The sequence below is a fragment of the Paenibacillus xylaniclasticus genome, from assembly GCF_004001065.1.
Taxonomy (GTDB): domain Bacteria; phylum Bacillota; class Bacilli; order Paenibacillales; family Paenibacillaceae; genus Paenibacillus_T; species Paenibacillus_T xylaniclasticus.
Genome location: NZ_BIML01000003.1, coordinates 57,672 through 115,342 on the forward strand (window position 1 = coordinate 57,672; position 57,671 = coordinate 115,342).

Annotated in this window: 59 protein-coding genes and 1 other RNA gene (2 of these 60 cut by a window edge); 5 read left to right on the forward strand and 55 right to left on the reverse strand. The window is 51.4% G+C overall.

The features are described from left to right. The 7 genes from rsmH to PXY01_RS03850 all read right to left on the reverse strand — a co-directional run. Nucleotides 1-821, reverse strand: partial view of a 16S rRNA (cytosine(1402)-N(4))-methyltransferase RsmH gene (gene rsmH, locus PXY01_RS03820; protein ID WP_127567492.1) — the 5' portion only. 130 nt of this gene lie to the left of the window's left edge; the window shows 821 of its 951 coding nt (coding positions 1-821); it begins with the start codon at nt 819-821; its stop codon lies beyond the left edge, outside the window. Between the two features lie 47 nt (nt 822-868). Next, nucleotides 869-1,306 (reverse strand): division/cell wall cluster transcriptional repressor MraZ, encoded by a 438-nt coding sequence (mraZ, locus tag PXY01_RS03825; protein ID WP_127567494.1) that lies wholly within the window; start codon nt 1,304-1,306, stop codon nt 869-871. Nucleotides 1,307-1,618: 312 nt separating this feature from the next. Further along, on the reverse strand, nt 1,619-2,887 hold the full coding sequence (locus PXY01_RS03830; RefSeq protein WP_127567496.1) for an adenosylhomocysteinase: 1,269 nt from the start codon (nt 2,885-2,887) through the stop codon (nt 1,619-1,621). A 48-nt stretch (nt 2,888-2,935) separates the two neighbouring features. Then, nucleotides 2,936-4,594, reverse strand: a complete 1,659-nt coding sequence (gene bshC, locus PXY01_RS03835; protein ID WP_127567498.1) for a bacillithiol biosynthesis cysteine-adding enzyme BshC — start codon at nt 4,592-4,594, stop codon at nt 2,936-2,938. A gap of 230 nt (nt 4,595-4,824) precedes the next feature. After that, nucleotides 4,825-5,223 (reverse strand): DUF3397 domain-containing protein, encoded by a 399-nt coding sequence (locus PXY01_RS03840; protein WP_127567500.1) that lies wholly within the window; start codon nt 5,221-5,223, stop codon nt 4,825-4,827. 30 nt (nt 5,224-5,253) lie between these two features. After that, a complete protein-coding gene (locus tag PXY01_RS03845) occupies nt 5,254-6,237 on the reverse strand; it encodes a ketopantoate reductase family protein (RefSeq protein ID WP_127567502.1) in 984 nt (327 codons plus the stop codon). 151 nt (nt 6,238-6,388) lie between these two features. Next, complete coding sequence (locus PXY01_RS03850) at nt 6,389-7,036, reverse strand: RsfA family transcriptional regulator (protein ID WP_127567504.1); 648 nt, start codon at nt 7,034-7,036, stop codon at nt 6,389-6,391. 272 nt (nt 7,037-7,308) lie between these two features. On the opposite strand from PXY01_RS03850, the gene PXY01_RS03855 reads away from it, so the two are divergent. Continuing rightward, on the forward strand, nt 7,309-7,545 hold the full coding sequence (locus PXY01_RS03855) for a DUF2626 domain-containing protein (RefSeq protein ID WP_127567506.1): 237 nt from the start codon (nt 7,309-7,311) through the stop codon (nt 7,543-7,545). 72 nt (nt 7,546-7,617) lie between these two features. Here PXY01_RS03855 and PXY01_RS03860 read toward each other — a convergent pair whose 3' ends face one another. Further along, complete coding sequence (locus PXY01_RS03860; protein ID WP_127567508.1) at nt 7,618-8,826, reverse strand: class I SAM-dependent methyltransferase; 1,209 nt, start codon at nt 8,824-8,826, stop codon at nt 7,618-7,620. Between the two features lie 96 nt (nt 8,827-8,922). Between PXY01_RS03860 and PXY01_RS03865 the strand changes: the two genes are divergently transcribed. Next, on the forward strand, nt 8,923-10,005 hold the full coding sequence (locus PXY01_RS03865; RefSeq protein ID WP_127567510.1) for a coiled-coil domain-containing protein: 1,083 nt from the start codon (nt 8,923-8,925) through the stop codon (nt 10,003-10,005). A 51-nt stretch (nt 10,006-10,056) separates the two neighbouring features. On the opposite strand, the gene PXY01_RS03870 is transcribed toward PXY01_RS03865, so the two are convergent. Both PXY01_RS03870 and PXY01_RS03875 read right to left on the reverse strand, forming a co-directional pair. Then, nucleotides 10,057-11,433 carry an ABC transporter substrate-binding protein gene (locus tag PXY01_RS03870; protein WP_164744299.1) on the reverse strand — a complete coding sequence of 459 codons (1,377 nt, stop codon included), beginning with the start codon at nt 11,431-11,433 and terminating at the stop codon, nt 10,057-10,059. Between the two features lie 128 nt (nt 11,434-11,561). Beyond that, nucleotides 11,562-12,893: a PhoH family protein gene (locus tag PXY01_RS03875; protein ID WP_127567514.1), complete on the reverse strand. Its 1,332-nt coding sequence runs from the start codon at nt 12,891-12,893 to the stop codon at nt 11,562-11,564. 119 nt (nt 12,894-13,012) lie between these two features. Between PXY01_RS03875 and PXY01_RS03880 the strand changes: the two genes are divergently transcribed. Continuing rightward, nucleotides 13,013-13,561, forward strand: a complete 549-nt coding sequence (locus PXY01_RS03880; protein WP_127568053.1) for a YhcN/YlaJ family sporulation lipoprotein — start codon at nt 13,013-13,015, stop codon at nt 13,559-13,561. Nucleotides 13,562-13,641: 80 nt separating this feature from the next. Here PXY01_RS03880 and PXY01_RS03885 read toward each other — a convergent pair whose 3' ends face one another. The 7 genes from PXY01_RS03885 to PXY01_RS03915 form a co-directional block, all read right to left on the reverse strand. Continuing rightward, nucleotides 13,642-13,824 (reverse strand): hypothetical protein, encoded by a 183-nt coding sequence (locus PXY01_RS03885; RefSeq protein WP_127567516.1) that lies wholly within the window; start codon nt 13,822-13,824, stop codon nt 13,642-13,644. 74 nt (nt 13,825-13,898) lie between these two features. Next, entirely contained in the window at nt 13,899-14,957 is a 1,059-nt protein-coding gene (locus tag PXY01_RS03890) for an LCP family protein (protein ID WP_127567518.1), read from the reverse strand. Between the two features lie 30 nt (nt 14,958-14,987). Continuing rightward, nucleotides 14,988-15,263 (reverse strand): hypothetical protein, encoded by a 276-nt coding sequence (locus tag PXY01_RS03895; protein ID WP_127567520.1) that lies wholly within the window; start codon nt 15,261-15,263, stop codon nt 14,988-14,990. Nucleotides 15,264-15,298: 35 nt separating this feature from the next. Continuing rightward, the gene (locus PXY01_RS03900) at nt 15,299-15,598 is read right to left on the reverse strand and encodes a YlaH-like family protein (protein WP_127567522.1); all 300 of its coding nucleotides are present in this window, start codon (nt 15,596-15,598) and stop codon (nt 15,299-15,301) included. A 38-nt stretch (nt 15,599-15,636) separates the two neighbouring features. Further along, the gene (gene typA, locus PXY01_RS03905) at nt 15,637-17,478 is read right to left on the reverse strand and encodes a translational GTPase TypA (protein ID WP_127567524.1); all 1,842 of its coding nucleotides are present in this window, start codon (nt 17,476-17,478) and stop codon (nt 15,637-15,639) included. A gap of 69 nt (nt 17,479-17,547) precedes the next feature. Next, nucleotides 17,548-18,033 carry a hypothetical protein gene (locus tag PXY01_RS03910; protein ID WP_127567526.1) on the reverse strand — a complete coding sequence of 162 codons (486 nt, stop codon included), beginning with the start codon at nt 18,031-18,033 and terminating at the stop codon, nt 17,548-17,550. A gap of 209 nt (nt 18,034-18,242) precedes the next feature. Continuing rightward, nucleotides 18,243-18,932: a TerC family protein gene (locus tag PXY01_RS03915; protein WP_127567528.1), complete on the reverse strand. Its 690-nt coding sequence runs from the start codon at nt 18,930-18,932 to the stop codon at nt 18,243-18,245. A gap of 123 nt (nt 18,933-19,055) precedes the next feature. Between PXY01_RS03915 and PXY01_RS03920 the strand changes: the two genes are divergently transcribed. Next, nucleotides 19,056-19,781 carry a TerC family protein gene (locus PXY01_RS03920; RefSeq protein ID WP_127567530.1) on the forward strand — a complete coding sequence of 242 codons (726 nt, stop codon included), beginning with the start codon at nt 19,056-19,058 and terminating at the stop codon, nt 19,779-19,781. 35 nt (nt 19,782-19,816) lie between these two features. Here the strand turns inward: PXY01_RS03920 and thiI are convergent, their stop codons facing one another. The 6 genes from thiI to PXY01_RS03950 form a co-directional block, all read right to left on the reverse strand. Continuing rightward, nucleotides 19,817-21,052: a tRNA uracil 4-sulfurtransferase ThiI gene (thiI, locus tag PXY01_RS03925; protein ID WP_127567531.1), complete on the reverse strand. Its 1,236-nt coding sequence runs from the start codon at nt 21,050-21,052 to the stop codon at nt 19,817-19,819. After that, on the reverse strand, nt 21,053-22,204 hold the full coding sequence (locus tag PXY01_RS03930) for a cysteine desulfurase family protein (RefSeq protein WP_127567533.1): 1,152 nt from the start codon (nt 22,202-22,204) through the stop codon (nt 21,053-21,055). It abuts the gene before it with no gap. Between the two features lie 74 nt (nt 22,205-22,278). Further along, nucleotides 22,279-23,013 carry a lytic transglycosylase domain-containing protein gene (locus tag PXY01_RS03935; protein WP_127567535.1) on the reverse strand — a complete coding sequence of 245 codons (735 nt, stop codon included), beginning with the start codon at nt 23,011-23,013 and terminating at the stop codon, nt 22,279-22,281. Between the two features lie 171 nt (nt 23,014-23,184). Continuing rightward, entirely contained in the window at nt 23,185-23,613 is a 429-nt protein-coding gene (locus PXY01_RS03940; RefSeq protein WP_127567537.1) for a hypothetical protein, read from the reverse strand. 5 nt (nt 23,614-23,618) lie between these two features. Then, nucleotides 23,619-23,819, reverse strand: a complete 201-nt coding sequence (locus PXY01_RS03945; protein ID WP_127567539.1) for a DUF1540 domain-containing protein — start codon at nt 23,817-23,819, stop codon at nt 23,619-23,621. 53 nt (nt 23,820-23,872) lie between these two features. Next, complete coding sequence (locus PXY01_RS03950; RefSeq protein WP_127567541.1) at nt 23,873-24,373, reverse strand: DUF3907 family protein; 501 nt, start codon at nt 24,371-24,373, stop codon at nt 23,873-23,875. A 168-nt stretch (nt 24,374-24,541) separates the two neighbouring features. On the opposite strand from PXY01_RS03950, the gene PXY01_RS03955 reads away from it, so the two are divergent. Next, entirely contained in the window at nt 24,542-26,449 is a 1,908-nt protein-coding gene (locus tag PXY01_RS03955) for a S8 family peptidase (RefSeq protein WP_127567543.1), read from the forward strand. A 76-nt stretch (nt 26,450-26,525) separates the two neighbouring features. On the opposite strand, the gene rnpB is transcribed toward PXY01_RS03955, so the two are convergent. From rnpB to addB, 32 genes are all read right to left on the reverse strand, one after another. Continuing rightward, nucleotides 26,526-26,927, reverse strand: an RNA gene (gene rnpB / locus PXY01_RS03960) — RNase P RNA component class A. 91 nt (nt 26,928-27,018) lie between these two features. Continuing rightward, nucleotides 27,019-28,140 (reverse strand): Nif3-like dinuclear metal center hexameric protein, encoded by a 1,122-nt coding sequence (locus PXY01_RS03965; RefSeq protein ID WP_127567545.1) that lies wholly within the window; start codon nt 28,138-28,140, stop codon nt 27,019-27,021. After that, nucleotides 28,116-28,898 (reverse strand): tRNA (adenine(22)-N(1))-methyltransferase, encoded by a 783-nt coding sequence (locus PXY01_RS03970; RefSeq protein WP_246027787.1) that lies wholly within the window; start codon nt 28,896-28,898, stop codon nt 28,116-28,118. The genes PXY01_RS03965 and PXY01_RS03970 overlap by 25 nt, the downstream gene beginning before the upstream one ends. Beyond that, nucleotides 28,895-29,731 (reverse strand): hypothetical protein, encoded by an 837-nt coding sequence (locus PXY01_RS03975; RefSeq protein ID WP_127567547.1) that lies wholly within the window; start codon nt 29,729-29,731, stop codon nt 28,895-28,897. Before PXY01_RS03975 ends, PXY01_RS03970 begins: the two co-directional genes overlap by 4 nt. Nucleotides 29,732-29,797: 66 nt before the next feature. Beyond that, nucleotides 29,798-30,934: an RNA polymerase sigma factor RpoD gene (rpoD, locus tag PXY01_RS03980; RefSeq protein ID WP_127567549.1), complete on the reverse strand. Its 1,137-nt coding sequence runs from the start codon at nt 30,932-30,934 to the stop codon at nt 29,798-29,800. A gap of 18 nt (nt 30,935-30,952) precedes the next feature. Beyond that, a complete protein-coding gene (dnaG, locus tag PXY01_RS03985; protein ID WP_127568057.1) occupies nt 30,953-32,803 on the reverse strand; it encodes a DNA primase in 1,851 nt (616 codons plus the stop codon). Nucleotides 32,804-32,841: 38 nt separating this feature from the next. Next, nucleotides 32,842-33,333 (reverse strand): YaiI/YqxD family protein, encoded by a 492-nt coding sequence (locus tag PXY01_RS03990; protein WP_127567551.1) that lies wholly within the window; start codon nt 33,331-33,333, stop codon nt 32,842-32,844. Nucleotides 33,334-33,413: 80 nt separating this feature from the next. Then, entirely contained in the window at nt 33,414-34,223 is an 810-nt protein-coding gene (locus tag PXY01_RS03995) for a pyruvate, water dikinase regulatory protein (protein ID WP_127567552.1), read from the reverse strand. A gap of 424 nt (nt 34,224-34,647) precedes the next feature. After that, a complete protein-coding gene (gene glyS, locus PXY01_RS04000) occupies nt 34,648-36,729 on the reverse strand; it encodes a glycine--tRNA ligase subunit beta (RefSeq protein WP_127567554.1) in 2,082 nt (693 codons plus the stop codon). Then, nucleotides 36,729-37,610 carry a glycine--tRNA ligase subunit alpha gene (gene glyQ, locus PXY01_RS04005; RefSeq protein ID WP_127568059.1) on the reverse strand — a complete coding sequence of 294 codons (882 nt, stop codon included), beginning with the start codon at nt 37,608-37,610 and terminating at the stop codon, nt 36,729-36,731. Before glyQ ends, glyS begins: the two co-directional genes overlap by 1 nt. A gap of 146 nt (nt 37,611-37,756) precedes the next feature. Continuing rightward, a complete protein-coding gene (locus PXY01_RS22265) occupies nt 37,757-37,921 on the reverse strand; it encodes a hypothetical protein (protein WP_164744301.1) in 165 nt (54 codons plus the stop codon). 56 nt (nt 37,922-37,977) lie between these two features. Then, nucleotides 37,978-39,381 carry an MATE family efflux transporter gene (locus PXY01_RS04010; RefSeq protein ID WP_246027788.1) on the reverse strand — a complete coding sequence of 468 codons (1,404 nt, stop codon included), beginning with the start codon at nt 39,379-39,381 and terminating at the stop codon, nt 37,978-37,980. 195 nt (nt 39,382-39,576) lie between these two features. Then, entirely contained in the window at nt 39,577-40,329 is a 753-nt protein-coding gene (recO, locus tag PXY01_RS04015; RefSeq protein WP_127567558.1) for a DNA repair protein RecO, read from the reverse strand. 71 nt (nt 40,330-40,400) lie between these two features. Continuing rightward, entirely contained in the window at nt 40,401-40,562 is a 162-nt protein-coding gene (locus PXY01_RS04020) for a YqzL family protein (RefSeq protein WP_127567560.1), read from the reverse strand. A 140-nt stretch (nt 40,563-40,702) separates the two neighbouring features. Next, a complete protein-coding gene (gene era, locus PXY01_RS04025) occupies nt 40,703-41,623 on the reverse strand; it encodes a GTPase Era (protein WP_127568061.1) in 921 nt (306 codons plus the stop codon). Nucleotides 41,624-41,648: 25 nt separating this feature from the next. Beyond that, nucleotides 41,649-42,104 (reverse strand): cytidine deaminase, encoded by a 456-nt coding sequence (locus PXY01_RS04030; protein WP_127567562.1) that lies wholly within the window; start codon nt 42,102-42,104, stop codon nt 41,649-41,651. A gap of 57 nt (nt 42,105-42,161) precedes the next feature. After that, nucleotides 42,162-42,524 carry a diacylglycerol kinase family protein gene (locus PXY01_RS04035; protein WP_127567564.1) on the reverse strand — a complete coding sequence of 121 codons (363 nt, stop codon included), beginning with the start codon at nt 42,522-42,524 and terminating at the stop codon, nt 42,162-42,164. After that, nucleotides 42,524-43,021, reverse strand: a complete 498-nt coding sequence (gene ybeY, locus PXY01_RS04040; protein WP_127567567.1) for an rRNA maturation RNase YbeY — start codon at nt 43,019-43,021, stop codon at nt 42,524-42,526. The genes PXY01_RS04035 and ybeY overlap by 1 nt, the downstream gene beginning before the upstream one ends. Beyond that, on the reverse strand, nt 43,018-45,261 hold the full coding sequence (locus PXY01_RS04045) for an HD family phosphohydrolase (RefSeq protein WP_127567569.1): 2,244 nt from the start codon (nt 45,259-45,261) through the stop codon (nt 43,018-43,020). Before PXY01_RS04045 ends, ybeY begins: the two co-directional genes overlap by 4 nt. A 17-nt stretch (nt 45,262-45,278) precedes the next feature. Continuing rightward, nucleotides 45,279-46,250, reverse strand: coding sequence for a PhoH family protein (locus PXY01_RS04050; RefSeq protein WP_127567571.1), 972 nt, complete (start codon nt 46,248-46,250; stop codon nt 45,279-45,281). A 6-nt stretch (nt 46,251-46,256) separates the two neighbouring features. Continuing rightward, entirely contained in the window at nt 46,257-47,450 is a 1,194-nt protein-coding gene (gene yqfD, locus PXY01_RS04055) for a sporulation protein YqfD (RefSeq protein WP_127567573.1), read from the reverse strand. A gap of 56 nt (nt 47,451-47,506) precedes the next feature. Next, on the reverse strand, nt 47,507-47,788 hold the full coding sequence (yqfC, locus tag PXY01_RS04060; RefSeq protein ID WP_127568063.1) for a sporulation protein YqfC: 282 nt from the start codon (nt 47,786-47,788) through the stop codon (nt 47,507-47,509). 169 nt (nt 47,789-47,957) lie between these two features. Next, nucleotides 47,958-48,386, reverse strand: a complete 429-nt coding sequence (locus PXY01_RS04065; RefSeq protein ID WP_127567575.1) for a YqfB family membrane protein — start codon at nt 48,384-48,386, stop codon at nt 47,958-47,960. Between the two features lie 8 nt (nt 48,387-48,394). Beyond that, nucleotides 48,395-49,387 carry a flotillin-like protein FloA gene (floA, locus tag PXY01_RS04070; protein ID WP_127567577.1) on the reverse strand — a complete coding sequence of 331 codons (993 nt, stop codon included), beginning with the start codon at nt 49,385-49,387 and terminating at the stop codon, nt 48,395-48,397. 23 nt (nt 49,388-49,410) lie between these two features. Beyond that, complete coding sequence (locus tag PXY01_RS04075; RefSeq protein ID WP_246027789.1) at nt 49,411-50,790, reverse strand: NfeD family protein; 1,380 nt, start codon at nt 50,788-50,790, stop codon at nt 49,411-49,413. 149 nt (nt 50,791-50,939) lie between these two features. Beyond that, complete coding sequence (locus tag PXY01_RS04080) at nt 50,940-51,383, reverse strand: GatB/YqeY domain-containing protein (protein ID WP_127567579.1); 444 nt, start codon at nt 51,381-51,383, stop codon at nt 50,940-50,942. A gap of 15 nt (nt 51,384-51,398) precedes the next feature. Then, a complete protein-coding gene (gene rpsU, locus PXY01_RS04085) occupies nt 51,399-51,572 on the reverse strand; it encodes a 30S ribosomal protein S21 (protein ID WP_005547957.1) in 174 nt (57 codons plus the stop codon). An 83-nt stretch (nt 51,573-51,655) separates the two neighbouring features. After that, nucleotides 51,656-52,012 carry a histidine triad nucleotide-binding protein gene (locus PXY01_RS04090; RefSeq protein ID WP_127567581.1) on the reverse strand — a complete coding sequence of 119 codons (357 nt, stop codon included), beginning with the start codon at nt 52,010-52,012 and terminating at the stop codon, nt 51,656-51,658. A gap of 157 nt (nt 52,013-52,169) precedes the next feature. Next, nucleotides 52,170-52,667, reverse strand: coding sequence for a hypothetical protein (locus tag PXY01_RS04095; protein ID WP_127567583.1), 498 nt, complete (start codon nt 52,665-52,667; stop codon nt 52,170-52,172). A 92-nt stretch (nt 52,668-52,759) separates the two neighbouring features. Beyond that, nucleotides 52,760-53,377 (reverse strand): hypothetical protein, encoded by a 618-nt coding sequence (locus tag PXY01_RS04100; RefSeq protein WP_127567585.1) that lies wholly within the window; start codon nt 53,375-53,377, stop codon nt 52,760-52,762. A 52-nt stretch (nt 53,378-53,429) separates the two neighbouring features. Then, on the reverse strand, nt 53,430-57,362 hold the full coding sequence (gene addA, locus PXY01_RS04105; RefSeq protein ID WP_127567587.1) for a helicase-exonuclease AddAB subunit AddA: 3,933 nt from the start codon (nt 57,360-57,362) through the stop codon (nt 53,430-53,432). Beyond that, on the reverse strand, nt 57,343-57,671 hold the final stretch of the coding sequence (gene addB / locus PXY01_RS04110; RefSeq protein WP_127567589.1) for a helicase-exonuclease AddAB subunit AddB. 3,286 nt of this gene lie beyond the right edge of the window; 329 of the gene's 3,615 nt are visible here — the last part of the coding sequence; its start codon lies off the right edge, out of view — the gene reads right to left on this strand; the stop codon is at nt 57,343-57,345. The genes addA and addB overlap by 20 nt, the downstream gene beginning before the upstream one ends.

The following is a 57,671-nucleotide window of genomic DNA, read 5'->3' on the forward strand; positions in this document are numbered from 1 at the left end:
GGAAAGTCCGGCGGGCATGTACATTTCTCAACGTACTTGGCAAAGGTCTGTTTGCAAATTCGATCCTCAAGCGAGTGGAACGTAATGACCGACACCCTTCCGCCCGGCTTAAGACAACGGATCGCCTGCTCCAAAGCGTCTTCCTCAGCCCCTAACTCGTCGTTAACCGCAATGCGCAGCGCTTGAAAGGTCCGCTTAGCAGGATGGCCGCCAGTCCGTCTTGCTGCCGCAGGGATCCCCGCCTTCACCAGCTCAACGAGCTCACCTGTCGTCTCGATTGGCGCCTCCTCTCTTGCTGCAACAATCAATTTGGCAATTTTACGAGCGAACTTCTCTTCGCCATACTCACTCAGAACGTGTGCAATTTCACGTTCGTCCCACGTGTTGACAATATCTCCCGCCGTCAGCGCAATACTTCGATCCATCCTCATATCAAGCGGCGCATCATGATTATAACTGAAGCCTCTCTCTGCTTCGTCCAACTGCGGGCTCGAAACGCCAAGATCGAACAAAATGCCGTCAACCTGCGGAATGCCATCCTTTATGGGGACGTTACATTCCAGCAGCTTCTGTTCGAGATGTCTGAAGTTACTTTTAATCAGCGTCACTTTATCCAAATACGGGCCAAGTCTGACCTGCGCGTTGTCATGCGCCCATTCATCCTGGTCAAATGCGATCAATCGACCGCCCTTGCCAAGCCTCGCTGCGATCCCCGAGCTATGTCCTGCCCCTCCGAGCGTACAATCGACATAAATGCCGTCCGGCTTAATATTCAGCCCATCTATCGCTTCTTCCATGAGCACTGTTACATGTTGAAACACGCGGCAAACCTCCCGTTACTTCTTGATGCTAATCTAAGATGAGATATTTAGAAGTTAATATCGAAATCAACGAGCTTTTCAGCAATTTCATTAAATGCTTGTTCAGACTGCTCGTAATAGCCCATCCAAGTCTCCTTGCTCCAAATTTCCACGCGGCTTGACACACCCAGCACCATGCATTCCTTATCCAGCTTGGCGTATTCGCACAAATGCTTCGGCAAATTTACCCTTCCCTGTTTATCGAGCTCGCATTCCGTAGCTCCCGAGAAGAAAAAGCGGGTAAAGGCACGGGCATCCGACTTCATCAGCGGCAGCGCCTTGAGCTTCTGCTCCAGCACGCTCCACTCACTCATCGGGTATACGAACAAGCAGTTGTCCAAGCCTCTCGTCACGATGAAAGTAGTACCTAATGCTTCCCTGAACTTAGCTGGAATGATGAGACGGCCTTTGTCATCAATACTATGTTGATGCTCACCCATGAACACGACCGTTCCACTCCTTCCCCCAAACTCACCACATCGCCCCACTTTTCACCACTAAGTCACACTTATTCGCCACCTAAAATAAAATTCCTTCTCTAATTTTGCTAATACGCATTAAATTTTAGGTGATAAACTAAATATCCCACCATAGTATCAGACCGACTTAGGGCTTACGCCCTATGTTTTGTTTTCTGTCCCGGAGTTAGTCTCTCTGATTGCTCTTCCCCTCCCGTACGAACATATAAAAGTCAATGAAAAAAGGCCGGGGCAGCATGGCCCCGGCCTTCATGTACATATTCGCATATTTCAATTGTTTTAGTGCGCATTCCAGCTGTCAAGATATGCTCGCTGCTCATCGGACAGCTTATCGATGCCCATACCGAGAGCTTCCAGCTTCAAGCGGGCAACTTGCTCGTCAAGATGGTACGGAACGTTCGTCACTTTGTTGCCAAGCGTTTGGTACTGCTCGTTCACATGACGAAGCGCAAGCGCCTGCAGTGCGAACGTCATATCCATAATTTCTGCCGGATGACCGTCGCCGGCTGCCAAGTTAACGAGGCGACCTTCAGCCAGCAGGTAGATGCTGCGTCCATCCTTCAGTTGGTATTCTTCGATGTTGCGGCGTACCGTACGAACGCTGCTCGACAGCGCTTCAAGCTCCGGCTTGTTCACTTCTACGTCGAAATGTCCAGCATTGGACAAAATTGCGCCGTTCTTCATTACTTCGTAATGCTCACCGCGGATTACGTCACGGTTACCCGTTACCGTGACGAAAATATCGCCAAGCTTCGCAGCTTCAATCATCGGCATAACCGCAAATCCGTCCATATACGCTTCGACTGCTTTGATCGCGTCAATCTCCGTTACGATTACGTTAGCACCGAGACCTTTGGCGCGCATAGCAACGCCTTTGCCGCACCAGCCATAGCCGACGACGACAACCGTCTTGCCAGCTACGACAAGGTTCGTCGTCCGGTTAATACCGTCGAATACCGATTGGCCGGTACCGTAACGGTTATCGAATAAATATTTGCAGAAAGCATCGTTAACCGCAACCATCGGGAATTTCAGCGCGCCTTCCTTCTCAAGCGACTTCAAACGGATCACGCCAGTTGTCGTCTCTTCCGCACCGCCGCGAACCGTCGCCAGCAAATCTTGGCGCTCAGAGTGAAGAATCGTCACGAGATCACCGCCGTCATCGATAAGCAGATCCGGCTTCGTCTCCAGCGCCTTAATCATCAGCTCTTTGTACTCCTGTGGATCAGGATTGTACTTCGCGAATACTGTAATTCCATCCTCGACAAGTGCTGCGCATACGTCATCCTGCGTCGACAATGGGTTACTGCCCGTAATTGTTACTTCTGCACCGCCAGCTTTGACGACCTTCGCCAAGTACGCTGTTTTGGCCTCCAAGTGAAGTGCGATCGTAACCTTCAGCCCCTTGAACGGCTGATCCTTCTCAAATTGCTCCCGAATTCGGTTCAACACCGGCATATGGGCACTAACCCAATCAATTTTCAAATGTCCTTCCGGTGCCAGCGACATATCCGCTACAATACTTTTTTGTTTTGCATCCGTACTCATCGTTTAACCACTGCCTCTCATCTCATAATTTATAAAAGCTAAATTGGCCTACAAGTAAACGACCTGATGCTCTCCGCTTGGAACATACGGAAGCGCAAGCAGCTTCGTAATCCAATCGGTTCCATAACGATTATAATATGCTGTCATGTTCAATACACGTTCCTGAGGCTTGCCGCCCGGCCAAATGGCCAGGCCAATCCGCTCCCAACGACGCAGCGAAGCATCGTGGCTTTTGCGCAGTGCATCTTGGGTCCGGTACTGCAGAAAATCGATTTGCTCTAATATTTTGTTCATATTCGTCGCACCAAGCGCTGCAAGTCCGGCCTGCACTTCCCCCGCCAACTCAACAAGAGGCGAATACAATGACTCGAATTCCCGCTTCGCCGCTCCGAACCGGCCTGCAATATCGAACCGGTCCTGCGCCGTCAACCATTGCTGTCTTCGTTCCTCGAATCGTTCGATGACATCGTCGAACGACAAATCATACTTCATCATATGTTTCGCTATCGTGCCTTCGACTAGAGTGAATGACATACGAGGAGCAAGAATAGGCATCTCCATCCCGAAATGATGGAACGCCTCGCCGATTTGCGCCCAGTAGGCGAGCTCACCAGCTCCGAGTACCGCTGCAAGAACGGGGAACAAATAATCCTGCATAACGGGTCTTGTCAGTACATTGTTGCTAAGTAGATGCGGACGTAATTCTGCAATCGACAGCAGCTCGTCAGTACTCCAGAACGAATCGCCCCTCTTGTCCGTGAATCCGCCCTCTCGCTTATACAACAGAACGCGGTCACCCGCCATACCGGCTGAGCTATCCTCCGGCCGGAACAAAAACAAATTGGCACAATGAGGCGTGAAAGCCGCTTGCGTTCGATAACCCAACGCGGCAATCTTGTCCCCGGCAGCCGCATAAGCGGCTTCAAGCGCGTCGTTCTCTGCAATCATCCGCCGGAACATTGGACCTTCAACCGCTCGTATCGCAGCATCATCCGCATCTATGAGCACGAGTCCGTATTCACCGAACAGCCACGTCATGAGATGCGCGAAAGAGTCGCTCAGCGATCGGGCCGAACCGGAAATCTCTCTAAGCTTGCTAAGCAGCGGCTCCTTAAATTCAGAGCCGGTGAGCATAGCGTCCAAATCAGCGATTGAAGCTTCCCACACTTCTGGCGCAACACCTGTACGGCTAACCGACGTACGCGGCCCTTCCGGCCTTGCGACCGCCAGCTTACGTAACCCTTGCTCTGATATGACTGTAATATGATTCGCCTCATCCCAGTCATGATCCTCTCCTGCAATCCAAAAAACAGGAATTATTTCTCGACCCAATACGTTCGAGGCGTGCTTGGCCGCCGAAATAATAGTAACAGCTTTATGTATAACGAGTAAGGGTCCGGTCCATAGACCGGCTTGCTGCCCGCCGATGATGACCTGCGCACCTTGTCCGATGGCATCGATATTCGCCGCTGTCTCCGACGACATGCCGATTCGCTCATTATAACGCCGAAGAGCTTCCGCTACATCAGCCGAAGCTGCTCGTTGCTGCTTCATGCTGTCAAGCCGGGCCGAACGGCTTCGCCAGCTCTCGTCACTGGCCGGATGACCGCTGTGAAACAATGCATCTAAACGACGATCCGTTTGTTTCACATAGGCTTCGCTTAACGGCTGAGATGATGGCAGTTCATAAAAATTCGTAGAAGTCATTGCTTCATTCCGACCTCGATCCGCAATAGATTGTATAGCTGCCTGCCGCTAGAGCGAGCAGCCCGTAATAATTAGGACAAATGCTACGGACTCATTGTACACAATTGAGCGGTGAAGCGTCAAAGAGCGAGGACATAGGAAGACATGAAGAAAGAATTAAAAAGAGCCTTCCAAGCCGGAAGGACTCATTCGGCTCCCCGTGATGCTCATATGTGTACGGTATATAGCCGTTACACCGGATAGAGCAGCAGTTGGCCGATACTGATGAACATGAATAGAACATATAGAACACTCATGAATAGAAAGCCGATTCGCCATACGGCTCGGACAATTTTTTTCGTATCGACCTCGCCGCGTTTGCGGAACTGCAAGTTGCCGATCAAACCGCCGAGCAGCAGCAGAATTAGAATAATTAAATAAAAACCGAATTTGCTGCCGAAGATAAAATCGAATAGAACCGCCACACAGCCAATGAGCAGTACCGTCGTCACATCCATCGCCAAGCCGAATGCTTTCTTACGGTTGTTGCTTATGGAGCCGTATATCCAATAAATTAGAAAAAAAGGGACGACTGGTATGACTGCCAAATAAGCATAGATGTGACGAACGCTTTCCCATAACCACGACATGCCAGTCCCCCCTTCCATTGCTGAATTGATTTACTGTATCGCTTGAATCATGAGCATTACCGAACGGTTGAGCGGAGCCTCCATTCCGACATCCGCCGCGAGACGGCATACGCCGCCGTTAATCCAGTCAATCTCGGTTGGCCGGCCTGCTCTTACATCAGATAACATCGACGAGATGTTACTGCTCGTGCTCTTGCACACTTGCAGCAGCCTGTCCCAGCTATTGCCGTCGTCAACCATTCCTGCAGCAATTAGCACGGATAACGTTTCTTCGTGCAAAGCTTTCATCAGCGACAATCTAGTGGAATGCCCGGTAAGTTCTCCGTTGCGTACATCGAACAATGCCGTTAAAGGATTAATTACAGCATTCACCAGCAATTTTTGGTAAACCCGATTAATCATTTCATTCGACAGTTCGGCCGTAATTCCTGCTCCAGAGAACACATTCACCAACATTTTCTGCCTTGTTTCACGTAAATTCCAATCCGCCTGTGACAAAATATCACGATGATCCGCCGCTGAATTCGCAGTCGCAGCTACCTCATACTTGCCTATTACAAAAGTTCCTTTACCCGTATGCTCCACCGTACGAGGGCCATGCCGTAGCGCACCTTCCGTCGTTATACCCGCAAGCACATCACAATCCGGCAGGAAGCGCTGTATAGCTTCGATATGTCCTACACCGTTCTGAAGCCCGATCACGATGCTTCCTTGCTCAGCCACCACACGGATACGCCCCAGCAGCTCCGTTGTCAGCTGCGGCTGCTTAACGGTGATAAGCAGCACCGTATCCTCATTGTCTCTTGCAGCTAACCGACTATCCTCCGTTATCGAATAAGCTTCAACGTCCACGATATCGATAGAGCCGTCCCGGACAAGCTCGATCCCTTCGTCTGTCAGCAATTCCGCTTGCTTCGAGGTTCTCGTCCAGATCGTAACCGGATATCCAGCAATCGCAAGTCTAGCTCCATACAACAGACCGATGGCCCCGCCGCCTACAATAACAAATCTCATGAATTAGTCCGCCCCCTATCCCGCATCTGTCTTTGTTGATATGCTATTCTCTATCCTATTGTCCATAAGACCGAATAGATATATCGTAACGCAAAAACGCCCGTCGCATCTATACATGCGAGGGCGTTCGCCAAGACATCGCTGCAACCGGTTATTCGATTCGTTCCAAATTTCCATTCGCGTCCATCTTGAATCGAGGCTTCAAATCGTCCTCTTCATTTAATACAGCAAGACGACGCGCGCGATCCATAATCTGAATAAGCGTCTTGTAGTCGTCGTTAACGGTCCGATAATCCGTCTGGACATTCGACACTTCACTGTTCAATCGGCTGTTCTCGTTTCGAAGCGCAACTAGCTCTTCCTCGCGCTCGTGCAGCTCTTTCTCCAGCACCTTTACCTGCCGCTGAAGCTCTTGATAGGCTCCCCGCCATTGCCGGAGAAAACGAATAATTCCGTCTATCGTCATACTTTCTTCCGATATCGGATCATGCTTAAATGACTTCGTGTCCTCATCTACGATCTGAAGCGACGATACATGAGGAGATGCTACTAGCGATTGCTTCTTTAAATAACTGCGTTTCTGGCGCTGCTGCTTTGCAAGTTGAATAGCATCCTCATAACGTTTGCGAACACAGCTGTTCCACCGGAAGCCGCAGGCTGCCGAGGTTCTGCCAATCCGCTCGCCGACTTCCTCGAAAGCGGCCAACTGTGTGCTGCCTTCGCGAATATGCCGCAGCGTTACCTCCGCTAATATAATATCATCATCGGGACTCCATGCATCTTGTCTAACTGCTGTCATGCTACCCAAACCTCCTAACGTGTAAGGCGCTTATTTATCTCTATGCCCTTGGTAGAGTTCATAGAATCTATCGGATACTAATTTATATATCCATTTTTTAATGTACTCATACATGAATGCTGATGTTAATGTACAAACTTATAGCGGATGAGAATCCAAGTGCCGGTCAAAAAGTTTGCAGATTGATGCGCTTACAGGTTTACACAATTTGTACGTACAGTTATAATGAGCAATAGAAAAAAAAGGTCGAATCGAAGAGAGGGGGATGGAGAATGGCACGCATGTTTCGAGTTCTCGGCTTTTGGACGCTCATGATTGCACTGATGTCGTTTGCAGGAGACATGATCGAAATGTCGCTCTTGTTCTTCATGCAAGCCGCCGCGTTCATCTTGCTCGGCTATCTGAACTTCTCGGAACGTACATATATATTGATGTTCTGGGGTTACATGATCATCTCGTTTGTTGGCTTTAGTTACTGGACGGTATTCAAGATGGGGCTTCCGTTGTAAATTAGTCTGCGGGATTTTGATCCCCCCACATAAAAAGAGTCGGAATCGTAAGCGATTCCGACTCTTTTTAGGTTACCCATTTATACACGGGGGAGGGAGCTGAAAGCCTCCTCTTGTCAATACGATTATTTTGAACGTTTCACTCATACCGTCAGACAGAAGCAGCTGCCGAACCGCCCGATTACGCTTCGCAAGATCGCTGAAGGGATTTATGCCATCATGATCGGCCAGCAGCTCCATGACACCTTGGTCAAGCAGAAACTGAAGCTGAGTCGCTTCATACGCAGTGGACCAGCCGGACCGCTCAGCCGCACGTTTCAAGGCGGTAAAATTGACATGCGCCGTTATGTCCTGCTTACCCGGCACAAGAAAAGGATTGTCATGAGCAATATGATTCCGGTAACAGAGAAGTGTACCCTGCATCCGGTGAGCAGCTCGGTATTCCTCCGCATCGTGCCCGTAATCGGCAAGCAGCAGCATGCCGGAACGAACAACAGACCCTAGTTCAGCAAGCCAGCGCTCGGCAGACAAATTCACCTCGCTAAGCTGCCCTTCCGCTAACGAGACACCATCTTCCGCGACCGAAATCGCCAGCTCCGGCGTGGACAGCGGCATGTACGCATATCCAAACGAAGAAGCCACTCCCCCCTTAGACTGAATGCATACGCCCATTTCCGCTAATTGTCCATTCCGCATAACGACCCGATGCACCGGCATCGCATCGATCAGTTCATTCGCTGCAATAAACACCGTTTTCTCGTTAGAGAGTACAGCTAGTCTGTCTATCGCTTCAGCCGAGCAAGTAATATGAACAGGACATACTTCAGGATTAGAGGATAGGATTGATTGAATTTTCTCACGAGTGGACTCCAAATGCTGCGGGTGGTCGTCCACCGCCCAATAATCAATACTGCGCAGCCATTCCGGCGCATAATCCGACCACGCGGTCAATAGTGCGGCCGTCATTGCCCCAGCACCTGCTGCCCATTCTATCATGACAGGCGGTTTATCAGCTTGTGCCGAAACGTTATGAAGAAAGCGCGCCCACATCTTCCCCATCACTCCGCCAATTGCCCCGCTCGTATAGAAGTCTCCATTGCGACCGGTACGTACACCGCCGCTTCGATAGTAGCCGAATCGCTCGTCATAAAGACAGAGCTCCATGTACCGGCTGAATGTGATCGCCAGGCAGGGTGTTCCGTCCTCCGTGTACGCAGGTGTACCCTCCTTGTGAATGGCATCTACAATACGCGCGGTTAGAGAATCTGTATATCCGTCCATTTTGCTGCTCCCTTCAAGGGTGGATTGAGATATAATGGATGAGATGTCCGCATAAACATAGGCTAGGCTTGACTACATACTAAGGGAGGTACCGACATGCCAGCACTGCTGCGCCGTGCCGGAGCGTTCGCCTTCGCGTTGCTGCTGTTGCTGTTTCAGACGATTGGAATGGCTTTAGCCCTTACGCCCGAGGAACAAGCCATTCAGCAGCTTCTAGAGAAAAGCTTGTCCGTTGTCGAGATCGACAAAGAAATTACCCGCGTGCAAGAACAGATGAACGCGCTTGAAGCATCATTATTAGCAGTATCCGCCCAGATTGAAGACAAAGAGCTTCAGATTAAGCAGCAGCGCGAGGAAGCCGGCAAAGTACTGCGATCCTATTATATGGGAGAACGCGATTGGCTGCTCGAGGCGTTGTTTTCCTTTCATTCGATGCGAGAATGGCTGCAAATGCTCGACTATATTGACGTTATTTTCGAGCGGGATCGAACGATGCTTCTTCGATACGCCGAGGAGGCACACCTTCTGCGCGAGGCGTATAATCAACAAACCGAAGAACGCCAGAAGCTCGAAGCGGTCAAGACTGATCTGCTTTTGCAGCGCGAACGGGTCGCTAAGCTTGAGGAAGAGCTCGATACGGCGCTCGCGGGGCGATCGGATGCTGATCGGCTTCGGTTAATGATGAATGAACTGACGAATTATTGGAATAGCGCTGGTATGAATGAGGTTCGTACTTATTTCGAAGCTTTGTCGGAAGCGATGAAGCATTTGCCGGAATGGGTACAAGAGAATAAAGATTTTCTGGAAATTAACGGGTTCCAATATACACTGAGGGTACCTGAAGATGCGCTTAACCAATTTCTGCGAGATCAGAACGAGATGTTCAACGTATTCGAATTCCGTTTCGAGAACGACCAAGTCATTGCCAGTGGAAGCCGGAGCGGCATGTCCATTGAAGTGGCCGGCCATTACACGATTGAGTCCGAACCAAGCAGCATCCAATTCCATGTCGACGAGCTAAAATTTAACGAGCTTGCTTTGCCGGATACGACGCGGCGCGAGCTTGAGCAATCATTCGATCTTGGCTTTTATCCGCAGCAAATTGTCAGCTTCCTAAGAGCAAAGGAAGTTGACGTACAAGACGGTGAGCTTGTTGTTACACTTTCTGTTCAATTCTAGGCCTATTAGACCGAACACCGCCTTCCGATTTCGGAAGGCGGTGTTCGGCTATTACGGCAGCTCGATAACGGCAGCATCAACAGCAGCGTCTGTCGTCGACTGTTTAGCAGAAGCACCATCATCCGCTTTCGAGCCGTTCCCTACCGCTTCCTGACGCGAGGAGCCTTCGTCGCTCCAACGTTCGGCCAACTCCGCAATCCATCGCTCGCTGCCGCTCGTCTCCTGCCAAATCCTCTCCCATCGAATGAGCCGAACGGGCCACTCGGGGTCCGGCATCTCAGTCGGCACTACATTCAGCCGCTTCAGCCACTCGTAATCCGCCATTCGGCTGCCGCTTATTGTATACGCCGGAGTTGCGGCACTTGCATATAAAGGCTTTAGCGAAGGCAGCAGCCGATGCCGGTCATAGCTCGTTTGCTGCTCTGTTTCACCTGCCACGAACTGAAGCCATTGTTCGATCGCCTCTTCCTTACTTTTGCTGTGTGCGAATACGACAAAGCTCCTGCCGCCATACCATCCGCTCACATAATCGACAGCAAGCAAGGAGCGTGTCTCTGCAGGCAGAGACTCCACCACAGACCAATTCATGACAGCCGATAAAACATTCCCTTTAGCGAGAGCATCAGCCGGGTTGCCATCACCCGATCGATTAATATGAAAGGCATGCCCGTTCCCCGTTGCAAGGAACGCTAATCGTTCAAGCGTCTCATTCTCGAACGGTCTTAGCATCTCCGCACGCTCTTCAGAAGGGAAGGAATCGAGCCAAACCAGCAGCTGTCGTGCATCCGAGGAATCAAGCTTCACTAGCGGCACCTTCGGCATCGAGGCGCCTGCCGATACAGCCAGCTCGACGAATCGATTCCAGCTGTCCGGCACGCCCTTACTAGTCAACGTATCAAGCAGCGGCCTGCTCCAGACGACGACTAGCGGATCAGCATCCTTCGGCAGCCCCCACCAGTACCCATTCCAGTTGACAGGCTCCAATAGACCGTTCAGCCAATCTGCAGACATCTCCGTTATCAGCTTGTCCAGTGGTTTCAAATACCCGAGAACCGCGAACTCTCTTACCCATTCATTGTTCATTAACGCCACATCCGCGCCTACTCCGAGCTGAGCGCTATTCTTCCACGTTTCGTATGCTTGTTCACGCTCAATATTGTGAAGCTCTACGCTAATGTTGTCATACTGCTCCATGAAGCGTACAGATGCGTCCATTAAATCATTAAATTGCCCATTCGTCATGGAAACGCTTACGACGATATGTTGACGTTCAGAGCCTTCCTGGCCAGCAGGGAGAGGGGATTCGGTAACGCCACCTTTAGATGCCGGAGAAGTCGGTCCGTTAGGAATGCGGATCAGCGACATGAACACAATAAGTACTGCTGCTAACGAGACAATCAACAGCAGCAGCGATGATTTCCGGTACACAGCTTCCTTCCTTTCCAGATGAAGGTATACCTTTATCATAACAAACGAACCGACAAATTGTCTTTACTCTTTTGAAAAATGAAAAAGCTGAACGGTCCTGCCCATCCAGCTTCTTCATCTATGCGATACTACAGCAAATCGGCGGCGAGCTGCGCAAGCTTCGAACGCTCACCTTTCTCCAGCGTAATATGGCCGCTTAAAGACTCCGACTTAAAACGCTCTACAATATGGGTTAATCCGTTGCTGATGGCATCGAGATACGGATGATCGATTTGCTCCGGATCACCCATCAGGACGATTTTGCTTCCTTCGCCAACACGAGACACGATCGTCTTCACTTCGTGACGGGTTAAATTTTGTGCTTCGTCGACAATAATGAATTGCCCTGGTATGGAACGTCCACGAATATACGTGAGCGCTTCAACCTGAATGCTGCCGAGTCCCATCAAAATTTTATCAATGTCACCGCTCTTCTTCGTGTCGAACAGATATTCAAGATTATCATAGATCGGCTGCATCCATGGTCGTAGCTTCTCTTCCTTCTCTCCCGGCAAATACCCGATATCCTTACCCATCGGAACGACGGGACGGGCAATGAGCAGTTTTTTGTACTTATGCTCATCCTCCACCTTCAGAAGTCCCGCGGCGAGCGCAAGCAGCGTCTTGCCGGTGCCAGCTTTGCCGGTCAGCGTCACCAGCGGTATATCGTCATTCAACAGCAGCTCCAGCGCCATTCGCTGCTGAGCGTTCCGAGCTGTAATGCCCCACACCGCATCGTTGCTTAAATACAAAGGCTCCAATCTTACGCCGTCCTGACTAACCTTCAGCAAAGCCGACTTCGAAGTTCCCATCTCGTCACGCAAAATAACGAATTCGTTCGGGTATAATCTAACCGGCAGATTTAATGACTTAATCAATAAAAATCGATACGTATAAAATTCGTCAATAACAGATGGATGCACATGAAGGGTTGAATAACCACCGTACAGATCAGTAGCAGAGACGGTACGGTCGGACAAATAATCTTGAGCCTCAAGCCCAAGAACGTCCGCTTTAATTCGGACAAGTACGTCTTTGCTGACGAGCACAATCCGTGCATTCGTCCCTTTCTCCTGCTCCTCCATATGGTAATTAAGCGCCACGGCTAGAATCCGGTTGTCGTTGGACATTTCGCCGAACATTTCTTGTACACGAACAAAGCTCCGATGATTCAGTTCAACCTTCAGCAGTCCGCCGCTAGGCAATACGATACCTTCGTGCAAATGACCTTCCTCACGCATCCGGTCGAGCAGCCTTGATACGGTTCGCGCATTGCGGCCAAGCTCGTCAGCGAGCCGTTTCTTGGAGTCAATCTCTTCGAGTACAATCGCCGGAATGATGACCTCATTATCGTCGAAGGCGAAGATGGCTTGCGGATCGTGGAGCAGCACATTCGTATCGAGCACGAAAATTTTTTTCATCGCGGACCCTCCTGGCGCCGAGTATCGATTAGTTGACGAAAGGCATACATAACCATATTCAGCTTCGGGCAAACTATGCAGCGACGACAAAAAGTGATTGTGAAAGGTCTGGTGGCGATATGCGCTCGTTCTTCAATTGCCTAGCGTCTATTACGATTCTAAGTCTGCTTATCGCAGGCTGTGGAACCGTAGCGCGCAACGAAACATCACCCTCTCCACAAAATAATGCTCGGATCAAAGCTCAGCAGACCGCACCGCGAGCCAAAGCCATTACCGACCCTCGACAAGTCGAGCTGCATCTAGAGTCGCTAGCGAAAGGAATTCCTGGCGTGAAGAATGCTCATTGTGTCATTGCAGGCAACATAGCCGTCGTCGGAATCGATGTAGACAGTAAGCTGGACCGCTCCCGCATCGGTACAATCAAATATTCGGTAGCAGAAGCATTCCGCAAAGATCCTTATGGCGTAGATGCCATCGTAACGGCGGATATCGACTTGGCACAGCGTCTACGAGAAATCGGCGCCGACATTAGGCGCGGTCGTCCGGTACAAGGCTTTGCAGAAGAAATGTCTGACATCATCGGCCGTATCGTGCCGCAAATGCCACGCGATACGATTCCACAGCCGAATGACCCGTCTGCTTCCAAGAGTCCTCGAATGAATAAGTAAACGATACAGATCCACGTATGACTAGAAAATTTGTGTAGGCAGCATGCATGAAAAGTACACAAAAAGCCTAGCGATATTCGCTAGGCTTCTTCGATGTCGGCCAACACTTGTCCTTCTGGTACAGATGTTGTCCATTCCTTATTCATCTTAACATTGCAAAGTCGCAGCGTGTCGTCCAAGGCCGTAACAATCCGCGAACGGTCATTACGCTTATCAGCATTGCGGTAGAACTTCAGGGGAACTCCATTCTTCAGTTCGGTCATCCGCATGACCTCCTACACTTAGAAGTACGCTACGTAACCGTATTATACCATAACCCTGCTCCGTCGTACTACCCTTATTGCTGTAATTGGGCTTTAAGCGCCTGTCTCGTATCCGCCAGGCTCTTCTCGTTAGCATATACATATGGGCTCTTCCAATTGCCTGTGAGCGGCATAAATTCGACGTCCGACCGTCCGATGCCAAAGTACGTCAGCATCAACTGACGCAGCTCCGATTGTGGAACGTCTGTCTTCATGTTGTTGCCTACCGCCTCAATAACAGAGCCATACTTGCTTACGCTGCCGAACGACTTCATACGATCGACAATTTCTCCGATAACTTCGCCTTGACGGCGGTTACGGTCGAAATCGCTGGACATGTTCTTGCCGTCATTCGATTTGCGATAGCGAACAAAATCAAGCGCTTCGTCGCCGTTGAGCTTCTGACGACCCTTCTTCAGGTTAATATTCGTACCGTCTGCATTATCTACATAATGCATATCCATGTCGACATCTACCTCTATGCCGCCGAGCGCGTCGACGACATCCGAGAACCCTTTGAAGTTAACGATCGTTGCATACCCAATATCAATTCCGAAATATCTGCCGAACATTGTCTTCATCTCATCGAGAGCAGCAAGCTTCGCCTTGTCTTTGTCGTTCGTATCCTTAAGCGCCTGCCGATAAAAGATCGAATAATAGCTGTTCGCTTTATGCGGTGTATAACGAGCAAGCTCAATCTTCGTATCGCGCGGAACCGTCACCACGGTTGCTTTCTTCGTCGTCGGATTCATCGCCATAACCATAATAACGTCCGTATTCATTGTACCCGTCGCTTCCCTCGAATCAAGACCGAGCAGAAGCATCGCGGTCGGTTTCACCTTAACCGATTCGTCAGGTGCTACTTTCGTCTCGACACCCGGAAGCGAAATATTTTCTAATGCTTCGTTCGCTTTGAAGAATAAATTAGTAACATATCCTCCAACGAGCAGAACGATAGCGATGATCAACAGGCCGAATATACGCTTCCAACGAACTTTTCTCTTCTTTGGCGGCTTGGCTTTGGGGTGAGGTTGAGCGTTTCTGGATGAGCGCCTACTCGAAGATCGGGGCGGCAGCGGTGATTGCGAATCCATCTTATCACACCTTTAAGTCCTTGTTGTTCGTCACTGATAGCGAGGATTGGATGCAATGTCAGCAAGCAGCTGTTCCGAAGCTTGCCGGTCGAACATGAACAGCTTCCTGCTGCCTTTCTCGAATTCGACGCGCACATGAACCATCGTCGCGTCTTCAGCCGATACGCTTACGCAGCTCACTCCGTGATCTTCCTGTAATACAGTCAGAAAAAAATCACGTGTTTGAAGCGCGGCCCGGTCATCCGGGCGCGCGCTCGCAACACGGTCAATTTGCAGCCAATTGAACAGAGCATCCTCGAGCTTCATTCACTATCAGCTCCTTGCCTAGTCTAGGCATAAGGTTACTGTCCTGAACCGGTGTTCACTGTCTTGCCGTTCTTCTTACGCAGCTTATCATACAGCTGGCGCCCGCGAAGCATCATCATCATAATGATCGCTACAGCCATACACTGAATGATCGGCAGCTTGTCGATCTGAAGAATGAACAACACGAATGCACCGATCGCCATAATGAGATGCACGAGCACTTCCTTCAGAATCGGCAGCCGCTGAACACGGAACACCGCATTGAAGATATAGATCGTGCATGCCAATATTAAGACGTACGTAATGACCGGATGGTTGCTGAACCATTCCTGCATCCCAGTAAACCTCCTTCAACCAAGCACAAGCTCCTAAATTATACGCCGGCTTGCGCTGTTTTGCGGTGTTTCTCCGCACGTTCACGTTCGCTCTTATTCAGAATCTTCTTCCGAAGGCGAATCGACTTCGGCGTAATTTCGCAGTACTCATCGTCGTTCAAATATTCAAGCGCCGCCTCAAGCGAGAAGATGACAGGCGTCTTCAGCTTAACCGTATCGTCCTTGCCGGCGGAACGAACGTTCGTTAATGCCTTCTCCTTACAGATGTTGACGATAATATCGTTATCGCGGTTGTGCTCCCCGACAATCATTCCTTCATATACATCCGTGCCCGGCTCAAGGAACAGCACGCCACGATCCTCTACGCCCATCATACCGTAGAACGTCGATACGCCGGTCTCACTCGATACGAGGACGCCTTGATGGCGGCCGCCAACCTGGGTGCCTGCCAGCGGACCGTAGCTGTCGAACGCATGGTTCATGATGCCGTATCCGCGCGTAAGCGTCAAGAAGTTCGTACGGTAGCCGATCAGACCTCGTGCAGGAATAATAAACTCGATTCGGACTTGACCCGAGCCGGTATTGATCATGTTCACCATCTCGGCTTTACGGGAACCGAGGCTTTCCATGACCGCGCCCATATGCTCTTCCGGCACGTCAATAAGCAGTCGCTCGTACGGCTCCGACTTCACGCCATCGATTTCTTTTATAATGACTTCTGGCTTCGATACTTGCAGCTCGTAGCCTTCGCGGCGCATGTTCTCAATCAGAATGCCGAGATGAAGCTCGCCTCGTCCCGAAACGATGAATGCGTCCGGGCTATCTGTCTCTTCAACGCGGAGCGCCACGTCAGTTTCCAATTCTTTAAACAAGCGATCGCGAAGCTTGCGGGACGTTACCCATTTGCCTTCGCGGCCTGCGAATGGACTGTTATTGACAAGGAACGTCATCTGAAGCGTCGGCTCATCAATCGTCAGAACCGGCAATGCCTCCGGATTCGCCGGATCGGCAAGCGTTTCGCCAATGTTGATGTCCTTAATGCCCGCAATCGCAATGATATCGCCTGCGCCTGCTTCTAGGACTTCAATCCGTTTCAGCCCTTGGAAGCCGAACAACTTCTCGATACGCGCTTGTTTGATTCCGCCTTCGCGCGTCATTACGGCTACCGATTGTCCTTGCTTCACGACGCCGCGGTTGACGCGGCCGACAGCGATACGGCCCAAATATTCGTTGAAGTCAAGCAGCGTCACGAGAAATTGCAATGGCTGCTCTACACTTTCCGTAGGAGCTGGAATGTGCTCTACAATCGTATCGTACAATGCCTGCATGTTCTCGTCCTGCTTGTCCGGATCAAGGCTGGACGTGCCCATTAGCGCAGATGCGTACACAACCGGGAATTCAAGCTGGTCATCGTTCGCTCCGAGCTCGATGAACAGATCGAGCACTTCATCGATAACTTCCGTTGGACGCGCATTCGGACGGTCGATTTTGTTCACGACGACGATCGGCGTTAAATTCGATTCAAGCGCCTTGCGCAGCACGAACTTCGTCTGCGGCATGCAGCCCTCGAATGCGTCAACGACGAGCAACACGCCGTCAACCATCTTCATAATCCGTTCTACTTCGCCGCCGAAGTCAGCATGCCCCGGCGTATCGACGATATTAATCAAATAATCCTTATAGTTAATTGCCGTGTTCTTCGCCAGAATCGTAATGCCGCGCTCGCGCTCGATATCATTGGAATCCATGGCGCGCTCTTGAACCGCTTCATTCTCGCGGAATGTGCCGGATTGCTGAAGCAGCTTATCGACAAGAGTTGTCTTGCCGTGGTCTACGTGCGCGATAATTGCAATATTACGAATCTGCTGTCTTTCCTTCATTGTCATAATCCACTCCAATTAATCATTTCTTATCTTTCTATATACTACCGGTCAAACAACGCAGGGGGATTACCATCGCGTCCTGCGGCCGCGGCCGAGCGTCAGCCACAAACCCGCAACAACCAACACGAGTCCGATGACATAAATGCTCCAGCTTGCAATGAGAATAAATCCGAACAAAACGACCGCAACAGCGCCTAATGCGACGGACAGCTGCAGCGCTAGACGGGGCTTGAATGAGTCGAACGTATAATATTCGTACAGCCCCGCTGCCGGACCGAACAGCAGCAGCGGCCAAAGCTGATTGAAGAACGACCATCCAAATAAAGTACAGAACAAAAACAAAAGCCCGTATACAGACAGTATGCCCGCAGGCACTAATGCAACGGATGGAAGCAGCCGGCCAAAATACAGTACGTGCAGCAAAATTCCCGCGCCGAGCAGCACTAAAGGCCATAAGATCGAGCCGATAAAACTAAAGAAACCCCATTTGCCAAGCAGAATTACAAGCCCCGCGCCGAGCAGAGCAACTCCAGCATAGTGTTGTTTAGACAAAAGCCTCCCCCCGATCGTTCCGGTTACAATCGGTATCGCCGCCATTCCTGTTCGACGAAAGACGACACGATCCCGTAACTTCTCGCAACCTCTAGTGTAATAGAACTGAGAATAAAAAACCAGTGCTAACCATCAGTTCCCTAGGAAAAAGAATAAGCCGCCTCTTCCGCTCCCGCGGAATAAGCCGGCGCCTTTGGTAATATTCAGCGTTATATGCTTCTTACTTTCGGCCTACTGAGCAAGCCCGCGATAATAACAACCGGTATACAAAATAACGGCACCGCTTCATGCACGGCAGAAGAACTCCTAAACAGCCATTCGTTCAAGCCAGGATCGCTAACGAGCATTTCCCCAGCCGCATAGCCAAGCAGCGCAGCCCCTACATAGACAAGCGGTGGAAACCTTCGAAGTAGAGCCCCGACCAAATGGCTGCCCCATATAATTATCGGAATGCTCGCCAGGATGCCCAATACGAGCAGCACCGGTTCACTATCCGCAATCGCTGCAATGGCCAGCACATTATCGAGGCTCATAATAAAATCAGCCGCAACGATCGTCTGTATGGCAGCAAGCAATGTCGCGCTGCGTGGACTGGCAGCCAACGCTCCCCCTCCCTCTTCCCCATTATACGCATCCCGGAACAGTTTGACGGCAATGACGCCCAAGAGCAGAGCCCCGACAGCTTGCAGAAACGGAATTTGCAGTAGCGCTACGGCAACAGCCGTCAAGACACATCGCAGTACAACAGCTACCGCGCTTCCCCACCATATTGCCCTCTTGCGCTGTACCAGCGGCAGCCCGTTGCTCGCCATTGCAATAACGACTGCATTATCACCACTAAGCAGCATATTAATGAGGACAATCTGCATAAATACGAGTAAGCTATCCAACTTGTACACGCTCCCTTCTTAAACAGCTGTATGTCTGTCCAGCTGCTAATATGAGAGAAATTATTGTGGAACGGGTACATCGTTCGTCCGTAATGAGACTTACAATTGAAAAGTTCTGGGAGGGCCTGAAGGATGGAGCTTGACTTTTTATCGTGGGCATTCGCCGTCGCACTTCTGCAAATCGTATTCATCGATCTTGTACTAGCCGGCGACAACGCTATCGTCATCGGTATGGCTTCACGCAATTTGCCGAAAGCGCAGCAGAAGCAAGCGATCATTTGGGGTACGATCGGAGCCGTCGTCATTCGTGCGATTGCAACGCTTCTCGTCGTCCATCTGCTCAAAATTCCGTGGCTGCTGCTTATTGGTGGGTTCCTGCTCCTCTTTATCGCTTATAAGCTGCTCGTCCAAGAAGAAAGCCACGATACAATTAAAGCGGGCAACAGCTTATGGCAGTCGATTCGTACAATTATAATCGCCGATGCTGCGATGGGGCTTGACAATGTCATCGCTGTTGCAGGCGCCGCTCACGGCAACGACTTGCTCGTAATAATTGGCCTATTAATCAGCATCCCAATCGTTGTATGGGGAAGTACACTATTTATTAAGCTTATTCAAAAATTTCCTTGGATCATATACATTGGCACCGGAGTACTCGCCTATACCGCAGCCAAGATGATTACACACGAGCCAGAAATTAAACATTATTTCGAGAATAGCACCCTCTTTTCTTGGAGCTTCATATCCATCCTTATCTTACTTGTCATCCTTGCCGGCATTGTCACGAATATGATTAAGCGCAGCCGTAGCTCAGAACGGAATAAGAAGGCGATTATAAGCAGCAGGGACTCCATATAGGAGTCCCTGCTGCTTGTCGATATACCCGGATTATATTAGAACCACCGGTCCTCATCGCTATTTATGGCCGGCTTTGCCTCATCCTCTGATCTTAGGACGACCGTAACCGTATTTTTAACCGCTTGCTCTATCATCGCATCCAGATTGTCGATGGAGGCTTCCGTCGCCTCTACGATCTCCAAGTTCGGATTCGTTGTAGGCGACTTCGGAACGAACAGCGTACAACAATCCTCGTATGGCAGAATGCTCGTTTCATAAGTGCCAATTCGTTCGGATAGCTGGATAATATCGATTTTGTCCATCATGACAAGGGGACGCAGAATCGGCAGGCTTGTCACTCTTCCGATGACGTTCATGCTACCAAGCGTCTGGCTGGCCACTTGACCGAGGCTGTCGCCGGTTACGATCGCATGTGCGTGCTCTCGCTTAGCAATCTTCTCTGTAATCCGCAGCATAGCTCGGCGCATCAGCGTTATAATAAGCCGCTCTTGACCGGATTGCGCGAAGCTCGTCTGAATATCGGTGAACGGAACAAGATGCAGCTTGAGCTTGCCATCCGTGTAATAAAGCAGCCGCTTCGCAAGCGTAACGACCTTCTCCTTCGCCTGTTCACTCGTGAACGGATAAGAATGGAAGTGGACCGCTTCCAGCTGCAATCCCTTGCGCATGCCGAGCCACCCCGCGACAGGGCTGTCGATACCGCCCGATAACAACAGCAGACCTTTGCCATTCGCTCCGTACGGGAAACCGCCTGCTCCTTTGTCGACATCGCAATAAATGTAAGCTCCGCCTTGCTGGATATCAACCTGAAGCTCGACCTGCGGATGATGAACATCCACCTTAAGCTCCGGTGTAGCACGAAGCACATAAGACGCAACGAGATGGTTCATTTCGATGGAATTGTACGGGAACTGCTTCCAGCCTCTTTTGACCGTCACTTTGAACGTATCTTTGCGCTGCTTGTTCGCTTGGAATACTTCGAGCGCTGTCCGCTGAATCGATTCCAGATCGACCTCTGCCCTTTTCACCGGGCTGAACGAGACCAGTCCGAATACGTCGCGCAGAGCTGCTGCTATGTCCTCGTATGGATGACCGTTCAGCTCGACATACAACCGCCCATACGTCTGTTTGACCACCGCATTCGAATACGGACGTAACGCCCGGCGCACATGCTCAGCGAGCAGTCTCTCAAACTTGGCGCGGTTTTTTCCTTTGACCGTAATTTCGCTTCCTAGGCGAAGCAGTACCATATCATAAATGTTCGACGACATTTAACTTCTCCTCTCCATCGGCTTTAGCTCCGTGACGGTATCCCGAATTGCTGCTGCCAAATGGTCAATATTATCCTCTGTATGCTCATATCCGAAGCTGATCCGGATTCCACCGGCTGCTCTTCTCGTATCGCCCGACATCGCCATAATAACGCGGCTCGGCTTATCGTCCTTCGACGAGCAGGCTGATTTCGTAGAGACGATGAACCCCTTCTGCTCCAGCGCATGAACGATAACTTCAGGCTTCATGCCGGGATAGCTGAAATGTACGATATGAGGCGCCGTATCACCATCCGCACTGCCATTCAGTACAAGCTCCGGTACATTAGCCAAATGACCTATTAGACGACTGCGCAGCCTCCTCCAATGGCCGAAGCTTGCATCGGCCTTTTCCATCGCCATACGGAATGCTTTCGCTGAAGCAACGATTGCAGGCGTATTCGACGTTCCTGGACGTATGGAACGCTCCTGCTCGCCTCCATACAGTATCGGATGAAGCTTTAGCCCGGACTTTATATACAAAATGCCGACGCCCTTCGGACCTTTCACCTTATGCGCGGAGCCTGAAAGCAAATCGATTCCCCAGCCCGCAATGTCGATTGGCAGCTTGCCGACGCTTTGCACCGCGTCGACATGGAACAACGTCCTCGGTCTGCCTGCGAGCAGACGGCCGATCTCAGCAATCGGCTGCACAGACCCGACTTCATTGTTCACATGCATCACACTGACAAGAATCGTCTCCTCCGTCAATGCGGCTTCAACGTCTTGAACAGATACACGACCAAGCTCATCAACCGGCAAATAGGTGACGGAGAAGCCCTCCTTCTCCAACTGCTGAAACGTCTCATAGACGGACGCATGCTCGATCATCGTCGTAATCAAATGCTTGCCTCGTGCCGCATACTGTCTTGCAGCACCTTGAATCGCAAGGTTATTGCTTTCGGTACCGCCTGAAGTGAATACCCATTCCTCAGCTTTTGTCTTGAACAGCTTCGCGAGCAATTCACGAGAACGATCGATCAGATGGCCGGCATTGGCGCCGGCCTGATGAATCGATGAGGGATTTGCATAATGAATACGCATGACCTCGGCAATCGTCTGAATGACTTCTTCATGCGGAGGCGTCGAGGCGCAGTGATCAAAATAAAGCATAGATTACCTCCTGTATACAACAAGAAAAGCTCCTGACGGAGCCTTCTTGATAACGATTTACGTTCTTGTTAGATCTACACCAAAGCTGCAGCAGCTGCTGATTGCTTCGCTGCCATCACTTTCGCAATATAGCGCTGCGTCTCCGAAGGAAGGCCTTCATACAAGCGGTTTAACTGCTCATTCGTCGAGATGCCTAGTCGGTCAATTCTTCCCGGTCCAGCATTGTAAGCAGCCAGTGCTACCGCTTCGTTACCGTTATAACGGTTAAGCAATGACGACAAATATCGCGTACCGCCTTCAATATTTTGAATAGGGTCGAATGAATTCGTCACGCCCATGCTGCGTGCCGTACCATCCATCAATTGCATTAGACCTTTGGCGCCGGCAGAAGAGACCGCATTCGGATTATATGAAGACTCCGTCCGAATGACGGCTCTAATCAAATTCGGATCAACACCGTACTTGGCAGCTGCCGCTTCAATGTAAGCATCATATTCCGAAGAGCCTGCTGATTGGGCACTAGATTCGGACACGGTACTGAAATCATTATAGTAGTTCGAATAGTTCGAGATCATAGGCATTAAATTATCGCCGATCGATAACGTGTTTAAACCTAAAGCTGAATCTAAGCTAGCCGTTGAATAATTATCATTCGAACTGCTATACATATATTGCGACAACAACGTATCGAATAAGGAAGAACTGCCTAATGAATCCGATTCACTTAGTACTGAAGAAGAACTCGTATTCAAGCTTGTCATCCATTGAAGCTGCAGCATCGTCTTGAGAATACGCGGATCGATACTCATAGTCACTCTCCCAATTACTATCAATAATCATGGTTTTATAGCTTTCATTCATATTCTACATCGTTTAGCCCCGGTGCGCCAGTCCTAACCGAATGAGTCTATAGCCATATTTCGACAAAAAAACGGCATCTCCTCTTCGGAGATGCCGGCGCGCCTCATCCTTCTTCCTTACTAACGAACGGAGAAATACAATGGAATAAGCACAATATAGACAATCGCCGCGATCAGCCCGATCGACATGGCCCATATTCCGAGAGCGCGGCTTCCTGTACTGTAAGCGTACACTCCAAGCGCAGCAGCGGTAGGACCGAGTATGACGGGCCATAGAAACCACGATGCGATGGCAAAAATGAGTCCAATCCAGCCAACGGTCGAGGACAACGAGAACGAGGTATACGGTTTCGAATCTTGATCCATCAACTGCTCATGACGCCGATTGGCGTCCGGAATATATCCTGTCATCGTCGGATAAGCGCCCGCTTCGGCAGAAAACTCCGATTCATCACGTCGTTTGCGCCGCCATGCCGTACGTCTTGGCCTGTGAGCAGTGCTGCTCTCATCATCAGGAAGAGATGACCATTCCCTCCAGTCTTCATCCATAACGGTCACCTCTTCCGGAATGTCTGGCAACAGGTTACGGACGATTCAACTGCCTCGTCTTGATGATCAATGAATGATTCATTAGCAAACTCTGCATAGAACGATGCATGCTGATCGAGATCGACTTCTATCGCCTCAGCATTGCACCGGTTCCCATCTCCCCAGAATGTACAATTCGAAACGCTGCACTTGACGCCTTTAGGCATCGCCATCACCTCCGCTCATAGCTTACCCGAAGCGGAGGTGTGCTCATGCGAGGTTATTTTTGCCCTTGCATACGGCGCGCTGTCATATAGTCGCTTTCGTAATACGCCAATTCCTCGCGCAGCTCCTCGTAAATCTTGGAAACCGACAGTACAATCTCACGTGCGGGACGAATCGGCACATAACGAAACCGAATCGCATCTTGTCCCGTATAGGCGTAACGGCCATCCTCCGAATAGCATTCGTTCTTCGGATAGTAGAATGCAGCAACGGCCTGATGATACGCTTCGTACAGATGGCGCTCTGCCGTCTCCGTATCGAAGTTCGGACGACGAAGAACGATTCCGATTTTCTCGTATACCGTTTCTGAATAAACAAGCAGATGACGAAGATCTGCGAGCAAGCCTTTATAGAAGAGCGCCGCTTCTTCATTCTCTTCCCCATTAAGCAATTGCGGCACTGCGTATGCGTTCAAGAACGATTCCAATTGGACGATTGCTTCTTTAAGTTTGCTATGAGTAGACTCGCTTAACCCTTTAACGTTGGTACCTGGCATAGTGAGTTAATCCCCTTTCATTGTCCATCACACAAGTCCCTTTTATCGTACCATAAATGAATCATCTGTGGTACTGTCGATCATCGATTAGCGTATAATTTGTACGTTCGTTTCTTACTCTAAACGTAATTGCGAAGAAATAGTGCAATGGATGGAGGAAACGATTGAATGCGCGGAAAACAGTGGATTGCATGGGTCGCTCTTGCAGCGGCGTTGTTACTCGTCATACCGCTAGTAACGAAATATACGCCAATTAGGAATGAGCAAAAAGCATCACCTCAAGCAGCAGAACGCTCCAGGACGGCACAAGTCAAGTCCGAGACAGCAGCGAAGCTTCGTATCCTGCAGCGCGATATGGACGCTACGGCAATGCTGTGTACGACGGAATGTACGAAAGATTTTACAAAGCTTGTCAATGGACAAACCGAAGGAAAGACGAAACAAGAAAAAATTAAACATATGATGGACATGCACAAACATATGCTGTACATCAATTGGATGAACAGCAAACGTTCCGTTTCCCGCGGCGCAGTACCGCCTGAGCTGAAGAAGAAGGCAGACAAGCTGCTGGAGCTAGCCGGCAATTCAATCGCTCAAGGTCAATCTTTCAGCTCAAAGCCATTTGAATATAATGGACATCGGTACATCGTGATCGGCGTTCCAGATAAGAAGCATGCCGGAAGCGGGGTAAGAGGGCTCGTGATGCAGGATGTCGTTGGACAAGTGAAGCGTCACCAACAGCGCAATCTTCGATTAGTCCCCTATCCAGCTGAAGGGCATTACAGGATTGAGTCCGTCAAAGCGAATACGACCCAAGATACGACCGTCCGGACAGGAGAAGATAACGGCGGCGCGAGCCATTACCATATTAATGAAGTCGTCGTTCGCTTCCGTACCGATCCGACCGAACAGCAGCTCGCGGCCATCCGTCAAGATATTCAAGCTGTAACGATTCAAAAGCTCGGCTATACGTATGTCTTCCGATCCAAGCAGATGGAGACAAAGGCAATGATGCGTTACTTCCAAGAGCGCTGGAAGCCTGTATATGTGGAGCCACATTATTTATATATGACGAACGACACGAAGAACAACGCTAAGCACCAAAATAAAAAGGCCACCAAAGCAGCAAAAGCGAAGGCCACAACAGGACAAGATATTATTCCGAACGACGTGCTCTACCGGGAATACCAATGGAATTTGCCGACTATAGAAACAGAGAAAGGATGGAAAGTAGGCAAAGGTTCTGACTCCGTTATTGTCGCGGTGCTCGACACCGGCGTACAAGGCGATCATCCCGATCTGCAAGGGCGTCTTGTAAAAGGAACAAACATCGTAACCGAGGACGAAGCGCCGGAGGATGATGTTGGCCATGGAACGCATGTCTCGGGCATTATCGCTGCATCAGTCAATAATGGAGAAGGTGTAGCGGGCTTGTCGTGGTACAACAAAATTATGCCGGTCAAAGTATTAGATTCAAGCGGCGCTGGTTCTACTTATTCAGTTGCACAAGGAGTAATCTGGGCGACGGATCACGGAGCAAAGGTTATTAATATGAGTTTGGGCAACTACGCACAAGCCGACTTCCTTCACGACGCGATCAAATATGCATTCGATCATGACGTCGTGCTCGTCGCAGCAAGCGGCAACGACAATACGGAACGACCAGGCTATCCGGCAGCATATCCAGAAGTATTCGCCGTTGGGGCAACGGACAAAAACAGCAAACGCGCGACATTCTCCAATTACGGCGATTATATCGACGTTGCTGCGCCAGGAGACGCGATCGCAAGCACCTATCCCGGTAATCAATATGCAGCTCTATCCGGCACCTCGATGGCAAGTCCGCACGTCGCAGCGCTCGCCGCGCTAATCCGCTCGATTAATCCGGAGCTGAAAAACACCGAGGTCATGGATATTATGCGGCAAACTGCACTCGATCTCGGTACGAAAGGCAAGGACAAATATTACGGTTACGGTCAGATCGACGTCAAGAAGGCGCTCCATGCCGCAGAGCAATCCTCGGTGTCACTCCAGAGATTCCCTCAACATACAGCACGTAAGCTTGAAAAAATGTAAAGCAAAAGGAGCTGATGCAGCCGTCATTCGACGGAGCATCAGCTCCTTACTCGTTATAAATTCAAATAAGAGCCGTGCGGAAAGTTTGCCATAAGCCGGGTTCTGTGCATTCGGTGGTGCGAACGGGAACGACCCTCCCACCTACTTAGCGACAATCATCTATCTAGGCCGTCCATTGCTGAACGGCTCAAGCAACCAACCCGAACGCGCCCCGGGCAAGGGCTGCGCGCAAGGCGCGGCGTTCTCTCGGTCTTGCTCCAGATGGGGTTTACCAGGAACATAGTCACCCATGCTCCTCGTGGTCTCTTACACCACGGTTCCACCCTTGCCTGATCCGGCATAGCCGGCCATCGGCGGTCCATTTCTGTGGCACTAGCCTTCAGCTCGCGCTGACTGGACGTTATCCAGCATCCTGCCCTACGGAGCCCGGACTTTCCTCTCGCGGCACATGGCCGCCAGCGATTGTCTGTCAAACTTTCCGGTTCGCTAAGTAAGTATACTCGGAATTAGCGCAAAGCTCAACCTGTTTTCGTCAACCAAATGAACCAAAATTATTTTTGGCGTTCTGCCTACATGAACTGAAACGGTTCCGTCGACAACGAGGATGCGATGACTTGTGTCGTCGATTTGCGCTCCGTAAGCTGAGCAGTCAGCCAATCGGCAACGCGCTGCTTCATAATTTTCTCGACGTTATGTCCTGGGTCAATAATCATCATTCCATCAGCAAGCGCATCATGGGCAGTATGGTAATCGATATCGCCTGTTACTATGACATCTGCTCCTGAGAACTTCGCATGGCGCACATACTTGGCTCCAGAGCCTCCAAGCACCGCAAGCTTCCTTACGGGAGCAGATAAGTCTCCTACGACACGAACGAACGGCACTTCAAAAGCATTCTTCACTCTGTCAACCAGTTCTCCCAGCGTTGTCGGCTGCTCCAGCTTACCGACTCTTCCAAGACCGAAAGACCGCCCCATCAGATCAACAGGATATAGATCGTACGCCACCTCTTCATAAGGATGCGCCTTCAGCATCGCTTGTACGACTGCACGGTGAACGCTGTGCGGTACAATCGTCTCGATCCGCACTTCCTTCACCTTCTCCAGCTTACCCTGATGTCCGATGAAAGGACTCGTGCCTTCTCCCGGCCGGAACGTACCCGTCCCCTCGATGACGAAGCTGCAGCAGTCATAATGACCAATGGTGCCCGCTCCGGCATGCCATATCGCCTGCTGAACCTGCTCCTCATGCGTCTGAGGTACAAATACGACGAGCTTGTACAATTTATCCGTATGCACTTCTTCAAGGCAACCGCGGCCTTCCGGGACGATGCCCAGCAGATCGGCCATCCAGTCATTAATTCCTCCATCGGTTACGTCCAAATTTGTATGGGCGATGTAAACAGCAATATCATTCTTAATCAGCTTCTCATACAGCCTACCTGCTGGCGTAGAGGTGTCTATCTTAGCAAGCGGCCGAAAAATAATTGCATGATGCGCAACAATCAGGTCGGCTCCTTCAGAAATCGCCTCGTCTACGACTTCATTCGTTACATCAAGCGCAACAAGCACCTTATGGATCGGTTTATTCAACGTTCCGAGCTGCAGGCCGATTTTATCTCCTTCCACAGCGTAATGCTTCGGAGCAAGCTGTTCCATAAGCTGCGCTATCGTTTGTCCTTTAGCAAACATTCAAGCACCTCCTCCATTCGTCTCATTTCTGCCCGGAATTGCTCCGCTCTATCGGCCGCTTCCTCCGTCTCAGACTGTTCCATCTGCTCTAGAATGCGCTTCATCTTCCGAATCTCACTTTCCCATTTGCGGAAAAACACTTCATTCGGCTGCTGAAGCAAATATGGACCGAATCGATACAATAAATGTACCGCATCCACACCCTCGGCAGCAGACGGCACATTCGTATCCCGATACAGCTGAGCATTTCGCTCCGCTGCGTCATCAACTGAAGTCGCTGCGATAATTTCATAAATTTTGCCATCTTCTTCAAGTATACGCTCGTCCGTCAGCAGCCAATCGTGCGCTGTCAGCCAGCGTCTTACAGCATCCTCTCCAACATTCGGTTGAAGAACCAGCTGCCTCACACCTTCAAGCTTACCTGCCTTATAGCCTTCCTCCAATATTGTGGCAATAAGCTGGCCGCCCATACCGGCAATCGTTATGATATCCACTTCACCTGCCTGCACGACCGATAAGCCGTCACCTCGACGAACCTGTACTTTATCGTTCAGACCGGCAGCGTTAACCTGTCTGCAGGCCGCTTCGAAAGGTCCTTTATTGAGCTCCCCGGCAATAGCGGACGGACATTTGCCCGCCGACACAAGATAAACTGGGAGCAGCGCGTGATCGGAGCCGATATCGGCAATACGCGCACCGTCTTGTACGAGCTCGGCGATCATACTCAGCCGATCCGACAATTTAATCTTTACATTCATGAAGATACCCACGCAATCCATTGTTTTCGTAATCCGAACAGCAGTCCTCCGCCGATCGCTATTTTAACAAATAATACAAGCTGCGACAAAACATAATCCTCTATGAACAACGTGCTGTACAATTCAGGCATGAACCAGACGAGACAACCGATACCAAATAACACCATCGCTACAGACCTCGACCATCGCTGCGTAAACCAGCTAAACCAGGCGAATACGAAGGTCATCGGCAGCCAGTAAAGCTGAATCTCATACCAAGAAGGCACGTCATCTCTACGTGACAGCGCCCATGCATACAACAGCAGCAAGGCTGCCCAGCCAGCAAAATGAAGCAGTGCCATTCTGGCCGCTATACCATATATAATCCATAAGATAGCACAACCAGCCAGCAAGGCTGCTTGAGCTCCCCAACTGTCTATATTGTGCTGCTTGAGCAAGTAAATACCCATTCCAAGCAAGCCGAGCATGTCACTCCCGACTATTGCTATGCCGGCGGGCTCGTTCTTGCGCCTTACTCGCTGTCCGTACAGCAGCAGCAGGATGAAGCCTACTGCGGTTACCCCTATTTGCAATAGCGGATGAAAAGCGGTAAAATGAAGTACAACAAAGCAAATGAAGGAAAAAAATACAATTGCAAGCAGCCATTGCTTGCCCGATGCGGTGAGCACAGCCTGAGCTGCACGGCCGGACAGCCGGCTTGAAGATCGATTGTCTTCTTCCTGCTCATCAGCATATAGGTTAAGCAGGAAATCACAATACCGGTCCGGCAGCAGCTTGCTGCGCCGCCAATGATGTATTTCTTGAACGATGATCTTTTTCCGTTGCTGGTCCATAATCCGCTCCCCTTCCGAATTTGGAAAAAAAGACCTTGCTGCACATAGCAGAAAGGTCCCGGGCCATTACTCAAGAAAATCCTTCAATCGCTTGCTGCGGCTTGGATGTCTTAACTTGCGCAGCGCTTTAGCTTCAATCTGGCGAATCCGTTCACGTGTAACGCCGAACACTTTGCCAACCTCCTCCAGCGTGCGAGTCCGACCGTCATCCAAACCGAAACGAAGACGAAGCACGTTCTCTTCCCGCTCCGTCAATGTATCCAGCACGTCCTCCAGCTGTTCCTTCAGCAGTTCGTACGCAGCAGCATCGGCTGGCGCGAGCGCTTCCTGATCCTCAATGAAATCACCCAAATGCGAGTCGTCTTCCTCGCCGATCGGAGTCTCGAGCGAAACCGGCTCTTGCGCGATCTTCATAATCTCTCTCACTTTATCGGTGCTGAGCTCCATCTCTGCCGCAATTTCTTCTGGCGTCGGTTCGCGTCCAAGCTCTTGCAGCAGTTGACGGGACACGCGAATGAGCTTGTTAATCGTCTCGACCATATGAACCGGTATACGGATCGTACGCGCTTGGTCTGCGATTGCCCGCGTAATCGCTTGGCGAATCCACCATGTAGCATACGTACTAAATTTGTACCCTTTCGTGTGGTCGAATTTCTCAACCGCCTTAATCAGACCCATATTTCCTTCTTGGATGAGATCGAGGAACAGCATTCCGCGTCCCACATACCGCTTGGCGATACTAACTACAAGACGCAGATTCGCTTCCGCGAGCCGGCGCTTTGCTTCCTCATCGCCCTTCTCAATCCGCTTGGCGAGCTCTACCTCATCATCAGCCGACAAGAGCGGTACTCTTCCGATCTCTTTCAGGTACATCCGTACCGGATCGTTAATTTTAATACCTGGCGGAAGCGCCAAGTCGTCGTCGAAGTTAAATTCATCGTGCTCGTGATCCCGTTCACGGTCATGATCATCCCGACTCATTGGAGAATCATCATCGTTCTCATTAACTACTTCGATTCCCAAATCGTCAAGCTGCTCGAAAAACTCATCAATCTGTTCCGGATCCTGATCGAACGGTGCCAGCTTCTCCATTATCTCTTTGTAGGTTAAGGAGGATCTTTTCTTACCGTGCTCAATAAGTTGATCCTTGATGAGCTCTAGCTTCTGCTCCGTTTCTAGTTCAGTATGTTGATCATTCGCCATATTACGACTCCCTCCTCCCTAGAAACGATCGTCCTGCCGTCCTTTCAGCTGTCTCTCTAGGGCTATAATCTCACTTGCAATTTGCACAGCCTGCGCAATGTCTCCGGATCGCTCCGCCCGCACTAACTGTTCCTTCTTCTGTTCGAGCTCGCGTATGCGAGGCATCTTACGAATTTCCCGGATGAAATCGTCGAGCAGCTGCTCGTTGAATGGGAAGTCGCCGTCCATTAACAGAATCGAAGCGGCCGTCCGCTCAAGACGATCGTCTTGAAGCGTGGAGATGAACCGTTTGACATCAGGATCATGACCTTGCGCATAGAATGCATATAAATAAGCAGCAAGAGCTGCGTGATCCTCTACATTGAAAGCATCTCCCAGCCGGTCGTGCACCTTACGTGCCATTTCGGCATCGCGCATCATAACCGACAGTAGCTTGCGTTCCGCTTGTTGATAAGCAGGCAGCAGTACCGGCGGACCAGCAGACGAAGGACGCTTTTCATTCCTACCATTATTCCACGAAAAACCGTTATTATCCCTTGGGCTATGCAAATTTTGCATCGACTGGCGCGCGGTATATACATCCTGCTTGAGCGATTCGACTGAAATGCCAAGCTCCCTTGACAGCTCCTGCATGTACACCTCACGCTCGGTAGCGGACTCAAGCTCCGCAATTATTTTGGCCGCCTCGATCAAATATTTGCGTCGCCCCTCATCTTCTTCTAGCATATGGTTTTTTCGCAAATATATAAGCTTAAATTTCACGGCTGATACGGGATGGTCCATTACATCACGCAAAAACGCGTCGGGGCCATACGCCTCGATCGCCTCGTCCGGGTCCATGCCGCCTGGCAGCATCGCTACACTGACCGTCAAGCCAGCCCTCTCGAGCATCGGAATCGCCTTCATCGCAGCCGCTTTACCGGCATTGTCGCCATCATAGCATATGACGATCTCATCAGCTGATCGGCTTAAGATCGCGGCATGCTCATCCGTTAGAGCGGTTCCCATCGTCGCAACGCCGTTGCGGACTCCTGCGTTCCACGATTTAATAACGTCCATGTAGCCTTCGAACAGGACGACCTTTCTTCGCTTGCGAATATCAGGCCGTGCATGATTGAAATTGTACAATGTCCGACTTTTCGTAAAAAGTGGAGATTCAGGCGAGTTCAAATATTTCGGCTGCCCGTCACCCATTATCCGTCCGGCAAAAGCGATCACTTTACCTTCCCGGTTCCAGATTGGAAACATAACACGTCCTCTGAACCGATCGACATAGCCGGTGCCATCCTGCTTCGCAGATAACAAGCCGGCCTTCTCCATAAGCGCGAGCGGAAACTTACGTGCCTCGAGAAACCGGGCTAGCGTATCCCAAGATTCAGGTGCATATCCTATCGAGAATTGATCGATTAGCTTGTCCGACATACCACGTCCACGCAAGTAAGCGAGTGCGGATTGACCCTGCGGCGTGTTCATAAGCAAATAATGATACAGCTTTGCAGCCAGTTCATGTGCCTCAATCTGCCGGTCTCGATCCGGATTTGCCGGCGGGCCGAAGACAGCACTGTCTGCCCAAGTAACCGGAATTCCGGCTTCTTCAGCTAGAATACGCACCGCTTCCGGAAAGGAATACCCCTCAATCTCCGCAATGAATCGAATAACGTTACCGCTCTTGCCGCATCCGTAGCAGTGAAATATTTGGAGCTCTGGCGTAACCGTAAAGGATGGCGTTCGTTCCGAGTGGAACGGACACAAGCCCTTCATATATTTCCCGTTTTTGGTGAGATGAACGTACTTCCCGACCGTCTCCACGATGTCATGCGCATTGCGTACCGCTTCAATGGCGGACTCCGGAATTTTACCGTATGCCACATTACTCACCTTTTCCTCTTGCACCTAAATACTATTCGCTAATGTTGACAAAACTCCTGCCTCTGACTCAAAAGTTTTGTCAGTTTTTGCTGAAATCGAAGTCTGTCTTCATCCGTTAGCGCTCGCGGGCCCTTCGACCTTCCGCCAGCTCTGCGCCTCTTGGCCGATTCATGACGACGTTCAAGCAAATAGCCGATTTCCTCCTCGACAATCTGTTCACCACGCGTTGACAGTACAATACCACCCTTCGCCAGTACAAGGGACGCTAAGCCTAAGTCTTGCGTGACTACGATATGGCCCTTGCGAACCCGATTGACGATATATAGATCGACTGAATCGCTGCCCCGGTCCACTTGCACGACGCTGACGCCGTCTGACGGCTCCAGCCGATGGTCATAGGACGATACCATTAGCACCGGGACACCGAACGGTGCTGCGGCGGCTACAATTTCTTGTTTAACCGGACAAGCGTCGCCGTCAACGATGATAGCAGTGTCTGGCGGTGCGTTGCTATCGGATTGAAGCAGCATAGACATCATCACCGTTCATTTCATAATGAAATTACCGTACTATTATATACGGCGCCGCTTCATAAAATCCTGCCTACCGCTTAGGACTGAAGTCGAATATGCTCCATTATGATGCTTGCCGTCTCTTCAACAGCACGGAAAGACACATCAATCACGGTGCAGCCCAGCTTCTCCATGACCGCCTCGGCATATGCGAGCTCATGTTCGATTCTAGACGTCGTCGCATATACAGCACTATCCGGTAGTCCGAGCGCCTTAAGTCGTTCTTTGCGAATAATATTTAGATAAGGAACACCGATCGTTAGACCGATGATCTTTTCTTTGCGGACGTGAAACAGCTCATCGGGCGGTTTCAGTTCCGGCACGAGCGGGACATTCGCTACTTTATATTTCTTATGAGCGAGATACATAGATAGCGGCGTTTTGGAAGTCCGCGAGACACCGACAAGCACGATATCCGCTTTTAGTACGCCAGTTGAATCACGCGCATCATCATACTTGACAGCAAACTCTACCGCATCGACTTTTCGAAAATAGTCTGCATCGAGCACATGGTTCAAGCCCGGCTCCTGCCGGGCAGACTTTCCTGTCTGTCGTTCGAAGCTCGTCACGAGCTGACCAAGCAGATCGATGCATTCCACTTCAAACTTTCGCCCCAATCTTAAAAGCTCATCGCGTAATGACGGGATTACGAGTGTAAACAGGATGATGCCGCCCGTGTGTTTGGCTCGAAGCACCACCCGCTCCAACGCCGATACATCTTGAATGAATGGCGCTCTGCGAATGTCGGCCACAATCGGATGGAATTGAGCCGCCGCGGCTCTAACGACAAACTCGCCCGTCTCGCCTGCCGAGTCGGAAACAACATATACAATGAGGTTTCGTTCCATTTGGGCTCCTCCTGTTACTTGTTATATGAGCTCCGCTTAGGTACTAATTCCGTAAATCTAACGATCGTTATGGTCAGCGTTCACATCACTGCCAAACATACAGTTGTCGAACGCTGACCTCGTGACGGGATATACGAACGTCCCTCACAGTACGATAGAATGCAGCATAAAGACTGCATAGAATGCAATTACACCAGCGCTCGAATACGGGATTGGGCATAATTCCTGGACAAAGTACAGCTAATGAGCAGCGATTAATCGATAAAGCGAATGCTTACGCCGCAATCGCTGCATTTCATACCGTAGCTTTAGCCTTCGATTCAGTCAGCACTCAAATTACTGCAAACCATGCAAGAATCGAACTCAGACCTGTCGCGACATGAGATACGACTAGATCAGCTTTATATCACTCTCACGTTTCGATTTACCATACCAGCTTGCTAAAGTCAGCGAGCTTGACGATATCGGCTGAGATGGAAGCAAGCGTAGCCAGACGGTTGCGGCGTACGTCGTCCTGCTGAGCCATAACCATAACAGAATCAAAGTATGTCGTAATCGGTGCCTTAAGCTGCGACAACTGAGCCAATGCGCTTGCAACGTCACCGCTATTGAAAAGCTCGACATATCGTTCATGAGCCGACTTCCATGCGTCGTACAGCGCTGCTTCAGCAGGCTCTGCGAACAACGCTGGATCGACCTGTGCCGATTCTGCTTTCGCAGCCAGGTTGTTAACACGGTTGAAGGCATCGACAACAAGTTTAAATTCTTCCTTCTCGTTGCCTGCGGCATTCGCCACGATAACGGAAGCGCGCTCAACCGTCAGCTTCAGGTCATCGAAGCCGCCTGCCATAACTGCATCTACAACGTCGTAACGAACGCCTTGCTCCGTCAGCACGTTCTTCACACGGAGCGCGAAGAAGTCGTATAGATCTTTACGGATTTCTTCTACAGAACGTTTCACTCCCCGCTGCTCATGAACAGCGATCGCGATATCGAACAGATCACCGAGCGGGATTGGCAAGCTTTGCGCCAGAATCGTCTGCACGATACCAGCCGCTTGACGACGAAGCGCATAAGGGTCCTGTGAGCCTGTTGGGATAATGCCAATTGAGAAGCAGCCGACGATCGTATCGATTTTGTCTGCCAAGCTTACGATTGCACCAGGAAGCGATGCTGGGGCAAGATCTCCCGAGAAGCGCGGCTGATAATGCTCATTGATCGCTCTGGCTACCGCGTCGCGCTCGCCTGCTTTACGCGCGTAATCCTCGCCCATAATCCCTTGCAGCTCAGGGAACTCGTATACCATCTGTGTAACGAGGTCGAACTTGCTAATGTCGGCCGCACGGCTAATATCAGCAGCAGCCGAAGCATCAGCCTTCACTTGAACAGCCAGCTTATCCGCGATGGCGCGAATACGGCGAACCTTATCCGCTACAGTTCCAAGCTCTTCATGGTAGACAATCGTTTCGAGCTTCGCAAGCGCATCGGCGATCGCCAGCTTCTGATCCTCGGCGTAGAAAAACTTCGCGTCGGACAGACGTGCGCGCAGCACCTTCTCATTGCCTTTGGCAACGATATCAAGCGACGTCTTGTCGCCGTTACGCACCGTGACGAAGAATGGAAGCAGCTTCCCTTCTTTATCCAGTACCGGGAAGTAACGTTGATGCTCACGCATCGAAGTTATCAGCACCTCCTGCGGAATATGCAGGAATGATGGATCGAACGTACCAAACAGCACGTTAGGCGTCTCCACGAGGAACAATACTTCCTCTAGCAAATCCTCCTTGACGGCGATATCCCAGCCTTTCTCTTGCGCGAGCGCTTCAATCTGACGGACGATTTCCGCTTCACGTTCCGCAATATCGGCAATAACATGCTGCTCACGCAATGCTTCGACATACGCAGCAGGGCTTGTGATCGTCGTCTCTGATCCGAGGAAGCGGTGGCCGCGCGTTACATTACCGCTTACTACACCTGCGATTTCAAGCGGAACAATATCTGTGCCGAATAAAGCAACGAGCCATTTGATCGGACGAACAAACTTCAGATCGTAACTGCCCCAGCGCATGTTTTTCGGGAATGTCATGCTGTGAACGATAGAGGACAGACCTTCCGACAGAACAGATGCTGTCTCGACCCCTACACTGCTTTTGTTACCGTACACATATTCCACACCGGCAAGCTCTTTGAAATAGAGCTGCTCCGGCTCAATGCCTTGGCTCTTGGCAAAGCCAAGCGCAGCTTTGCTCCAGGCGCCGGATGCATCCTGCGCAATTTTGCGCGATGGACCCTTAACCTCCTCGTTCACATCCGATTGCTTCTCAGCGACAGAGCGAACGAGCACAGCCAGACGACGGGGAGTAGCATAAGCCTCGACTTCACCATGCACAATGCGGGAATCATCGAGCCATTTCTCCATTTTATCCTTCAACTGGTTAACAGCGCCGCGAACGAAACGTGCAGGCACTTCCTCCAGACCGATCTCGAACAACAGATCTTTAGCCATTAGCGCTCATCTCCTTTCTTCAGCAGCGGGAATCCAAGCCGTTCGCGCTCCTCCAAGTAAGTTGCCGCACAAGCGCGGGCAAGGTTGCGGACACGCATAATGTAGCCTGTTCGTTCTGTCACGCTAATGGCGCCGCGTGCATCAAGCAGGTTGAACGCATGCGAGCATTTCAGCGCATAGTCATAAGCCGGGAATACCAGATGGTTGTCCAGCGAACGCTTCGATTCTTCTTCATACATATTGAACAGCTTGAACAGCATAGCGCTATCGGACGTTTCAAACGTATATTTGGAATGCTCGTACTCCGGCTGTAAGAATACGTCGCCATATTTCACATCGCCTACCCACTCAAGCTCGAACACATTTTCTTTCTCTTGAATATATGAAGCAAGACGCTCCATACCGTACGTAATTTCGACCGCAACCGGATTCATATCGATGCCGCCGACTTGCTGGAAGTAGGTGAACTGTGTAATCTCCATACCGTCAAGCCATACTTCCCAGCCTAGCCCCCAGGCGCCGAGACCTGGATGCTCCCAGTTATCCTCAACGAACCTGATGTCATGGTGCGCAGGATCGATACCAAGACGCTTCAGACTCTCCAAATACAGCTCCTGGATATTGTCCGGCGACGGCTTCATAATGACTTGGAATTGGTGATGCTGATACAGACGGTTCGGATTTTCTCCATAACGGCCGTCCGCTGGACGACGCGATGGCTCTACGTATGCGACATTCCATGGCTCCGGACCGATTACACGGAGGAACGTCATCGGGTTTAGCGTACCTGCGCCCTTCTCTACGTCGTACGGCTGCACAAGAATGCAATTTTGCTCTGCCCAAAACTGCTGCAGCGTCAAAATCATGTTCTGAAAATTCATGCTCATGTGCTCTTCTCCTTCATCAATAGTTATCGTTTCAAGGCGTTCAAGCTGCGGGCAACAGTCTTATAACATAACAAAAAGCTCCCGTCCCCACGCCTGATTGACAGACGTAGGGACGAGAGCACTACTCCCGCGGTTCCACCCTACTTGACCTCGCGAGCATACCAGCCTTCCGCTAGCAGTCGCTTAGCCCTCTTTTCTAATGCGTTAACGCACTCCGAAATGCCTTTCACCGAATGGTCCGTCCGGGCTTGCACTGTCCCCGAATCGCTATGCGGCCGACCGCTTCCGGCTACTCTTTCCATCATCGCACGCCTGTTCCTTTATTCGCCTTGGATTATAGTATTCGTTTTCGACGCCGTTGTCAAATCGAGACGGTAGATACCGGCGAGTTACCTGTTCCGGCCTTCGATCCATCGAAATCACTGGCGAATGCCTTGCGGCGATGCTGCCGCCACCGGTACGTGCTGACGATGCCGCGCATATATTCATCCGTAATCATTCCAATATAAATTCCGATCAGCCCATATTCGAGCGGTATAGCTAAGAAGTAAGATAAACCAACAGCTGACGCCCACATAATAGGGAGTGAGTACAGCATCACCACACGGCTGTCACCGATCGCACTGAGCGACTGACCAAGTGCCATATTAAGCATTTTGCCCGGCTGTAGGATCAAGTTCATCCACAGTAATGTCAGTGCGCTGTCAATGATTAGCTGATCTTCTGTAAACAAACCGAGCAGCTGATGCCGGAACAGCAGCATGAGCGCCGTATTCACCATTACAATGACGATTCCCCAGCCGACAACTTTATATGCATCATAATAAGCTTCCCTATATCGTCCTGCACCATAAAGATAGCTGATGCGAATCTGAACGCCCATTGCCAGCGACCAACCGAACAGGAAAGCGAACGATTCGATCGTGTTCAAATAAGTTCTTGTCGCGAGCTCCTCTGCACCCATTGTTGCGATGATCGCATAAATGGTCAGCTGCGAGAATGTCCACGATGCACCATTCATGCTGAGAGGCCAGCCAAGCTTAATGACTTCCTTCAGCAGCTGCTTATTGAACTTCAAATATTCGGGCAATCGAATTCGATCGCCAAAAGCGTGCGTGAACAGTCGAATTTGGAACAGCATCGCAACCCCTCGAGCAATGAGCATCGAGACACCGACGCCGTACAGCCCCCACTTCGGAAATCCGAACGCTCCAAATATAAAAGCATAGTTAAGCACAATATGTAAAATGTTCATACCGACCGCAATGAGCATCGGCGAACGGGTATCGCCGGTATTGCGTACGGCAGTGCTGAACGATAAGTTAAGCGCTGTAATAATCATGCCGCCGCCTACCATGGACATATACGTGTGCGCAAGCGGTCGAATATCAACAGGTACGTTCAACATCGCAATAAACAAATCCGTACAGCTTGCCAGCAGGATCGATATGATAATACCGAGCGCTGCCGTTATCGTAACTGACATTACACCAATCTGCCTTGCCTCCATCTGTTTGTTCGCGCCAAGCTTCTGTGCAATTAGAATACCTGCTCCGCTGCACACAAGCGAGAACAATACGATTACTGCATTAAAAAATTGGTTCGCAATGCCAACAACCGCTACCGCATCGTCCGAAATTCGGCTGACTTGAATCGTGTCCGCTGTTCCGAGCATGAATTGGAGCGTCATCTCAATCATTATCGGCCAAGTTAGCGCCCAGATGGAAATCGAACGCTCCGATAATGCTCCTTTTTGGTTACTCATGACGTCTGTGCCCCCTTTAACCTCCGGTTCATTGTAAGTGCTGATGAAAAAAATCGTCAAACACCGTATCTGACCGTATCGAGCCATTACTGCCTTAGAATCCCGAAATATGCAAAAGGATGCCCGAAATAATCGAGCATCCCTTCGCATCGTCTTCGTATATCCGCTTTTTGCACAAAAAATTGGATTAATCCATTAAAGATCGTATTTATCCAGTTGGTCCAGAAAGCTTCTTGACTTCAGTTGCAGACCAATATGAGCGTCCAACAAACGTCTCATTGCTTTCTTGACCTCCTGCTTCGTCTCATCCTTCAGCGACACGTTACCAAGACGCCAAAGGTCTAAACTACGGAATAACCGAAGCACCTTTAGCGCCACTTCAGACAGCCGAATAGCATACGGATCACGATGCGAGCACCGTCTGCATAATACACCTCCGCTGCCAACGCTAAGCTGATATGGTGCATCCTGTGATTCGCATGAGACGCATTCATCGAGCTGCGGGTCATAACCGGCTCTTTGTAAAATCTTCATCTCGAACAGATGACTGACGATTTGCGGGTCCTTCCCTGCCTCGAGTGATTCGAAACAAGCTTTCAGCTGAGCGTACAGGAACGGGTCCGCTTCATCATCCTGCAGCGTCCGATCCGTTAATTCAGCAGCATATGAAGCATAGGCCGCTAAGTCAAGCTGCTCGCGCAGCAAATGATGTGAAGCTAAAATTTCACCGTGATTCAGCGTGCCAAGCCCCCCGCCGCCGCCTCTGAAAAAAATAAACTCCCCGTATGTAAACGGCTGGGCAAGCGAGCCGTATCGGCTGCGGGCTTTTTTTGCGCCGCGGATGATAACGCCGACCTTGCTGCCGCCCTCCGTCAGCAGGGTAACGATTTTGTTACCTTCCCCGTAATCCATACTTCGAATGATGATGGCGCAGGTTCGGTGTAGCATCCCCTATCTTCTCCCATCGCAGGCAATCGCCCTGCGCCAGTTCAGCCGCCGCCAACGACTTCCGCCGTCACCTAAACAGGAGGGGTCACCGCTTCCTCGCTGTTATCTCCGGTCTCAAGCGAAGCGGTGTCCTCCGCCGCCTCGCTCTCGCTGATCTGGTGCATTTCCTTGTAGAGCAAAAACGCGTCAACGCTCCCGGTCAACGCAAAATACTTCCACGAAAAATCTCGCATTCCGTATTCACCCTTTCCGCCCTGTCAGAAATCGCTTAACACTGCCTGACAACTATAGCTTGCGAAAAAGAGGGAATACCTATCCTTGTTAAAAACCGTTAAATCATTTGCGATCGCTTCGTTATCTCACAACGAACCGGTTAATCGTTCTGGAAGCCGAGATCCTTCAACACACGTTCTTGATTACGCCAGTCCTTCTTCACCTTCACCCACAGCTCCAGAAAAGTGCGGGAACCGAGCAGCGCCTCGATATCACGCCGGGCCTGCTTGCCGACCTCCTTCAGCATCGCACCCTGCTTGCCGATAATGATCCCCTTCTGCGAATCGCGTTCGACGAAGATGACTGCGCCGATATAGACGACGCCATTGTCCTGCACTCGCATGTCCTCGATTGCTACGGCGATGGAATGCGGTACCTCTTCGCGTGTCATATGCAAAATTTTCTCACGGATCAGCTCCGCACAGACGAACTGCTCCGGATGGTCGGTAATCTGATCGGCCGGATAGTACTGCGGACCTTCCGGCAAATATTTGCCAATTTGGGTCAGCAGCGTATCTACGTTATTCCCCTGCAGCGCGCTGATCGGTACGATCTCTGCGAACTCATACAAATCCTTGTACTGCGTAATAATTTTGAGCAGCTCTTCTGGATGAATCTTATCGATCTTGTTCATGACGAGAAACACGGGCGTATTTTTAACTTTTTTCAGCTGCTCGATAATAAACCGGTCGCCCCCGCCCAGCCCTTCCGATACGTCAATAAGGAACAGAGCCGCCTCCACTTCGTCGAGCGCGCTGACGGCCGACTTTACCATGAAGTTGCCCAGCTTGGACTGCGGCTTATGGATGCCCGGTGTATCGAGAAAGACAATCTGCATATCGTCCTTCGTGTAGACACCGTGAATTTTGTTGCGGGTCGTCTGCGGCTTGTCCGACATGATGGCAATTTTCTGACCGATAATATGATTCATCAGAGTCGACTTTCCGACATTCGGCCGGCCGACTATAGCTACGAAGCCGGAATGAAATTTACGTTTGCTCGTATGGTCATTGTTATTCATAAGTTTCATCTACTCGTTATCCCTTCTACCCTTCATCAACCTTAGCTTGTTGATCATTGTTCAAATCCGCTGACGTAAAAGCGCCAGGCAGCAGCTGACCGACGGACATCACGACGATATCGCCTTGCAAATTGCCCATAACGACCGGCATATCTGGTCCGCCTAGCTCCATTAAAACTTGACGGCACACACCGCAAGGGGCAATTGGCCCTGACGTGTCGCCGATCACGGCAATCGCCTGAAACGTTCCAGGCTCACAGCCATCCGCTATTGCCCGGAACAAGGCGGTCCGTTCCGCACAATTCGTCGGGCCATACGCTGCATTCTCGACATTACAGCCATAATGAATCCGACCTTCGCGGTCAAGCAGCGCCGCTCCGACTTTGAAACGGGAATACGGCACGTATGCCCGCTTCCGGGCTTCCCGCGCCGCATTCATTAAACTATCCCACTTTGCGAAACTACCTGCTGTATCGCTCATGCCATCTCGCTCCCTTGACTAGACTACATGATCCCATTAGAGCAGCACGCTTTATAACTAACCGAACAATTTATCCCATAAGGGAGGGCCAAGCAATAGCAAGCCGATCGCTGCAGCAAACACTGCCGCAATAAGAACAGCGCCGGCCGCTGTATCCTTAGCCGCCTTGGCAAGCGGATGCCGCTCCGGTCCGATCCGATCGATTGTAAGCTCGATGGCCGTGTTAACCATTTCGAGCGATATAACAAGCGCCATTGCCAATAGAAGCAACGCCCACTCGACCGGCTTTATTTCTAGCCACGCCGCAGCCACAGCAACAAGTATAGCCGCGATAAGATGGACCTTCATATGCCTTTGCGTCCGAAATGCGTATCGAAAACCTTCTACTGCATATTGAAAGCTTTTGAATTCCTCCCGCATTAGCGAGGCAAGCCCGCCTTCTGCAGGACAGCCTCTTGCTTTGCCGTCATGACTGCTTCGCTCTCGGCATCCTGATGATCGTACCCGATCAGATGAAGGAAGCCATGGACGAACAGAAATCCGATTTCACGCTCCAGCGAATGTCCATACTCCTCGCTCTGCTGCTTGGCGCGTTCGGTTGAAATGATAATATCGCCAAGCATGCCTGAGAACGGATCAGGCTCTTCCTCCGATTCAACCTCAAATACGATCTCCGGCTCTTCTTCACCGTCTTCCTGCATAGCGAAAGACAAGACGTCCGTTGGCCGATCTATATTGCGGAATTCACGGTTCAGCCGATGAATCTCCTCATCGTCGACGAACGTCAGCGATACCTCACCCTCCGTCAAGCCTTCCTGCTCGCCTGCAATACGCAGCAATTGCTCAAGGCGTGAAATCCATGCATCTGGAATTTCTATCTTCGATTGCTCATTGCTCCAATCTAACACTAAGCTCATGCAAGCCGCTCCTTCGGTTTGACATCGTCTGGGTACTCAATGCGCGAATGGAAAATACCGATAACGGCTTCCTTCAACGTCTGCGCGATTTTATCTAATTCCTTCATCGTCAGATCGCATTCATTGAATTGATTATCGTCCAGACGGTCTTTAATTATCTTGTGAATCATCGTCTCTATTTGCTCTACTGTCGGCTTCCGTAAGCTTCGAACAGCTGCTTCCACACAATCGGCAATGCCGACAATTGCCGCTTCCTTCGACTGCGCCTTCGGCCCTGGGTATCGGAAATCGTCCGCTGTAAAGTCCGGCTCAATCCCCTGCTCTTCCGCCTGCTTCAGCGCCTTATGATAGAAAAACTTCAAAAAAGTCGTTCCGTGATGCTGCTCGGCAATGTCTCGAATCGGACGTGGAATATTATATCCACGAAGCATCTCGACCCCATCCCGGGCATGTGCAACGATGATCGATTTGCTCAGCTTCGGCTCAATAAAATCGTGCGGATTCTCAATATTCGTCTGATTCTCGATGAAATAGTCCGGCCGCTTCGTCTTCCCAATATCGTGATAGAACGAACCGACCCGGCAGAGTAGACCATCTGCCCCGATCGCTTCCGCGGCTGCCTCCGACAAATTACCGACCATCACGCTATGATGGTACGTCCCCGGCGTCTCCGTCAGCAGCTTACGCAGCAGCGGATGATTCGGGCTGGACAGCTCTACTAGCTTGAGCGTCGATAAGATACCGAACGTAATTTCAAAGAACGGCATTATACCGATGACGAGCACTGCTGTAATCAAGCCGCTGGCGAATGCAGCGCCAGTCGAATAAATGAGCTGCGTCTGGTCGATTTTCTCGTCCAGTAATTGCAGCGCGAGCACCGATAGCGAGCCAAACAGGCTTGCCATGATGCCAGCTTTCAATATGGTTGAGCGCTGGCTCGCACGGTGAACCGCGAAGATCGCGGAGAACGAAACGACAGCGAACACAAATCCGTAGCTGAAGTCGAACAAGCTGTCTCGTCCCGTATTGAAAATAATACTGCCCGAGATCGCGAACAAGAATGAGCTGACGATCGCCACTTGCATGTCCAGCAGCAGCGCGATTAGCATCGTTCCTGTTGCCACTGGCGTCAAGTAACCGACGTATGCCGTAGCCGCTGACTGCGGCAAGTTGACGATCTGCATCATAATCATATTTATGAAGAAAATAAGGAGCAGCATGAGCAGCTGAGGATTGCCGTACTTCGCCTTCGCACCGCTAATTCCGCCTGACTGCGCCAAGTAGCTAAACAACACGACGACGAACAATACGGACAGCAGCAGCGTTCCAAGCTGCGGCCAATACGTCCTTCTATCCTGCAGCAAGCCGGCATTCTCGAGCAGCTCATACTTTTCCTGTGTAATCAACTCTCCTTTGGCAACGATGACGTCGCCTTCAGAAATTACGACGCGTGCAGTATTCTCTCGTGCTAACGCCCTTGCATCGTTCGTCGCTTCCTTATCATAGAACTTGTTCGGCATGATCGCAAAACGAGCCAGCTCCTGCACAATTTCACGCGCCGTTCGGTTCGTCAGCGTGCTTGCATTGACAAGCTCGGCCACACGAGTACGCGCAGTCTCCGCATCGCGCAGCTGCTCACTCATCAGCTTTCGCACCGATTCCTTTGCGACCGTGCGCATCTCGGACAGCTGTTCCTGCGACAGCTTCGGAATTTTATAGAATGTCTCTTCGGGTATCGAATAATTCTGTCCCTTCGCAGAGCTTAACATCTCGTCCAGTAAAGTATCGTTATATGTACCGCCGCCCCGGTTCGATTTCGCGAACTGCTCCAAATAAGCATCATATTTGCGCGGAATTTCAGTGCGGTAGATTTGAATCTTCTCTTCCATCGTGACATCGTTATCTTGATTCAGCTGATCCATCCGCGTAAAGATCTGGTCGACCAGCTGATCGCCGCGCAGCGGAACATAGGTATAGATGTCCTCCACGGCTTCGGCTGCCTTCTCCTGAGCCTGTAACGTAGCTTTATCGTCGAATATTTGCTTGGGCGCTTCGATCGTCTTCTCACTTACCGCACCCTTCTTCACGTCATAGGTTTGCGGAACGAGATAAGGAGACAGGTTCAAATAAAACAGCAGCATGAACAGAAGAAGCAGCGCGTAGCGTACGCCCGCGCTTTGCTTCCAGCCCTTTGTCACAATCGCCTCTTGGCCTTGTCGGTTATTCTTAGTCCGGTTCATGCAGCGTACAATCCTCTCTATGCTTGGTTTTCCGCGTCTTGGTTGTAAGCCGTAATAATCTTCTGTACCAAGGTATGACGTACGACATCCTGCTCCGAGAAGGAAATGAACCCAATTTCTTCGATGCCTTGCAATATACGTGTGGCTTCAATTAATCCACTCTTCTTGCCCCGCGGCAGGTCGATCTGCGTAACGTCACCCGTCACAACCATCTTCGAGCCGAAACCAAGACGGGTTAAAAACATCTTCATCTGCTCCGGCGTCGTATTCTGAGCCTCGTCCAAAATAATAAACGAATCATCGAGCGTACGTCCGCGCATATAAGCAAGCGGAGCGACTTCAATCATACCGCGCTCGAACAGCTTCGTCGTCTGCTCCAGCCCCAGCACGTCATGCAGCGCATCGTACAAAGGACGCAAATACGGATCGACCTTCTCCTGCAAATCGCCAGGCAGAAAGCCAAGATTTTCACCCGCTTCTACGGCCGGACGCGTCAGCATAATCCGCTTGACAGCGCCTTCCTTAAGCGCTGCGACGGCCAGCACGACGGCCAGATACGTCTTGCCTGTGCCCGCCGGACCGACACCGAATACGATGTCCTTCTTCTTAATGGTCTGAATATAATGCCGTTGTCCAATCGTCTTGACGCGAATCGGTTTGCCTTTATACGTCGTTGTAATCGTGTACGTCAGCAAATCAAGCAGCTGATCTGCCTGCAGCTGCCGCGCAAGCTCTAGAGCATACGTTACATCCCGCTCCGTCGGCGTAAATCCGCCGCGAATAAGCTGCAAAAGCACGCTGAACAGCTGCTCCAGCGACTCCACCTCACCGGGATCGCCCGTAATCACGATCTCCGCATCGCGGGATTGAATCGATGCGCTCATTTGACCTTCGATCAGCCGCAAATACCGGTCCTGTGGACCGAATACCGCAAGCCCTTCCGCTGCGTTACGCAGCGTCAACTTCAACGTCTTCGTCTCATTGTGCAAATAGACTCATTCTCCTTGCGTACTAACTAATGGCATTTCGGTTACGATCGATTGCTCTACTTCTAAAAGTACTTTCAAATAAACTTTACCATTGTCCGTCTTTTCATGCAAAAGTTTTTCCGCTAGCACGACCGCATCCGCGCCCGCTTTGGTCATTAAATCCGCTTTAGCCTGCTGGATTCCTTTAATTATCGCTTCCTCTTTAGTCAGCGTTCGTTCGTCCTGCCTAACCTCCAGCACCGTTTCTTTCAATCGGCCAATCGGCAGGCGCAGACCGCGCCATGACGCCCTCTCTTCCCGCTGGACGACCTCGAACGATGCATAACGGCTGCCTCCGAAGCCGCTGACCTGCAGCGCTCTGCCGCCAATAACAATATTCCATTTAATTTTTGACTCTCCTGTATATACTTTAACCTTTTCCGACAAAGGAGAAACGACTTGATACTCATGCCAGACGATGCCGCGCACTTCTCCCTTGGCAGCAATCGTCTGCATATTCGTCTCATTACCCAGCGTGCCCGATATTAAAATGTCACCCTTCTGAACGCGCATATTCCGTTTCACGACCGGACGCCCTGCTTCTGCTTGAATTTCTGTGATGACCGCATCGGCTGAAGCAATCAAATGACGTGGGCTCAGGGCAGGCCCCCGGTCCGGCTTCGTAGACTCGACAACGTTAATGATGATAGACGTGCCTTTCTTTTTTACGCCGACCCATGCCGCATCCGGCAGCCGTGCAGCTATTCGCTTGGCAAGCACAGCCGGGTCCTCTAGCTTGAACGACCACTGCAGATGATGAATGCCTTCCGCCTTCGCTGCCTGCAGTATTTGCTCATCCGACAACCGAATATTACCCGTTACTTGCACCGACCAGACCAGCGATGACAGCAGATACAATCCGACAAAGAAAATGATCATGCCTACACCGAAGAAGACACGGCGGCGGAACTTAACGATCCAGAACGGCAGCCCTTCCCTTCCAGTCACATGGATGCGGCAGCTTGTCCGCTTCAGATAAGGACGCAGACGAAAGAAATGACGTACTGTCGTATCGAACTCAAGCTCGCCCCCGCTTCCCCGGCGAATCGACCATAGCTCAACGCCGCCATGCAGCGCCCGATTCACGAACGCCTCAGGATCGCCGCCGCGCGCCCTTACCGTTACGATCCCTCTCATCCACTGCATCCAGGTCCCTTTCACGATCGATCCGCTCCTTTCATGGCCTGTCCGCCCGCGGCGCAATTGCACCGCCCGCCTTACATGCCGTGCACTTCAATATTTTTAATAACGCCCTCTACGAACACTTCTTCTGTCCAAATTGTCCGAATAACGAGATCAGTCCCCGTAACCTCCAGCTCCCCTTTGCTAAGCGCAAGACGAAGACGGTCGCTTGAGAAATGAAGGACGCCTCGATGGTTCTCGATATATAGCTGCCGATCGCCAATCATCGTCAGGCGGGGAAGATCGTATACGACGTCCTGAGGAAGCTCCAGCAGCTGTGCCGTCAATTTTTGCAGCTTGCGGTTCATACGACGTATAGCCATAGCGTAATCCGCTCCTCCTCCCGTACTTTACCAAACTATGCGTCATGGCGTTGAAATATGAAGCCGACGACAGAAGTGCCGTTTAATTCATAAAAAAATCCGTACGAAGCTCGGCATCTGCAGCCGAGCTCCATACGGACCTCTCATTAAAGAGTATGCTAAGTCAAGATTTGTTCCACGGCCGCTTAGCACGCGGCGGACCTAATATCTCGGCCCACACGACCGCCTTTCGCATCGCTGCACTATCAAGCTCAGATGCCGGCGTCGACTGCTTAACCGATGCTGGCGCTGCAGCAGCACGCGGCGTCTGCCGCTTAACTGGCGCTTCGTTCGAGCCTAGCTCTGTAAGTACCGGATGCGCTCGTTCGGTTGAAGGCTGGTGGCCCGGGAACGGATACTCCGCGCTTTGCGGATCGCGCTGCTGCGGCATCTCCCATTCCTCGCTAGATGAGTCATTGCCGCCGAAGTCCGGCATCCGCCTCGCTGCGCCTCTGCCTGAGCCTTTCGTCTTCCCCAGAGCCGACAACACAAAGCCTACAATCACGATAACAAAGTAAATATTGTCAAACAGTAGCTCAATCAGCTTCTCCATAACGGCACCTATGCCTTAGAATCGTCTTGCGATGCAGCATCCGGCTTGCCGATCGAGCTGCGCATTTGCGTATCAGCTTCGATATTCTTCATGTTCATATAGTCCATAACGCCTAATTTACCGCTCTTCAATGCTTCCGCCATTGCAAGTGGAACCTGCGATTCCGACTCAACAACGCGGGCGCGCATCTCAACGACTCTCGCTTTCATTTCCTGCTCCTGTGCGACAGCCATTGCACGGCGCTCCTCCGCCTTCGCCTGCGCGATCCGTTTGTCCGCTTCAGCCTGCTCGGTCTGCAAGTAAGCACCGATGTTCTTGCCTACATCGACGTCCGCGATATCGATCGATAAAATTTCAAATGCCGTCCCCGCATCAAGCCCTTTGTCTAGTACAGTCCGTGAGATCAGGTCCGGATTCTCCAGTACGTCCTTATGCGTGGTAGAAGAGCCGACCGTCGTGACGATGCCTTCGCCGACACGCGCAATAATCGTTTCTTCGCCGGCGCCGCCGACGAGCCGCTCGATATTCGCCCGCACCGTGACGCGAGCTTTTACCTTCACTTCAATGCCATCTTTCGCAACAGCTGCAACAACCGGCGTCTCGATAACACGCGGATTAACACTCATTTGAACCGCTTGCAGAACATCGCGGCCCGCAAGGTCAATCGCTGCCGCCCGCTCGAATACGAGCGGAATATTAGCGCGCTGCGCTGCGATTAGCGCATTGACGACACGGTCGACATTACCGCCTGCGAGAAAGTGACTTTCCAGCTGATTAATCGAAAGTCCTAAGCCCGCTTTCGTCGCTTTAATAAGCGGATTAACGATCCGGCTCGGCACAACGCGGCGCAAACGCATCGCGACGAGCGTAATAATGCTGATCCGTACGCCTGATGCAAGCGCCGAAATCCAGAGCATAATCGGGAAGAAGCTTAAGAATACGAATAAAGCAACGATTACAACAGCTGCAATAATAAGAAATGTTATAGCTTCCGTTTCCATTGATTTAACCCCTCCAGTTCAGTTCAATTCAATGAATCTGCTGCTTTTACAACGACGCGTGTCCCGTCCACTGCAACGACGGTAACGGTTACGCCGGAGCCGATATATTGGCCGTCTGTGACGACGTCGATTCTTTCCCCGTCGATGTCAACCGCTCCTGCCGGACGTAGAGGTGTCAACGTAGTACCTGTGCGGCCGATAAGCGATTCTCGTAACGAATTCGATACATATCCCTGTTCCGTCGTTAACTTGTCGCGTAAGATGAACTTATTCCATATGCCCCGATGACTATATTTTCTCGCCAGCACATAGACAATGATTACAGAGACAAATAAAGCGATAGCAAGTGCATACAGTGCGGTTACCGCATCCTGCGCAGCTGTCACGACGCCTGCAACGATTGCGATAGAGCCCAGAACACCTAGAATGCCGAAGCTAGGAATGAACAGCTCTGCCACCAGCAGTACGACCCCTGCAATAAATAGAACGATTGACTCTTGTCCAGCAAACCCCGCAGCATAATGACCGAAGAAAAATAGGATAAATGATGCTGTGCCTACGAGACCAGGAACACCGAACCCTGGCAGCAGCATCTCGATCGCAATACCCGCTATGCCTAGGATTAACAGGATCGTCATCATGACCGGTGACGTCAGCCATTCTGCCAGACGCTCCGACCATGTTGGCTCGAGCTCAATCCGTGTACGCTCATCAAGCCCCAACCATTGAATTGCTTCATCAACTGAAGCAGCAATATGCTCCGCATAACCGGCCTTAACGGCCTCTGTCGCCGTTAGCGTTAAAATATCTCCCCGCGCTTTCGTGCGACCGATTTCTTTCACCTCGACAACGGCATTGAGATCGGTCATAGCTGCAGCATAATCCGGGTTCCGGTCATGGAGCCGTGCCGCCTCCATCATCTCGCTCGTCCAGAATGAGACCACTTTAGGATTGTCGATCAGCTCACCCGATTCGTCAACGACAGCAGCGGCTCCAATCGTACTACCAGGCTGCATGATGATGTTTTGCGCATTGAGCGCAATATAAGTGCCTGCCGATACCGCCTTCCCTTCCACGAAAACCGTTGTAGGCACTTTACTTTCGCGGATCAAATGACCGATCTCAACTGCATGATCGACTAGCCCTCCATACGTATTAAGCCGAAGCACAATCCGCTCTGCTCGGGCTTCCTCTGCTTCTCTATACGCTCGTTCCAGAAACGATTGCAATCCCGATTTCACCGTCTGCTCCGCATGAACCACATATACAGCTCCTCCGACTGAACCTGATTGTTCAGCTAGCGCTGCACCCGATGCCCATGACAGCAGACAACCGATCATGATGCTAAGCGCGGACATTCTTAACAATAATGCTCTCCATTGCATAATGCGACGGAAATCCAAGCTTTTCGCCCCCCCTTCATGTTCGTTACTCATTATACGCAAGAATTAGCATAAACGTCGCACATTTCCCACTTTATGTATAACACTTATTAAAATATATAGAAAAAACACTCCCTTGTACAAGGGAGTGTTCGCCTGTCCGTATGAATTTATTGCAAGGATTGTTGCACAATCGTATTTACCAGTTTACCGTCAGCTCGCCCTTTCACCTTCGGCATAAGAGCGCTCATCACTTTTCCCATCTCGGCTTTCGAAGAAGCACCGGTTTCCTGGATGGTCTGCAGTACAATTGACTTGATCTCTTCTTCTGTCAGCTGCTCGGGAAGGTATACACCAATAATTTCGATCTCTGCGGCAACATCTTTGGCAAGATCATCTCGGCCCGCTTTCTTAAATTCTTGGAGGGAATCTTTACGTTGTTTGATTTCACGACTTAGTATATCAAGCACTTCGCTGTCTTCCAAGGAACGCTTCAAATCAATCTCCGCGTTCTTGATGGACGAACGAATCATGCGAATCGTTGTAAGTTTGAACTTGTCCTGATTTTTCATCGCTTGCTTCATATCGTCGTTCAATCGATCGCTAAGGTTCATTGGGACGTGATCCTCCTAAAACTTTCTTTTACGCGCAGCCTCGGACTTCTTCTTGCGTTTCACGCTTGGCTTCTCGTAATGCTTGCGCTTCTTAACCTCAGCAAGAACGCCGTCCTTTGCGATGGAGCGCTTGAAGCGGCGGAGTGCAGCATCGATAGTCTCGTTTTTGCGAACTTTCGTTTCAGACACCAGTTTTCCCTCCCTCCGAAACAGACCGTCCAGAGCATTTCACCGTAATCAAACTTCATTATAGATGAAAAGGAAAGGCAGTGTCAACTTTCAACGCGCGAAACTAGAGCTCCCAATTTTCGGCCGCCCAGTAAGTGGAAATGTAGGTGATGAACCTCCATACCGCTGTCATCATTACAGTTGTTAACCAGTCGGTAACCCGACTCGGCAATGCCTAGCTCTCTCGCAACTTGGCGCGCTGCATGGAGCAGCTCCGCCATAACTGCATCGTCTGTGCCGCTTTCGACTTCATTCATCGTATCGATATGCTTCTTCGGTATAATAACGACGTGCACCGGCGCCTGAGGCGAAATATCGTGGAATGCCAGTACCGCATCGCTCTCATATGCTTTGCGGGATGGCAGTTCACCGTTTACGATTTTGCAAAAAATACAGCTCATTATGGACACCCTCTCCTGCCTAACGGCCAATATTATGTACTCACTATTATGATAGCGAAAACACGGACGCTCGTCCAATCAGACGGCAAGCAGGTGCCGGTGCATAGCCGCCCGGGCTTAGGCGGACACGCCCCGGCAAATCGGCCTCTCACAAGATTCAGAAGTACGGTAGTAAAGACAGGCCGACCAAAGCGGCAAGCGGCAGCGTCTGACGGATAAAGCGGCGGCGCGGATAGTACGGATACGGATAGAACGGCGCTCCGATCGGACCGCCAAATGGCCCGCCGAAAGGTCCGCCGAACGGAACGAAGCCGCGCGGATCGACCATAACGACGCCGCATGGGACAGCTAAGCATAGGAAGTGATCATCAATGCTCTCGACGATACCGTCGATACACCAGCCATTATAGGTCCGCGCCAACACGTATCGGTGCATATGATGCTTGCACCAATGCTTCATTTCTGTCTTTTCACCTGCAGCAGGCAGCGTAATTTGCGGCTTGACCGCCGTTTCTGCCTTAGCAGCCGGAGTCGGCGCCGGCTTCGCCGTTGGTAACGAAAGCTTAAAACTTGTCGGCTGCTTCGCCGCTGCCGACGGTTTCACTGCCGATTCTGATTTCGCAGACGGCTTCGGAAACATTTTACCAAGCTCCATATCAGTTCACCCTCCTGTTGCTACAATGTATGCAGCAATAGGCATTTGGCTACTGTACCGCTTGTTCAGTTATATCCTTTGCCCCGTGTGAACTACTCAACCGAAACAATACCGCTTGTGCCAACCTCGGCTTGCTCCAGTGCCTGCTTAAGCTGCTGTCCAAGCTGAACCCACAAGCCGCCTGCTTGTGCCGTAATCTCCACCGTTTTGTCACCCGTTTCGAGGGTAAAGCCGGACAAAATTTGTTCGAATTGCTCATACAGATCGATTACCCGCTGAACGTATTGCTTCTCGGCCTCATTCAGCGGACCAGGATGTGCGCCGATTTCAGCGATCGTATCGCTTACGGCGTTAAGCAATTCGCGCGGCTGCTCAGCGCCGCTAGCTCCTGAACGCTCCTCCGACGACTCAATGAAAGTCAGCAGCTCTTCCTTACTGCGGAACGACGCACCCAGCTTGTACAAGCTGCTAAGGCGATCCTCCGTATCAGACGATGCAGCCAGCTGCTTAAGCGACGCGGCTGTCTCCGACACATGCGTCTTTGCGCCTTGCCCAGCTTCAATGATCGCTATTCCTTCCTGTCGTTTCGTATCTTGAGAGTGCTGCAAATTAAGCGAAATTAAAAACACGATGCCGATCAAGCTGAGAGTAAGGAGAACGAGCAGCACCGGCACGGTATACGTTCTCTTCGCTTGGGTATCTGTACTCAACCTCTACGCCTCCGTTCGAATCTTACTTACTTGAAGCCTGCTTCATGACTGATCATCGAAGCTGTACGGTTACACCGCCGTTCAAGAAATGGACGAAGCATTCCCGGACAGGTTCACCGAGCGACAGCTCCAGTGCCTCGGCATATACGTCCAATTGGAATCGGTGCCGCTCGGCGGCCTGCTCATACTGCCCCGAATAAACCTGATCGGTCTTATAATCAAGCAGCACGATCCCGGCCTCATCCCGAAACAAGCAATCGACTACGCCTTGAATCAATATCGGTTCATCCACAATTGCTTCTGCCACCTGCGCGCCATAAATTCGGGAAGCCGGGAAAGCACAGCTGAACGGCAGCTCCCGGCGAACCCAGTCCGCTGCGAGCAGACGGCGGCCAATAGGACTATCGAAGAATTGGTGCACCGTTGTAGCAGATATCGCCTCCGCCTGCTTAGGAGTCATAATACGTCGCTCAATCAACGCATCAATCGTCTCCTGCACGACGGCTAAAGTAACAGGTCTGTCGAGCGGAATATGCTGCATGAGCAGGTGGCTCACCGTACCGCGTTCTGCCGGCGTCAGCTTGTTCTCTTCCATAAAACGCGGCCTGCGCAGCCGGAACGTAAAGGAAGAACGCTGCTTTTCTTCTCCTTGTCCTTGTCCTGGGCTCAATGCTGCCAGCTCTGATAGCTGGACGCTCTCTTCCACCTCGGCCGCTTCCGCATGCAGGCGTTTCATCTCTGTAACCGACGTCTTCGCTGGTATAAGCGATGCGGATGGATAGCTGTAATCCCAAGAGAGCAGCCGATCGACCTCCTCTGATGCTTCCGTAGGCTCCATGACAGCTAACTCCTGGACAGCTGCAAGCTTGTGCAGAAGCTCCTGATCCTTCTCCTCATCGACCTCGACCGCCGGAGCCGCCTCTTCAGCGAAAATGACAGCAGGCATTACGCCGAAGCGCCAGCCATCGAGCGGAACAACTGTCGGGAAGCTGGAACGCTCATGTTCGCTGAGGACATCGTTCTGCTCGGATGCCAGCGGCTGCGTTATCGTCGTAAGCATGCCGCTTCCGGCTGCCAGCGGTCCGATCCAATCTAAGTAGGCGCGTGCGGAGGCAAGCCGGTCGTCTGGAAGCCGGCCTTCCTCATCGACTGCACCTGACCATTCCTCAAGCTTCGATACGGCGTCAGCGACCGTACCGACCAGAATCATTTTTTCTTTCGGCCGGGTAACGGCAACGTATAGAATGCGCATCTCCTCCGCCAGCATCTCCATCCGCAGCCGATTGCTAATGGCTAAATACGGCAGCGTCGGATAACTGAGGCGAAGCTCGGCATCTACAAACTTCGGACCGTAGCCCAGTTCCTTGTGCAGCAGAAACGGCGCGTTCAAATCCTGCATGTTGAACATTTTGCCCAGACCTGCAATGAATACGACCGGGAACTCCAGTCCTTTGCTCTTGTGAATGGACATGATCCGCACGACATCCTCTTGCTCGCCGAGCGCACGCGCTGTACCGAGATCGCCGCCCGTCTCGCGCATTCGTTCGATGAAGCGCAGAAACCGGAACAGCCCGCGGAACGTTGTCGCTTCATACTGTCTAGCCCGGTCCAGCAGCGCACGTAAATTCGCTTGACGCTGCGCGCCGCCCGGCAAACCGCCGACAAAATCGTAATAGCCTGTTTCCCGATACAACGATGTGAGCAGCTCCGTGAGCGAGCCTTGGCGCGCCGCCTGCCGCCAGCTCTCCAGCTGGGTTAGAAAACGCTCCAGCTTTAAACGAATCGTCCCCACAGTCTGTTCCAAGTCAGCGGCTTTGCGGACGGCATCATAGAAGCTGCCTTTGCCTGCCGCGATGCGAATATGTGCCAGTTCCTGAGCTGACAGCCCGAAAATCGGCGAACGAAGCGCTCCCGCCAGCGGGATATCCTGGTACGGGTTATCGATGACACGAAGCAGCGACATCATCACTTCCACTTCGGTCGCGTCAAAATAGCCCGTGCCGAGCTCCGCATACGCGGGAATGCCGCTGGACTGCAGCTCTTCAATCATGATCGGCGCCCACTGCTGGGTAGCGCGCAGCAGGATGACGATATCTCGCATTTGGAGCGGCCGATACGTCTTACGGCGGCCGTCCCATACAGGATGGCCCGCTTCGCGGAGCTCCAAGATCCGGCGGGCAATCGATCGAGCCTCCAGCTGAGCCGTCTGTAGATCGGAAGCATCCAGCGGGCGCGCACCTTCCTCTGAATCGGAATCCGATTCATCTTCAAGAGGCACTTCATCCGCTGGACTCGGTATTCCTTTCTTATCGATCAGTATTAGTTCAGCTGCGCACCGCCCCAGTACATCAGGCTCCGGATAATCTGCACCGCACACAAGCTCGGCCCGCTCGTCGTACTCAAGCTCGCCTACGCTCTCGCGCATGACGGCGCGGAAAATACCGTTCACGCCATCGACGACCTCGCTGCGGCTGCGAAAATTGCGCGCTAAGTCAATGCGGACGCCCGTTTCACCATTGTGCGGCTCGGCGGCTAGTTCAGCTTGTGAAGCTTGTGCAGATTGTGCGGGTGAAGCTGCGGAATATGCAGGGACGTACGTTTTATATTTGTGTAGGAACAAATTCGGCTCCGCGAGACGGAACCGGTAGATGCTCTGTTTAACGTCGCCGACCATAAATCGGTTGTTAGAACGAGCGATAAGCGTAACGATCGCTTCCTGCACCGTATTCGTATCCTGATACTCATCCAGCAGAATTTCAACGAACCGTTCCCGATACTCCAGCGCCGCCGGCGAAGGAATTTCTTGCTCTGGCGTCGATGCGGCATCCCGAAGAATGCGCAGGCAGCCGTGCTCTAGATCGCTGAAATCAAGCAGCCCCTTCCCTCGTTTCAGCTGCTCGTACCGAGCACCGAAAGAAATGACAAGCTCCGACAGCGACTCCATAAGCGGCGCAAGCTCTTCGAGCTCCGCGCGGTACTGCTCCGGCGTACGGCGGAACCACTTGTCTGCAAGTCCCGTTACGATTCCTTTCGCTTTGTCCCGCAGCGCCTTTGCCCGATCCTTCAGCTGCGGATCGTATTCGTCGCCCTTCATTGCCTTCAATCTGCCGAACGATACGGCAGCGAACTTGTCCGACCACGCCTCCCACGGCTCCGAAGCCGTAAAGCCAAGCAGGCTGGTTACAACTGACAGGTCGTCCACGAACGTGTCGGCGTACGGCGCCGGACCGGCAGGTCGTCTTGTCAAATCGAGCGCCTGCTCCAGCAGGCCGGCTGCTCCAAGCAGCGACAGCCGAACGTCGGCCTTCGCCGCCGCCACCCACTCCGTGCCGCTCAGCGTCGCTTCGGACGGAAGACGAAACGCCGCCGCCATCTGACGCAGCCAATGATCTGGCCACGGGTGGCTCCGGGAAAAGTCGTACAGCTTCTGGACGAGCTGATACAGCGGCTCGTCTCCCCGCTCACCGCCGTAACGGTCAGCCAGCATCAGGAAGCTGCCGCTGTCCTCGTCCTCCCCAGCATACTTGCGCTCGAACAGCTCGTCCAGCGCATCGATTCGCAGCAGCTCGCTTTCCGTCTCGCCTGCCATCCGAAACCCCGGATCGAGGCCGATGAGCGGATAATAGCTGCGAATGACATCCAGACAGAACGAGTGGAGCGTCGTAATGGACGAACGGTTAATTAGTACAAGCTGACGGCGCAGATGCTCCGAATCAGGATTTCGTTCCAGCGCGCCTTCGAGCGCGATACGAACCCGTTCCTTCATCTCGGAAGCCGCCGCTTTCGTAAATGTCGCGACTAGAAGCCGATCAACGTCGACGTCGGTCGATATTTTACGAATGATCCGCTCGACGAGCACAGCCGTCTTGCCTGAGCCTGCCGCTGCAGCGACTAGAATATTGCTTCCTTCCGCCGATACAGCACGCCATTGATCGTCCGTCCAGGTTGAGCCTTCCGGCTTCGGACTAAACGTTAAGCCCGTCATTGCTGTTCCCCCTCGTCATGAATGCTTCTGCCGATGCTGCCGCTTCCCGCACGTAGCTGTCAACTTCCGCTGCAGCTGGAGCAAGCATTTGCCATACGTCGTCCTTCCCGAGCTTCGGTAGCTTGACGTATTCGTTGCCTTCGAACAACGGATCAAATTGACATACCGCTTTATACGAACAGAACGTACAAGGCGATTTGCCGCCTAGCCTATACGGAGAGATGGACACCGCCCCGCAGCCGATCGCCCCGCCAATTGCACCAATCGTTCGGCGAACGGCGCTGCGCAGATGCTCCCACCTATCCTCCG

Coding starts and splice junctions, on each gene's coding strand:
- PXY01_RS03880 (WP_127568053.1), top strand. CDS start 13,013: ATGCGCTCGTTCTTCAATTGCCTAGCGTCTATTACGATTCTAAGTCTG.
- PXY01_RS03900 (WP_127567522.1), bottom strand. CDS start 15,598: ATGCAGGAATGGTTCAGCAACCATCCGGTCATTACGTACGTCTTAATA.
- PXY01_RS03990 (WP_127567551.1), bottom strand. CDS start 33,333: ATGCTGCTTCAATCCGATAGCAACGCACCGCCAGACACTGCTATCATC.
- bshC (WP_127567498.1), bottom strand. CDS start 4,594: ATGACTTCTACGAATTTTTATGAACTGCCATCATCTCAGCCGTTAAGC.
- rpoD (WP_127567549.1), bottom strand. CDS start 30,934: ATGGCGAATGATCAACATACTGAACTAGAAACGGAGCAGAAGCTAGAG.
- thiI (WP_127567531.1), bottom strand. CDS start 21,052: ATGTCGTCGAACATTTATGATATGGTACTGCTTCGCCTAGGAAGCGAA.
- PXY01_RS03955 (WP_127567543.1), top strand. CDS start 24,542: ATGCGCGGAAAACAGTGGATTGCATGGGTCGCTCTTGCAGCGGCGTTG.
- PXY01_RS04065 (WP_127567575.1), bottom strand. CDS start 48,386: ATGGAGAAGCTGATTGAGCTACTGTTTGACAATATTTACTTTGTTATC.
- PXY01_RS04080 (WP_127567579.1), bottom strand. CDS start 51,383: ATGAACCTTAGCGATCGATTGAACGACGATATGAAGCAAGCGATGAAA.
- PXY01_RS03860 (WP_127567508.1), bottom strand. CDS start 8,826: ATGGACGGATATACAGATTCTCTAACCGCGCGTATTGTAGATGCCATT.
- PXY01_RS03865 (WP_127567510.1), top strand. CDS start 8,923: ATGCCAGCACTGCTGCGCCGTGCCGGAGCGTTCGCCTTCGCGTTGCTG.
- glyS (WP_127567554.1), bottom strand. CDS start 36,729: ATGGCTAAAGATCTGTTGTTCGAGATCGGTCTGGAGGAAGTGCCTGCA.
- typA (WP_127567524.1), bottom strand. CDS start 17,478: ATGAAGGAAAGACAGCAGATTCGTAATATTGCAATTATCGCGCACGTA.
- PXY01_RS03895 (WP_127567520.1), bottom strand. CDS start 15,263: ATGAAGCTCGAGGATGCTCTGTTCAATTGGCTGCAAATTGACCGTGTT.
- PXY01_RS03890 (WP_127567518.1), bottom strand. CDS start 14,957: ATGGATTCGCAATCACCGCTGCCGCCCCGATCTTCGAGTAGGCGCTCA.
- PXY01_RS03840 (WP_127567500.1), bottom strand. CDS start 5,223: ATGTCGTGGTTATGGGAAAGCGTTCGTCACATCTATGCTTATTTGGCA.
- PXY01_RS04030 (WP_127567562.1), bottom strand. CDS start 42,104: ATGAGCGATACAGCAGGTAGTTTCGCAAAGTGGGATAGTTTAATGAAT.
- PXY01_RS03875 (WP_127567514.1), bottom strand. CDS start 12,893: ATGAAAAAAATTTTCGTGCTCGATACGAATGTGCTGCTCCACGATCCG.
- PXY01_RS04010 (WP_246027788.1), bottom strand. CDS start 39,381: ATGAGTAACCAAAAAGGAGCATTATCGGAGCGTTCGATTTCCATCTGG.
- PXY01_RS03830 (WP_127567496.1), bottom strand. CDS start 2,887: ATGAGTACGGATGCAAAACAAAAAAGTATTGTAGCGGATATGTCGCTG.
- ybeY (WP_127567567.1), bottom strand. CDS start 43,021: ATGAGCTTAGTGTTAGATTGGAGCAATGAGCAATCGAAGATAGAAATT.
- PXY01_RS03920 (WP_127567530.1), top strand. CDS start 19,056: ATGGAGCTTGACTTTTTATCGTGGGCATTCGCCGTCGCACTTCTGCAA.
- PXY01_RS03850 (WP_127567504.1), bottom strand. CDS start 7,036: ATGACAGCAGTTAGACAAGATGCATGGAGTCCCGATGATGATATTATA.
- PXY01_RS03970 (WP_246027787.1), bottom strand. CDS start 28,898: ATGAATGTAAAGATTAAATTGTCGGATCGGCTGAGTATGATCGCCGAG.
- recO (WP_127567558.1), bottom strand. CDS start 40,329: ATGCTACACCGAACCTGCGCCATCATCATTCGAAGTATGGATTACGGG.
- addA (WP_127567587.1), bottom strand. CDS start 57,362: ATGACGGGCTTAACGTTTAGTCCGAAGCCGGAAGGCTCAACCTGGACG.
- PXY01_RS03885 (WP_127567516.1), bottom strand. CDS start 13,824: ATGACCGAACTGAAGAATGGAGTTCCCCTGAAGTTCTACCGCAATGCT.
- PXY01_RS03995 (WP_127567552.1), bottom strand. CDS start 34,223: ATGGAACGAAACCTCATTGTATATGTTGTTTCCGACTCGGCAGGCGAG.
- PXY01_RS04020 (WP_127567560.1), bottom strand. CDS start 40,562: ATGCGAGATTTTTCGTGGAAGTATTTTGCGTTGACCGGGAGCGTTGAC.
- PXY01_RS03845 (WP_127567502.1), bottom strand. CDS start 6,237: ATGAGATTTGTTATTGTAGGCGGCGGGGCCATCGGTCTGTTGTATGGA.
- PXY01_RS03855 (WP_127567506.1), top strand. CDS start 7,309: ATGGCACGCATGTTTCGAGTTCTCGGCTTTTGGACGCTCATGATTGCA.
- PXY01_RS03945 (WP_127567539.1), bottom strand. CDS start 23,819: ATGCCTAAAGGCGTCAAGTGCAGCGTTTCGAATTGTACATTCTGGGGA.
- PXY01_RS03965 (WP_127567545.1), bottom strand. CDS start 28,140: ATGTTTGCTAAAGGACAAACGATAGCGCAGCTTATGGAACAGCTTGCT.
- floA (WP_127567577.1), bottom strand. CDS start 49,387: ATGGAAACGGAAGCTATAACATTTCTTATTATTGCAGCTGTTGTAATC.
- PXY01_RS04045 (WP_127567569.1), bottom strand. CDS start 45,261: ATGAACCGGACTAAGAATAACCGACAAGGCCAAGAGGCGATTGTGACA.
- PXY01_RS03930 (WP_127567533.1), bottom strand. CDS start 22,204: ATGCTTTATTTTGATCACTGCGCCTCGACGCCTCCGCATGAAGAAGTC.
- PXY01_RS03975 (WP_127567547.1), bottom strand. CDS start 29,731: ATGGACCAGCAACGGAAAAAGATCATCGTTCAAGAAATACATCATTGG.
- PXY01_RS04035 (WP_127567564.1), bottom strand. CDS start 42,524: ATGCGGGAGGAATTCAAAAGCTTTCAATATGCAGTAGAAGGTTTTCGA.
- era (WP_127568061.1), bottom strand. CDS start 41,623: ATGAATAACAATGACCATACGAGCAAACGTAAATTTCATTCCGGCTTC.
- PXY01_RS03935 (WP_127567535.1), bottom strand. CDS start 23,013: ATGAGTATCGATCCGCGTATTCTCAAGACGATGCTGCAGCTTCAATGG.
- PXY01_RS22265 (WP_164744301.1), bottom strand. CDS start 37,921: ATGATGGAAAGAGTAGCCGGAAGCGGTCGGCCGCATAGCGATTCGGGG.
- PXY01_RS03940 (WP_127567537.1), bottom strand. CDS start 23,613: ATGGATGAAGACTGGAGGGAATGGTCATCTCTTCCTGATGATGAGAGC.
- PXY01_RS03950 (WP_127567541.1), bottom strand. CDS start 24,373: ATGCCAGGTACCAACGTTAAAGGGTTAAGCGAGTCTACTCATAGCAAA.
- PXY01_RS04090 (WP_127567581.1), bottom strand. CDS start 52,012: ATGAGCTGTATTTTTTGCAAAATCGTAAACGGTGAACTGCCATCCCGC.
- PXY01_RS04095 (WP_127567583.1), bottom strand. CDS start 52,667: ATGGAGCTTGGTAAAATGTTTCCGAAGCCGTCTGCGAAATCAGAATCG.
- glyQ (WP_127568059.1), bottom strand. CDS start 37,610: ATGAATTTTCAGAACATGATTTTGACGCTGCAGCAGTTTTGGGCAGAG.